Source organism: Bradyrhizobium sp. USDA 3364 (assembly GCF_054056355.1).
In genome coordinates this window covers 3,838,448-3,894,037 of sequence record NZ_JBSRYG010000002.1, presented here as the reverse complement: position 1 = coordinate 3,894,037, position 55,590 = coordinate 3,838,448, and the positions used below count along the sequence as shown (strand labels likewise).

At 63.9% G+C, this 55,590-nt stretch carries 55 protein-coding genes, 1 tRNA gene and 3 pseudogenes (1 of these 59 running past the window's edge); 29 read left to right on the top strand and 30 right to left on the bottom strand.

What is annotated here, in order from left to right:
• Positions 1 to 28 precede the first annotated feature (28 nt).
• Entirely contained in the window at positions 29 to 172 is a 144-nt protein-coding gene (locus tag ACVILL_RS18410; RefSeq protein WP_456730350.1) for a hypothetical protein, read from the top strand.
• Between the two features lie 250 nt (positions 173 to 422).
• Here ACVILL_RS18410 and ACVILL_RS18405 read toward each other — a convergent pair whose 3' ends face one another.
• The 9 genes from ACVILL_RS18405 to ACVILL_RS18365 all read right to left on the bottom strand — a co-directional run bounded on the left by ACVILL_RS18405 (position 423) and on the right by ACVILL_RS18365 (position 7,540).
• Positions 423 to 851, bottom strand: a complete 429-nt coding sequence (locus ACVILL_RS18405; protein WP_456730349.1) for a hypothetical protein — start codon at positions 849 to 851, stop codon at positions 423 to 425.
• A gap of 78 nt (positions 852 to 929) precedes the next feature.
• On the bottom strand, positions 930 to 1,766 hold the full coding sequence (locus ACVILL_RS18400; protein WP_456730348.1) for a hypothetical protein: 837 nt from the start codon (positions 1,764 to 1,766) through the stop codon (positions 930 to 932).
• 408 nt (positions 1,767 to 2,174) lie between these two features.
• On the bottom strand, positions 2,175 to 2,351 hold the full coding sequence (locus ACVILL_RS18395; protein ID WP_456730347.1) for a hypothetical protein: 177 nt from the start codon (positions 2,349 to 2,351) through the stop codon (positions 2,175 to 2,177).
• Positions 2,352 to 2,495: 144 nt separating this feature from the next.
• On the bottom strand, positions 2,496 to 2,759 hold the full coding sequence (locus ACVILL_RS18390) for a hypothetical protein (protein ID WP_456730346.1): 264 nt from the start codon (positions 2,757 to 2,759) through the stop codon (positions 2,496 to 2,498).
• Positions 2,760 to 3,340: 581 nt separating this feature from the next.
• Entirely contained in the window at positions 3,341 to 3,754 is a 414-nt protein-coding gene (locus tag ACVILL_RS18385; RefSeq protein WP_456730345.1) for a hypothetical protein, read from the bottom strand.
• Positions 3,755 to 4,428: 674 nt separating this feature from the next.
• Positions 4,429 to 5,613: a hypothetical protein gene (locus ACVILL_RS18380; protein ID WP_456730344.1), complete on the bottom strand. Its 1,185-nt coding sequence runs from the start codon at positions 5,611 to 5,613 to the stop codon at positions 4,429 to 4,431.
• A 195-nt stretch (positions 5,614 to 5,808) separates the two neighbouring features.
• On the bottom strand, positions 5,809 to 6,774 hold the full coding sequence (locus tag ACVILL_RS18375; protein WP_456730343.1) for a hypothetical protein: 966 nt from the start codon (positions 6,772 to 6,774) through the stop codon (positions 5,809 to 5,811).
• A 15-nt stretch (positions 6,775 to 6,789) separates the two neighbouring features.
• Complete coding sequence (locus ACVILL_RS18370; protein WP_456730342.1) at positions 6,790 to 7,401, bottom strand: DUF6932 family protein; 612 nt, start codon at positions 7,399 to 7,401, stop codon at positions 6,790 to 6,792.
• A gap of 4 nt (positions 7,402 to 7,405) precedes the next feature.
• Entirely contained in the window at positions 7,406 to 7,540 is a 135-nt protein-coding gene (locus ACVILL_RS18365) for a ribbon-helix-helix protein, CopG family (RefSeq protein ID WP_456730341.1), read from the bottom strand.
• Between the two features lie 178 nt (positions 7,541 to 7,718).
• On the opposite strand from ACVILL_RS18365, the gene ACVILL_RS18360 reads away from it, so the two are divergent.
• The 6 genes from ACVILL_RS18360 (at position 7,719) to ACVILL_RS18335 (ending at position 10,975) form a co-directional block, all read left to right on the top strand.
• A complete protein-coding gene (locus tag ACVILL_RS18360) occupies positions 7,719 to 8,123 on the top strand; it encodes a hypothetical protein (protein WP_456730340.1) in 405 nt (134 codons plus the stop codon).
• Positions 8,120 to 8,617 carry a hypothetical protein gene (locus ACVILL_RS18355; RefSeq protein WP_456730339.1) on the top strand — a complete coding sequence of 166 codons (498 nt, stop codon included), beginning with the start codon at positions 8,120 to 8,122 and terminating at the stop codon, positions 8,615 to 8,617. The genes ACVILL_RS18360 and ACVILL_RS18355 overlap by 4 nt, the downstream gene beginning before the upstream one ends.
• A 186-nt stretch (positions 8,618 to 8,803) precedes the next feature.
• Complete coding sequence (locus tag ACVILL_RS18350; RefSeq protein WP_456730338.1) at positions 8,804 to 9,424, top strand: hypothetical protein; 621 nt, start codon at positions 8,804 to 8,806, stop codon at positions 9,422 to 9,424.
• Positions 9,421 to 9,630 (top strand): hypothetical protein, encoded by a 210-nt coding sequence (locus ACVILL_RS18345; protein WP_456730337.1) that lies wholly within the window; start codon positions 9,421 to 9,423, stop codon positions 9,628 to 9,630. The genes ACVILL_RS18350 and ACVILL_RS18345 overlap by 4 nt, the downstream gene beginning before the upstream one ends.
• Entirely contained in the window at positions 9,630 to 10,040 is a 411-nt protein-coding gene (locus ACVILL_RS18340) for an excisionase (protein WP_456730336.1), read from the top strand. Before ACVILL_RS18345 ends, ACVILL_RS18340 begins: the two co-directional genes overlap by 1 nt.
• A 77-nt stretch (positions 10,041 to 10,117) precedes the next feature.
• A complete protein-coding gene (locus tag ACVILL_RS18335; protein WP_456730335.1) occupies positions 10,118 to 10,975 on the top strand; it encodes a tyrosine-type recombinase/integrase in 858 nt (285 codons plus the stop codon).
• A 42-nt stretch (positions 10,976 to 11,017) separates the two neighbouring features.
• Here the strand turns inward: ACVILL_RS18335 and ACVILL_RS18330 are convergent.
• Together ACVILL_RS18330 and cpdR are read right to left on the bottom strand one after the other, a co-directional pair.
• Positions 11,018 to 11,092, bottom strand: a tRNA-Val gene (locus ACVILL_RS18330).
• A gap of 79 nt (positions 11,093 to 11,171) precedes the next feature.
• The gene (gene cpdR / locus ACVILL_RS18325; protein ID WP_016843340.1) at positions 11,172 to 11,531 is read right to left on the bottom strand and encodes a cell cycle two-component system response regulator CpdR; all 360 of its coding nucleotides are present in this window, start codon (positions 11,529 to 11,531) and stop codon (positions 11,172 to 11,174) included.
• A gap of 305 nt (positions 11,532 to 11,836) precedes the next feature.
• On the opposite strand from cpdR, the gene ACVILL_RS18320 reads away from it, so the two are divergent.
• The 3 genes from ACVILL_RS18320 (at position 11,837) to ACVILL_RS18310 (ending at position 15,211) form a co-directional block, all read left to right on the top strand.
• On the top strand, positions 11,837 to 12,724 hold the full coding sequence (locus tag ACVILL_RS18320) for an N-formylglutamate amidohydrolase (RefSeq protein WP_456730334.1): 888 nt from the start codon (positions 11,837 to 11,839) through the stop codon (positions 12,722 to 12,724).
• 671 nt (positions 12,725 to 13,395) lie between these two features.
• On the top strand, positions 13,396 to 14,175 hold the full coding sequence (hisN, locus tag ACVILL_RS18315; RefSeq protein WP_456730333.1) for a histidinol-phosphatase: 780 nt from the start codon (positions 13,396 to 13,398) through the stop codon (positions 14,173 to 14,175).
• 70 nt (positions 14,176 to 14,245) lie between these two features.
• On the top strand, positions 14,246 to 15,211 hold the full coding sequence (locus ACVILL_RS18310; RefSeq protein ID WP_456730332.1) for a Bug family tripartite tricarboxylate transporter substrate binding protein: 966 nt from the start codon (positions 14,246 to 14,248) through the stop codon (positions 15,209 to 15,211).
• Positions 15,212 to 15,213: 2 nt separating this feature from the next.
• Here the strand turns inward: ACVILL_RS18310 and ACVILL_RS18305 are convergent, their stop codons facing one another.
• The 3 genes and pseudogenes from ACVILL_RS18305 to ACVILL_RS18295 form a co-directional block, all read right to left on the bottom strand.
• Positions 15,214 to 15,573, bottom strand: a complete 360-nt coding sequence (locus tag ACVILL_RS18305) for a glutathione S-transferase C-terminal domain-containing protein (RefSeq protein WP_456730331.1) — start codon at positions 15,571 to 15,573, stop codon at positions 15,214 to 15,216.
• A 113-nt stretch (positions 15,574 to 15,686) separates the two neighbouring features.
• Positions 15,687 to 15,812: pseudogene (locus tag ACVILL_RS18300) on the bottom strand (glutathione S-transferase); the annotation flags it as partial.
• Between the two features lie 68 nt (positions 15,813 to 15,880).
• Entirely contained in the window at positions 15,881 to 16,774 is an 894-nt protein-coding gene (locus ACVILL_RS18295; RefSeq protein ID WP_456730330.1) for a LysR family transcriptional regulator, read from the bottom strand.
• A gap of 92 nt (positions 16,775 to 16,866) precedes the next feature.
• Between ACVILL_RS18295 and ACVILL_RS18290 the strand changes: the two genes are divergently transcribed.
• Entirely contained in the window at positions 16,867 to 17,619 is a 753-nt protein-coding gene (locus ACVILL_RS18290; protein WP_456730329.1) for a sulfite exporter TauE/SafE family protein, read from the top strand.
• A gap of 4 nt (positions 17,620 to 17,623) precedes the next feature.
• Here the strand turns inward: ACVILL_RS18290 and ACVILL_RS18285 are convergent, their stop codons facing one another.
• Positions 17,624 to 18,493 (bottom strand): IclR family transcriptional regulator, encoded by an 870-nt coding sequence (locus ACVILL_RS18285; RefSeq protein ID WP_456730328.1) that lies wholly within the window; start codon positions 18,491 to 18,493, stop codon positions 17,624 to 17,626.
• 172 nt (positions 18,494 to 18,665) lie between these two features.
• Between ACVILL_RS18285 and ACVILL_RS18280 the strand changes: the two genes are divergently transcribed.
• From ACVILL_RS18280 to ACVILL_RS18265, 4 genes are read left to right on the top strand one after another with little or no spacing between them, the layout of a single operon-like run.
• On the top strand, positions 18,666 to 19,457 hold the full coding sequence (locus ACVILL_RS18280) for an enoyl-CoA hydratase/isomerase family protein (RefSeq protein ID WP_456730327.1): 792 nt from the start codon (positions 18,666 to 18,668) through the stop codon (positions 19,455 to 19,457).
• A gap of 5 nt (positions 19,458 to 19,462) precedes the next feature.
• On the top strand, positions 19,463 to 20,653 hold the full coding sequence (locus ACVILL_RS18275; protein WP_456730326.1) for an extracellular solute-binding protein: 1,191 nt from the start codon (positions 19,463 to 19,465) through the stop codon (positions 20,651 to 20,653).
• Complete coding sequence (locus ACVILL_RS18270; protein ID WP_456730325.1) at positions 20,650 to 21,849, top strand: CaiB/BaiF CoA transferase family protein; 1,200 nt, start codon at positions 20,650 to 20,652, stop codon at positions 21,847 to 21,849. Before ACVILL_RS18275 ends, ACVILL_RS18270 begins: the two co-directional genes overlap by 4 nt.
• A 51-nt stretch (positions 21,850 to 21,900) precedes the next feature.
• The gene (locus ACVILL_RS18265) at positions 21,901 to 23,178 is read left to right on the top strand and encodes an MFS transporter (RefSeq protein WP_456730324.1); all 1,278 of its coding nucleotides are present in this window, start codon (positions 21,901 to 21,903) and stop codon (positions 23,176 to 23,178) included.
• Positions 23,179 to 23,227: 49 nt separating this feature from the next.
• Here ACVILL_RS18265 and ACVILL_RS18260 read toward each other — a convergent pair whose 3' ends face one another.
• Complete coding sequence (locus ACVILL_RS18260; protein ID WP_456730323.1) at positions 23,228 to 23,863, bottom strand: LysE family translocator; 636 nt, start codon at positions 23,861 to 23,863, stop codon at positions 23,228 to 23,230.
• A 240-nt stretch (positions 23,864 to 24,103) separates the two neighbouring features.
• Between ACVILL_RS18260 and ACVILL_RS18255 the strand changes: the two genes are divergently transcribed.
• Together ACVILL_RS18255 and ACVILL_RS18250 are read left to right on the top strand one after the other, a co-directional pair.
• Positions 24,104 to 25,903 carry an adenylate/guanylate cyclase domain-containing protein gene (locus tag ACVILL_RS18255; RefSeq protein WP_456730322.1) on the top strand — a complete coding sequence of 600 codons (1,800 nt, stop codon included), beginning with the start codon at positions 24,104 to 24,106 and terminating at the stop codon, positions 25,901 to 25,903.
• Positions 25,904 to 25,963: 60 nt separating this feature from the next.
• A complete protein-coding gene (locus tag ACVILL_RS18250; RefSeq protein WP_456730321.1) occupies positions 25,964 to 26,623 on the top strand; it encodes a hypothetical protein in 660 nt (219 codons plus the stop codon).
• A gap of 42 nt (positions 26,624 to 26,665) precedes the next feature.
• Here the strand turns inward: ACVILL_RS18250 and ACVILL_RS18245 are convergent, their stop codons facing one another.
• Entirely contained in the window at positions 26,666 to 27,613 is a 948-nt protein-coding gene (locus tag ACVILL_RS18245) for an alpha/beta hydrolase (protein ID WP_456730320.1), read from the bottom strand.
• A gap of 217 nt (positions 27,614 to 27,830) precedes the next feature.
• Between ACVILL_RS18245 and ACVILL_RS18240 the strand changes: the two genes are divergently transcribed.
• Positions 27,831 to 28,304, top strand: a complete 474-nt coding sequence (locus tag ACVILL_RS18240) for an Hsp20 family protein (RefSeq protein ID WP_456730319.1) — start codon at positions 27,831 to 27,833, stop codon at positions 28,302 to 28,304.
• Between the two features lie 174 nt (positions 28,305 to 28,478).
• Here the strand turns inward: ACVILL_RS18240 and ACVILL_RS18235 are convergent, their stop codons facing one another.
• Complete coding sequence (locus tag ACVILL_RS18235; protein WP_456730318.1) at positions 28,479 to 29,276, bottom strand: hypothetical protein; 798 nt, start codon at positions 29,274 to 29,276, stop codon at positions 28,479 to 28,481.
• Positions 29,277 to 29,763: 487 nt separating this feature from the next.
• On the opposite strand from ACVILL_RS18235, the gene gltB reads away from it, so the two are divergent.
• Positions 29,764 to 34,512: a glutamate synthase large subunit gene (gene gltB, locus ACVILL_RS18230; protein WP_456730317.1), complete on the top strand. Its 4,749-nt coding sequence runs from the start codon at positions 29,764 to 29,766 to the stop codon at positions 34,510 to 34,512.
• A 165-nt stretch (positions 34,513 to 34,677) separates the two neighbouring features.
• Entirely contained in the window at positions 34,678 to 36,135 is a 1,458-nt protein-coding gene (locus ACVILL_RS18225; protein ID WP_456730316.1) for a glutamate synthase subunit beta, read from the top strand.
• A gap of 180 nt (positions 36,136 to 36,315) precedes the next feature.
• On the opposite strand, the pseudogene ACVILL_RS18220 reads toward ACVILL_RS18225, so the two are convergent.
• A pseudogene (locus ACVILL_RS18220) lies at positions 36,316 to 38,062 on the bottom strand (outer membrane beta-barrel protein).
• Positions 38,063 to 38,248: 186 nt separating this feature from the next.
• On the opposite strand from ACVILL_RS18220, the gene ACVILL_RS18215 reads away from it, so the two are divergent.
• Positions 38,249 to 39,256, top strand: coding sequence for a KpsF/GutQ family sugar-phosphate isomerase (locus ACVILL_RS18215; protein ID WP_456730315.1), 1,008 nt, complete (start codon positions 38,249 to 38,251; stop codon positions 39,254 to 39,256).
• A gap of 140 nt (positions 39,257 to 39,396) precedes the next feature.
• Here ACVILL_RS18215 and ACVILL_RS18210 read toward each other — a convergent pair whose 3' ends face one another.
• On the bottom strand, positions 39,397 to 39,936 hold the full coding sequence (locus tag ACVILL_RS18210; protein ID WP_456730314.1) for a carboxymuconolactone decarboxylase family protein: 540 nt from the start codon (positions 39,934 to 39,936) through the stop codon (positions 39,397 to 39,399).
• A gap of 89 nt (positions 39,937 to 40,025) precedes the next feature.
• Here ACVILL_RS18210 and ACVILL_RS18205 point away from each other — a divergent pair, with 89 nt between their 5' ends.
• Positions 40,026 to 40,361 (top strand): winged helix-turn-helix transcriptional regulator, encoded by a 336-nt coding sequence (locus tag ACVILL_RS18205; RefSeq protein ID WP_456730313.1) that lies wholly within the window; start codon positions 40,026 to 40,028, stop codon positions 40,359 to 40,361.
• Here the strand turns inward: ACVILL_RS18205 and ACVILL_RS18200 are convergent.
• The 3 genes from ACVILL_RS18200 to hemH all read right to left on the bottom strand — a co-directional run bounded on the left by ACVILL_RS18200 (position 40,358) and on the right by hemH (position 43,149).
• Positions 40,358 to 40,804: an NfeD family protein gene (locus ACVILL_RS18200; RefSeq protein ID WP_456730312.1), complete on the bottom strand. Its 447-nt coding sequence runs from the start codon at positions 40,802 to 40,804 to the stop codon at positions 40,358 to 40,360. The two genes, ACVILL_RS18205 and ACVILL_RS18200, sit on opposite strands and share 4 nt — an antisense overlap.
• Before the next feature lie 129 nt (positions 40,805 to 40,933).
• A complete protein-coding gene (locus tag ACVILL_RS18195) occupies positions 40,934 to 41,935 on the bottom strand; it encodes an SPFH domain-containing protein (protein ID WP_456730311.1) in 1,002 nt (333 codons plus the stop codon).
• Between the two features lie 176 nt (positions 41,936 to 42,111).
• Complete coding sequence (gene hemH / locus ACVILL_RS18190) at positions 42,112 to 43,149, bottom strand: ferrochelatase (protein WP_456730310.1); 1,038 nt, start codon at positions 43,147 to 43,149, stop codon at positions 42,112 to 42,114.
• 113 nt (positions 43,150 to 43,262) lie between these two features.
• Here hemH and ACVILL_RS18185 point away from each other — a divergent pair, with 113 nt between their 5' ends.
• Entirely contained in the window at positions 43,263 to 43,661 is a 399-nt protein-coding gene (locus ACVILL_RS18185) for an MAPEG family protein (RefSeq protein ID WP_456730309.1), read from the top strand.
• 137 nt (positions 43,662 to 43,798) lie between these two features.
• On the opposite strand, the gene ACVILL_RS18180 is transcribed toward ACVILL_RS18185, so the two are convergent.
• Genes ACVILL_RS18180 through ACVILL_RS18170 form a run of 3 tightly spaced genes read right to left on the bottom strand, consistent with a single transcriptional unit; the run spans position 43,799 to position 47,633 of the window.
• Positions 43,799 to 44,899: a nickel/cobalt transporter gene (locus ACVILL_RS18180; protein ID WP_456730308.1), complete on the bottom strand. Its 1,101-nt coding sequence runs from the start codon at positions 44,897 to 44,899 to the stop codon at positions 43,799 to 43,801.
• Positions 44,896 to 45,531, bottom strand: coding sequence for a DUF1007 family protein (locus ACVILL_RS18175; RefSeq protein ID WP_456734290.1), 636 nt, complete (start codon positions 45,529 to 45,531; stop codon positions 44,896 to 44,898). The genes ACVILL_RS18180 and ACVILL_RS18175 overlap by 4 nt, the downstream gene beginning before the upstream one ends.
• 14 nt (positions 45,532 to 45,545) lie before the next feature.
• On the bottom strand, positions 45,546 to 47,633 hold the full coding sequence (locus ACVILL_RS18170; protein WP_456730307.1) for a M3 family metallopeptidase: 2,088 nt from the start codon (positions 47,631 to 47,633) through the stop codon (positions 45,546 to 45,548).
• Positions 47,634 to 47,763: 130 nt separating this feature from the next.
• Here ACVILL_RS18170 and ACVILL_RS18165 point away from each other — a divergent pair, with 130 nt between their 5' ends.
• The 6 genes and pseudogenes from ACVILL_RS18165 (at position 47,764) to ACVILL_RS18140 (ending at position 52,757) form a co-directional block, all read left to right on the top strand.
• On the top strand, positions 47,764 to 48,024 hold the full coding sequence (locus tag ACVILL_RS18165; protein WP_456730306.1) for a hypothetical protein: 261 nt from the start codon (positions 47,764 to 47,766) through the stop codon (positions 48,022 to 48,024).
• A gap of 675 nt (positions 48,025 to 48,699) precedes the next feature.
• Entirely contained in the window at positions 48,700 to 49,842 is a 1,143-nt protein-coding gene (locus ACVILL_RS18160; protein WP_456730305.1) for a type III PLP-dependent enzyme, read from the top strand.
• A 129-nt stretch (positions 49,843 to 49,971) separates the two neighbouring features.
• On the top strand, positions 49,972 to 50,601 hold the full coding sequence (locus tag ACVILL_RS18155; protein WP_456730304.1) for a GNAT family N-acetyltransferase: 630 nt from the start codon (positions 49,972 to 49,974) through the stop codon (positions 50,599 to 50,601).
• Between the two features lie 10 nt (positions 50,602 to 50,611).
• Positions 50,612 to 50,779: a hypothetical protein gene (locus tag ACVILL_RS18150; protein ID WP_456730303.1), complete on the top strand. Its 168-nt coding sequence runs from the start codon at positions 50,612 to 50,614 to the stop codon at positions 50,777 to 50,779.
• 104 nt (positions 50,780 to 50,883) lie between these two features.
• Positions 50,884 to 51,274: pseudogene (locus ACVILL_RS18145) on the top strand (RidA family protein).
• Between the two features lie 40 nt (positions 51,275 to 51,314).
• A complete protein-coding gene (locus tag ACVILL_RS18140) occupies positions 51,315 to 52,757 on the top strand; it encodes a homospermidine synthase (RefSeq protein ID WP_456730302.1) in 1,443 nt (480 codons plus the stop codon).
• A 66-nt stretch (positions 52,758 to 52,823) separates the two neighbouring features.
• Here ACVILL_RS18140 and ACVILL_RS18135 read toward each other — a convergent pair whose 3' ends face one another.
• The 4 genes from ACVILL_RS18135 to ACVILL_RS18120 form a co-directional block, all read right to left on the bottom strand.
• Entirely contained in the window at positions 52,824 to 53,564 is a 741-nt protein-coding gene (locus tag ACVILL_RS18135; protein WP_456730301.1) for an acetoacetate decarboxylase, read from the bottom strand.
• Between the two features lie 119 nt (positions 53,565 to 53,683).
• Positions 53,684 to 54,019, bottom strand: a complete 336-nt coding sequence (locus ACVILL_RS18130; protein WP_456730300.1) for a hypothetical protein — start codon at positions 54,017 to 54,019, stop codon at positions 53,684 to 53,686.
• An 81-nt stretch (positions 54,020 to 54,100) separates the two neighbouring features.
• Positions 54,101 to 54,817 carry an MgtC/SapB family protein gene (locus ACVILL_RS18125; RefSeq protein WP_456730299.1) on the bottom strand — a complete coding sequence of 239 codons (717 nt, stop codon included), beginning with the start codon at positions 54,815 to 54,817 and terminating at the stop codon, positions 54,101 to 54,103.
• Between the two features lie 53 nt (positions 54,818 to 54,870).
• A protein-coding gene (locus ACVILL_RS18120) for a WD40 repeat domain-containing protein (RefSeq protein WP_456730298.1) crosses the window boundary here: on the bottom strand, positions 54,871 to 55,590 show its 3' portion. 300 nt of this gene lie beyond the right edge of the window; the window shows 720 of its 1,020 coding nt (coding positions 301-1,020); its start codon lies beyond the right edge, outside the window; its stop codon occupies positions 54,871 to 54,873.

Genomic DNA, 55,590 nt, shown 5'->3' with positions numbered 1-55,590 from the left:
CGAGGCCTGCGAAAAACGACGCAAAATCTTGACCGATCTGATCGCATCGCTTCGGAGCGCGGCCCCGCAGAGCGCGCGCGCGAAACTGCAAGAGTTTCGCAAAAGCTTTACTGGGCAGGCCGATGCACTTGAGATCGAAGCGGGCGCAAAACGGCGCCTCGCTGATGAATGATGCTGCACAAGAGCGGCGCGAGGTAGCCACTCCTCGCGACGGGAAGATTAGGCATTCTCAAGACAAATGCCCACCAACCCTCAAAGATATTGGGCTTACCGGCAACGTGGTGCACGAGGCCCGCATCATCCGCGATGCCGAAGAGGCCGATCTAAGGGTCAAGTCCTAGCGCCAGATGCTCCACCCGATCGCGATGAGCAGTAGTGCCAGCATGCAGCAGCAGGCCGAGCCCGCGGGTAGCGCGTGATTTTTATTGCGGCGGGTAGAAAAGGATCTTCTCGGCGATAATGGCTGTGCCGAGTTCAGTTACCGTTCCGCGCACCGTAGCCGGACATTCGGCTCGTCCTCCACAATGCTCCAGGATGTAGGCGAGACCATCCGCGTCAAGTCTTGTTACGACGATTTGACGGAAGAGCCTCGCCGATGACGACGAAGTAAGCTTGGATCGTCCGTAACTATACAAAAACACCATGCTTCCGGAGAGTTCGGTTTCAATGAAGCCGGTCATCTCGACCTTTTTCCGCGGCTCCAGCTTTGCGCGGCCTACCTCTAAATCGATAAGGGAAAGTTTCGCGTATGATGGATCATCGTTTAACTGGACTTGGGCTGCCGCGGGCATACTGAAGGTGAGGAAGAATGCGAGAGCGGCGAGAGGCAATATCAGAGGACGGTTTATCATTCTGAACTCCCGTTAAGGAACAGGAGTTAGTTTTCGGCAACCGCCGGTGGAGCGCAAGCGTGTTTTTGCGGGGAAGGTTTATCGGCGGCGCCAAGCCTGATCGTCGTAATAACCATCGGAAAGCTGAACCGTGGGGTAGCGCTCTTCAAACTTTTCAAGGATGGCTCGGATTCCTTGGGCCTGACCTCTCAGCGTAGGAATGACCGGCTTGCGCTCGAATGGTGCCTTCTCGCCGAACGCAAGATGGAACGTCTTTTCAAACTGCGACGGATCGATATTGCCGTCAGGTGAAACGACGATACCAGTCCCATTCAAGTGTAAGCGGCTACGAAGACCGGGGCCTGTACCAAGCCGTAACCCATTCAGGTCAACAGGTTTACGCTTTCCTTTGGGATCAACGACTCTGTGAAGTTCAACGAAATCGCTAACCACCGTGATCAAACGGTGCTTGTCGCTGTTACTTAAGCTGTGTAGTTCATAGAGGTTATCGTCGCCTCCTGGGTACGGCCGGATGGACCCGATCAATTCTGGTGCGTTTTTGACCCGATCGATCATGGCCGTCTCTATCCGTTTTTTTAGCTTCGCTGGCTTACTTACAAACGGAAAACCGACATCCTCCTTGCGATCGTCCGGGGTGAGCTTTCCCGAAACCAAAGCCCAAACAATATGGTCGAGAACCGCTCTTAGATTCGTGGCGATGTCTCCGATCATCAAACCGAATTCGGTGGGTAGGACTTGACCTCGATACAGGAATCTCATCACCAGATGGCCCATGAAATCTTGATGAGCGTGAAGCTTTAAGAGCGGGCTTAGGTACGCTGTAGACGCGGCCTCGAGATGATCGATATGTCGCGTGGCCCATTGAAGCTTTGCATGTGCGCTGGCGAAGAGCGACATCCTGCGGCGGGTGACCATTGTCAAGCTATTCTACCGCCGGCCACATCGCAGAGCGTCAATCGCTTGGGAAGGGGGCCCTTAGCGGCGACAAGATAAAGGGCAGCAATTGCCCAGACCAAGCGGTTCATTTCAAATGCCCCACAAGAAAGGAGGCAGCGTACTGCAGCTTTAGCGAGTGGGAAAGTGGGCCTATCTCCCGCGGTCGCGCCTGCTGAACATGCTTCGAAACCCACGCGGCAACCGCGGAAATTCTTCATCCGGCTTTGGCTTGTTGCACTTCGGGCAGGGCGCGCCAGCACCGCCGCACCGGCAGGCATGATTGCCGGTCCAAGGTTGATCGGGGTGGTTCTCGCAGACCCAACCTGTGTCGTCGCAAAGGATGCATGCTGGCTCGGTCATCGCATCAGCTCGAACAACTCGATGACGTCAGCCAGCCGCAGCTTGGCCCCCTTTTGGCATGTGCTGAAGGAGCATATGCCTGGTCTCCGCGGCGATCTCGTCGCGCTTGAGCGGGCTCGGCTCGGCATGGAACAGGTGCATCTTGTCAGCGAAGCGCCGGGCGACCTCAGGCGGGATTTCGAGCGGCTTTCTCAGCATGCCCAAAGATAGGCATCCCAGCCGGTTTTTGCGACTCTAGGAACCCGCGCGCCGCGAATTGGGTTATTGCTGGCCCGGCGCAGGACGGCGCCGGGTCGACTCCAAAGTGAACTTCGCCCCGGTCTGTACCCCTCGGCCCGGGGTCCTTTTTTAGGTGAACAGGTCTTTGCCGGCCTGTTTCATCCGCACGAACGTCCCGCTCTCGTGATACTCGAGCCAGCCTTGCTTGATCGCATACTGTAGGCCGGCCCAATATTCGGCCGGCGTCGCCTTGTCCTCGTCGATCATCGGCCGGTTGATCTTCTCGATGTAGATCCGGCCGTCCTGGATCGGCTCGAACGCCCTCGCATGCTCGATGATCCTGCGGGCTGCTTTCTCGGGATCGGAGTAAAGACGGTCACCTACGTGTTTCATTCGCCCGGTCCGTTCTTCTTGTGAGGCACAGTCACGATTCTCCATTCGCAATAGTCGTAGATCCCGGCCCAGTGATGAACCAGCTTTCCACATCTCCGGCAATCGAACGATCCGGAGCTATTCAGGGGAATCGATCCGCGTTCCTGGAGTGCCGAATAGACTGTGCCGCAGTTGGAGCAGGCAAAATGAATGGTGATCGGTGGGGTCATCAACGGTTCCAACAACCTGCGCTTCAGGCACGTTCCTCGGACCATCCAGAGCGCTTTGCCGCAACGGATGAGGGGTGACTTTACTGATCCGGAGGGCGTACAGGCCCTGCAAGGAGACGGTAGGTTGGGACTAGTTCGGAATTCCACGTTTCAATTGTTGCGCCGCAGACGGAGCATTCAAAACTGCCACTCTCGCGAGCCGGAGCCACGGACGCGCTACGGTCGTAGACCGCGCCGCACTGGCAATTTCGATGATCCGATTCCATCGTATCTGAGCAGTTCCGTCCTGCGGTTTCTAGACAAACAATTGTCCGATGGTCGGCGTTCCAAAGAGGCGCTTGGGGAATCCTTGCGGCGATGTTGCAAGCGCGCTCACCGCTCCCCCGGCCACCAGGTCGACGGCGGGTTCATGGTCGAGATCATGTTCGTCCGCAATGCCACAAGGTGGCTGCGCTTGAATGGGTGACCGTGCCGGCGCGAGCAATTCTTGCAGCGCATATACCGCTCCAGTTCGTGGACCGGTGTCCACTTCGGCCGCCGCACGATGTCCAGCGCGACCGTCTGATGCGTCTCGCAGCCGAGGCACTTCACCTCGAGGTAGCGGTAGCCGGCATTGAGCGCGTCGCCGAGGGCCGGGGACGGCTGGGCTGGTCCCTGAAAGGCGAGCATCCGGGCGTTCCAGGCCTGGCAGGCAGCCGCGTCCGCCGTCAGCCTGGCTTCCTTGGCCCGCTCGGCCAGATGCCGGACGGTGGCGCCGAACATGTACTCCCGAGATTTCGAGCCCATCGCACATGATCGCGCGAAACCTCCTGAGCGAGAAGCCGCTAGGATTTGTTCGTGCTGGCGCTGATCCGTCCCAGCATTTGGTCAACTAGACTTTTGCTAAGATTGTTACCGGGCCGCCGATCAGTATTTCGGTCGCTTTGCTTGGTTCCTGCGTCCAATACTTAATCGCTGTCTCAACCCAAATATCGAGAAAAGCGTCCCCAGATTTTGTATTCGAGATCCCGTCGAGGTCGCCCCGAAAAGTTGGGATGTCATCCGAGACCTCAACGACGAAGATATGAGCGCCTGGCCTGTATTGATCGCGAAAGGCTGTCGCCGCTGACTGAGTGATGGAAGCATAAACGCACTTCATACGACTCGGTAGTTCAGGATTAGTAAGTCGCCTTGCCGTCTCCAAGACTGCTTCCCAGGTCAAGGAATAAGCGTCCCGGTGAGTTTGAGGAGCAAAGTTGCCGTCCTTTACGTAACGTCGATAGTGCTCCCCCTGTTTGCCAGCCTGAAGGACAGTACCAATGTGATGGTCGACGGGTGAGACGTGAAAGAACCTAGCCATATAGGATTTCGAGCTTTTTCTTGTGGTTAGTGGTGGTGGAGTTATTCGGCGTGAAATTGACTGTCCAACGGAGGGAGTCAATCCCTCCGCCGGCCGCCAGCATCATTCGGCAATATGGTGGTTACGCTTGCTCCCACAAACTCTCTGAAACTGTCTCACCTCTTAGCATGGTGCCGTCTAGATAAGCCGGCGCATCGAGTGAGACTGGGGACCGTATGTCGCCGAACGCCTTGTACGAGAACTGCCGATAGCTGGCCGTCAGGAAGCGCGGATAGGCCGCCTTGGCGTCGGCGAGGTCAAACTCACCTTCCAACGCGGCCAGCATCATGGCGCTCACAATCTCCTTGCGCCGTTCGAAGTCAAGCTGGCGCGGCACGACCTCGTTGATCACAGTGTAGACCTCGTGCGAAGGCCCGGCGATGACACCGGTCAGCGTGGGACCGCGATCCGGGCGGATCACCGTGGAGCGCACCTTGCGAACCTGCATTGATGCGGTCTTGAGCCCCTTGGTCCACGCCAACGACCAGACATAGGGCAACTCGCGACCGGTCTCCTCCGCAATCCGCCGTGCGGTCCACGTAGGATTTGCCTTGATGATCTCAACCACTTTGGAGGCCGGCGCGTAGCCTGCTGACTTTGATCGCCACACGCCGCAGCGTGTTCGATGCTTCGCATCAGCATTCAGCGCGGACTGTTGCCGCAAGCGATCATTGAGTTCCGGATCTTTGTTCAGAGCGACCGTCAGCGTCTCGAATTTGATAATCCTCGGCCGGTTGCCCTTTCGCTGCGTCATGTCGGCAATCGTCATGCCCTTGTTCATGATGCAGTCGGTTACCGTCTCGATTTGCTCGACGGTGTAGTTGTGATGATGGCGCTCGTAAGCCGCGTTGCGACAGATGCGGCAGTAGCGGTGCACAACGCCAGGCCTTGGGGTGTTGACGATAAGATTATCGCCGGCGAGCGGATGACCGTACTTGCAATGCGTCTGTTTCGCTTTCAAAGCGCGAGCCGCATTGGTCTTGTTCATCCGAGCATTATGGTTGCAAAGGGCCACGATGCGATTCCACCATGTCGGATTGGAGGTCTCGCACTCCTGGAACGTGATCGTCTTTGGCGCTGTCAGGTCCAGCGACCGGATCGACCCGCCATTGAAGAAGTGCTTTTCGATCCCGGCGATGTCGCTGTCAGTTAGATCGAAACAAATCCTGCAGCGACGATATGAGTAATTGCCTTTCGTCGAGAACCTGAGTTGTGTGTTCTGCAGGGTGAGCTCGTGACCGTACCTGCAATGAGTATTGACTGGCATTGGCTCGCTCCATCGCGCGCGGAATGCGCGCACGCGGAGCCGAATCCTGAATCGCGTCGGCTGCGTGTTCTGATCGAGTCCGACTGCGCGCGAAAATGAAGCGTGATCGCCTTAGATCTTAACGGCCTGTGACCATGACGGTCACTTCTGCGGTGGCCCAACTGGAGTTTTTACGGAATCAGTGCGCCGACGACGTTAGAGCGCAGTGTGCAGAATTGTGTTTCGAGGTGCATCGTCGGCGAAAGAGAGTAGCCGAAAAACCTTTTTCGCGGGTGCGTTGGGGAACTCAATTGTTCTCACCCTAACAAGGACGACGCGCGTCATGCCCAATATGCCGTCAGGAATATCCTGACTAGCAGTCAAGAGTGGCTTCAGAAATTCTTGAGCCACGGACCCGCGCATTGAGGATCCATCTTCAAGGTGCAGCTCGAACTTCTTACTGTCCGGCAAAAGATAAAGCCGGCCCTCAAACGGCCGTGCGTCCTCAGTCATCTGAAGAGTGTCTGTTCGGCCGCGAGCGCGGGATATGGCCTCTCTTGGAAGAGAGAATTCTCTTTCATCCTCCACGATTCTCATCGTGGCACCTTCATTGTCCAAGGTCTGAAAGAAAGTTCGCAGCGAAGTCAGTACGCGAGGATCGACCGACTCAACAAAAGCGTTGAAAGCCTCTTCGTCGGGAGCAGAGGTTTGGTAAATCAGATCAAGAACGTCATCGACGATGAGCCTCAATGGAGATTCGACCAAGTGCTGATCGTCTCTTTCCACTTCCTCCAGCACAAATCCGAATGAACCGCGCGCAACGTCTGTGATCATCATGGCGGTTTGATCAGCTTGCTTCGTCGGCCCCCGAGATCCAATTGGTCCCTGATACTCAGCAAAACGCTTAGTCACGACGTCCTGGAACTGACCAACGGCTTTCGTACCAAATTCAGCCTTTATGCCGCGCGAGCCAAATACTGGCAGTCCCCCAAAGAACAGCGCTACAGCCGCTCCCGTGGCCGGAGTTCCGTGAAGTTTTGCGAGTTGCGTTTCGATCTCTTCTTTGCGTTTCGAGAATTGCATCCATCCTACAGGATCAGTCACGCGTGATCGGCGCGCGAGCAAGCCCTCAACGGCGGCTAAATCGGCTCGCGCAGCATCAATTTCAAGTTTTCTGATCATCAGACGTTCTCTTCTCTACAACATGGCTTCAGCGAGCGTGTCATCAGATTCCAGATCCACCCTCAGCATACCCTTCCAAGCCGCGACGTCTCTTTGATGAGAAAAAAGTCCAAACCAATATGTAGTGTCCGCGACAAGCACCGCAGGATCAATCGAAAGGTCAACAAAATAAGCATCGCATTTGAATTGGGCCTTGGCGAGCCGCGGAACAAAAACATGCTGGTTTGCATCGAGCATTTTTTGCCACTCATCGATCTCTTGAACCGGTCTATGAGCAAACGTGACTAGATCAATGTCCCCGGGAGGACGATTTCTGATCGTCTCTACGTCTTCGACAAAACTGCCATCGAGCCACTGGAACCCACTGACGATACCGAGGTCTTTGAGGGCCTTCCGATAATTCAGGAGCCCGGTTAAAATTTTGGTGCGCTCCAGACTGGTCCCGTATCGTGTCACCACGTCAGAGATTTTGACCTCATAGGGCGATACGAATGCCCCGTCGGCCGGAGTTTCACCGGTGAACGGTGGCAGAATTCCCGAAATCGTGTTGGCCGGTATCTTTGCCAGCATTTTGATTGCCCCCGATCGAAAGCTGGCACCTGGAATAATAACGCGGCGCTGCTTCAAGTCGCTAGTTCCCCTTGACCTTCAGCCCGAGCTCTACCAGCCGGCGGATCGCCTCGGACCGGCCGGGCGTGTCGTGCTGCGCGGCGGCCCAGTTGTCGACCTTTTCGATGAACTCATCCGACAGCCGCAGCGTCCGCACGGGATCATTGCCTGTGGCTGGCCGACCAGCACCGGGACGCTTTCCGCCTCTCGATGATTTTAGTATTGCTTTTTTCATGTGTATGTATTACATCATTCAAACTTGCCGAAAGCAAGCGGCTCGCCGAGGTGCTTCAGACACCGCGACGAGCCTGACCCACAACCTTGGAGCTTGATCCATGTCGCAGGCTGAAATCACGAATATCACATCGAGACGGAGGTTTCTCGCAATGGGGGGCGGCGTCGCGGCCGCGGCCCTGATCCCCACCGTAGTGTCGGCCACCCCGGCTGCCGAAGACGCTGCCCTGGTAGACGCCGCGGCCGGCGTGGTGGCGCTGGATGGGGCCATCGAGGCCTTTCTCGACGCCAACAATGACGATGATGAGCACCCGGAATTTCAGGCCATGGATAGCCAGCGGTCTGCCCATTTGGACACGCTGGCCACGGTGCCCGCTATTGGTATTGCTGGGCTTCGGGCGAAGGCCCGCACCCTAAAGGTCGACAGCGTCACGGCCGACCTCTATCGGCATCAGGAAATCAGCCTTTCGCTTGTGGAGGATCTGACTGGAGGGCTGCTGTCATGAGCACCGCAACCCGCCGGGGGTTTCTGGCAGGTGCCGCAGCAGCAGCCGTGACTGGCGCGGCGCCCTCGCTGGCTGCCGAGCCTCCCGTTGATCCAGCGCTGGATGCCATCGCCAGACATCGACAAGCCTTCGCAGACCACATGGCCTCGGTCATTGCTGCCGACGACACCGAACCCCACACGGATGCACGCTCCGCCGCGGAGGACCGCCAAACGGAGGCCTGCAATCGGGAGATCGATCTGGCTTGGGAATTGGCAGCCTCGATGCCCACGACCATTGCCGGGATCGCCGCCGTGTTGGAGTACGTCAACCAGTTCGAAGTCGACGGCGAAGAGTGGCCTAACAATGACTATTGCACCGGTCCAAAGAGCTGGCACTTCAAGCTGAGGCAAACCATTGCCCGGGCTGCGGCCAAGCTGAGTGGGGCCGCAGGCTTCGAGCAGGCGGCCAGCGAAGACATCCAGCTGGTGCCGCACCTCGGCAAGGTCAACTGATCGCCGGGGCCAAGCCCTGCAATGAGATGCCCGGGCCAGTCCCGGGCATTTTCATTCTCGAAGGGGCCATCCCAGCTTAGACCCAAATTCAAAAAAGTGGGTGTTAAACTAACACCTGGCATTGACGACGGAGAGAGAGCGCGCGATAAAGGTGTCAACTTAACACCCTATGCTTTGGCTTCTCCCATGATGTCACTTACCCGCGAACAACACTGCGCCTTGGCGAAGGTCGACGTTCAGGCATTCAAGACGCTGCAGCGCTATAACCGCGTACCGGTGCTTCCAGAACATCTTCGCGCGCCCAAGGGATTTAGCCCCTTTGAAACCCTTGCCCTGATGACTGCAGTGAGCTTCCGCGAGCACTTTTTCCTATCTCACGCTCAGGCGGCGCACCTCGGATCACAGTTGGAAGCAATCTTTCCGTATTGGCCAGAGATCGTTGACGCCGGCAACTCAAGGCCGATGAAAGAGATCTTGTTTGGCAAATTGTATTTTGCTTTTGGCACGACCCCGCCAATGATCACGGTGTGCGGGCCTCTTTCCGAACTTGGCACCAACTACCCGGCGCCCATGGGCATTATCGGCCTTAGCATTTCGCGTGTTGTCGCCGTCATGCGCGTTCGCGCCGATGAGCTTGGCATTGACCTTAGTGAGTTCTGGCACCCGTCAGCCGAGCTACCAACGCCACAGCTGGATCCATCAAACGGTTGGGATAAGGCCATTGCGAACATCAACGCCGAACTCGGAGTTCGCAAGGAGCCGGCAATGCGCACCAAAAAATCTGCGACCACAAGGAGAAAACCATGAGCGAACTTGAAATGATTCCGCTCGCCCGCGTCCCCCGCGAGCTGAGCAAGCTTGTGCGCGACAAGGCGTCAGTGCCGACATATCGACGGATCTACAACGCCGTCATCGACGGCGCCATTCCGGCGGTGCAACTGCAGAACGGTCGATATCAGGTTAGCGATCTTCGTCCGATCCTTCGACATTTCGGGCTGGCTCAGAAAAGCTGATGACAAAGCGCGACGCAAATATCGATCTGTCGGCGATCGGCCCAACCACGCCGCTTCGTCTAGAGATTGCTGCGCGCATCGCCTACCCGGACGGATCAATGACCAAAAGCGGCCTTCGTCGCGAAATTGCGCGCGGCCATCTCGATTGTGAGCGTGTCGCCGGCAAGCAATATGTCACCTTGGCCGGCATCGAACAAATGAGGGTGTTATGCCGCGGAAATCGAAAGGTCCCCGCCTCTACCTCCGCGAACGCAGAGGACGCGAAGCAGTTTGGGTCATCCTCGATGGAAGAGACGAGATCAGCACTGGTTGCAGCCCAAACGATCGCGGAAGCGCTGAAAAGGCCCTCGCCAACTACATCACCGCCAAGCACAAACCAGACTGGCAAAATAGTCACCCTGCAGAGGTAGCTGTCGCTGACGTGCTCGCATACTACGGATCAAATAAAGCGCCCTCTCTCGGTCATCCTGAATTGGTTGGCTATCACATGGTCCCACTGCTCAAGCATTTCGGCACGATGACATGCTGGGAGATCGACGCGGAGAGCTGCAAGGCCTATGTCAATCGCCGGATGGCCGGAGAGATCGGCCGCCGCGTCAAAGAAAGCACCACCCGCCGAGAACTCGTGACGCTGAGCGCGGCCCTTACGTTCGCATATGATCAGCGAAAACTCTCACACCCCATTTCGGTTTCTCTTCCGAAGGAGTCGGAGCCGCGAGCCGGGTGGTTGAAGCGCGGCCAAGCCGCTCGTTTGCTCGCTGGTGCGCTCGGCATCACCGCTATAGCCTTCGACGTCAAGTCACGCGCGCCGGTGAAATGGGGGCGACTGTTTCAGCCCTCATATCACGTCGCCCGCTTTATTCTGATTGGCCTCTACACAGGCACGCGGCACGAAGCGAACCTCAGCATGCGTTGGGGGGTTAATTCGAAAAGCGGCTGGTTCGATCTAGATCGCGGCGTCATGTATCGTCGTGGCCAGGGCGAGAGCGATACGAACAAGCGCCGAGTGCCGGCACCGATCCCCGATCGTCTTCTTCCACATTTGAAGCGATGGCGCAGAATGACTGTCACGGGGCCAGTCGAATATGCAGGGCGCCTGATTGCAAAAGAACGCACCGGCTGGGACCGCGCGTGTGAACTCGCAGGCCTTGGCGATGAGGTCACCCCGCACATCCTAAAGCACACCTGCATCACTTGGTTGTTGCAGAACCGTGTGCCGATTTGGGAGGTCGCCGGCTTCGTCGGCACCTCTGAAAAAGTTATCCGCGACACCTACGGCCATCACTCGCCCGATCACCTGAACGCAGCGCGAACAGGGTTTTCTGGGCGAAGCTTGGGCCGATGAAAACGAGGCATCGAATGACCACCGCTAACTCATTGAAAGCGATGGTGGGTGCGACAGGGATCGAACCTGTGACCCCTACCATGTCAAGGTAGTGCTCTCCCGCTGAGCTACGCACCCAAAGCCATGTTTGGATCGGGTCCCTATAACGGACACCGGCGGGGCAGGCAAGGATACAAAGTGAAGGTTTTTTGGCGAATCAGGCCGCCAGCAACTTGTTCACTTCGCTGACCAATTCCCTGAGGTGCACGGGCTTGGCCAGCACCTTGGCGTTTTTCGGCGCCTCCGAATCGGAATTGAGGGCCACCGCGGCGAAGCCGGTGATGAACATGATCTTGATATCGGGGTCGAGTTCCGAGGCGCGGCGCGCCAGCTCGATGCCGTCCATCTCGGGCATCACGATGTCCGTGAGCAGCATTTCGAACGGCTCCTCGCGCAGCCGCTGATAGGCCGACATGCCGTTGTCGTGCGGCGAGACCTTGAAACCCGCGTTTTCAAGCGCCTTGACCAGGAAGCGGCGCATATCGGTATCGTCTTCGGCGAGGAGAATTTTCGGCATGGCAGGAATCGTCGAATCCGGCTTGAGGATCAGTCCGAGCAGTAAGCCCGACAGTCGGTAAATTTCGGGTGAAATTTATGTCAAGCCAGCGGCAGCCGGCAGGGCCTATTTGTGGACCGAACCCCGTATCGAATCAACCGGCAGCGGCATTTCCCGCCCTTTGAGATGCGTTCCAGCCGCAACCACACTCTTTTCACTTGGCAGAATGATCGTGATTACCGACAATGCCCGCCCATAAATCTCCGCTTTTCCGGCAGAATCAGTTCTTGCGGGGCAAGGCGGACGCAAGGGACGGCGCCAAGGGAATGACCGAATTTGCTGGCGAGTTGTCGCCCCCGTTCGAGATCGTTGAGCCGCAGGCCTGGCGCGCCCCGATCATCTTCAATTCCCCGCATTCGGGCTCGGTCTATCCTGCCGAATTCCTCGAGGCGTCGCGCATCGATGTGGTGTCGCTGCGCCGCTCCGAAGATTCCTTCATGGACGAGTTGATCGCCGGCCTGAGCGATCGCGGCTTTCCGATCGTGCGGGTCAACTTCCCGCGCTCCTATGTCGACGTGAATCGCGAGCCCTACGAGCTCGACCCGCGGATGTTCACCGGGCGGCTGCCGAGCTTCGCCAACACGCGCTCGATGCGGGTGGCCGGCGGCCTCGGCACCATCCCGCGCGTGGTCGGCGACGGCCAGGAGATCTACCGCGAGCGGCTCGACGTCGACGAGGCGCTGCGGCGCATCGAGGTGCTCTACAAGCCCTATCACCGCGCGCTGCGCCGGCTGATCAACAAGGCGCACCAGGCGTTCGGCGCCGTGATCGTGGTCGACTGCCACTCGATGCCGTCGGTCGGCGTGTCGCGCGACGAGCCGCGCCGGCCCGACGTCGTGATCGGCGACCGCTACGGCACGAGCTGCGCGGCCCTGCTGCCCGACCTGGTCGAGGAGATCATGAGCTCGCTCGGCTATTCGATCGGCCGCAACAAGCCTTATGCCGGCGGCTTCATCACCGAGCATTACGGCAACCCGGCGAGCGGCCTGCACACCGTGCAGATCGAGCTCAACCGCGCGGTCTATATGGATGAGCGCCGCCGCGAGCGCGGGCCGCGCTTCGCCCAGGTCGCCGCCGACTTCGCGACGCTGGCGGATGCGCTGGCGAAAATTCCGTTCGGAGATCTCGGCCCGTTCCAAGCGGCAGCGGAGTAGACATTTCCTTCGTCGCGCAGGGCGGTGCCGATGAAGTCATGAACCCAGAATTCAAATCGCTGACGCGATAAGCGCCGAACTGGATTCTCAGTTCACTGGCGGAAATGACGGCCCAAGAAAAAAGGGCCGCTTGAATGAACAAGCGGCCCAAGTCTAGGGAGGAAACGCCCAAGGAGGGCAGCGATAGCGCGAGGCGCTACCGCACCGCAACAATATGCGACCGCGCTGCACAAAACGCAAGAACTTTCGAAACATTTCCTGCGTATTTGTTAGTAGGCCGTCGAAATTGTCACAGGACCGGTAGCTAGAATTTCGTTGATGGAAATCAAGTGGTTACACCAGAAAAAACCAACGACCGGCGGTTTGCGCATAGCTTGTATACCAGAACTCGCAACTTCGTGATCCGCTCCGGGCCCGCCGAGGCTTTCGAATCCGAAGCCAAACGAAAGTCCGGAACCGCGTCATCAGGCCGGGATAACACTCCGTTAATCGTGCGCGCCGCATCGGTTTGAGCTAGAGCGTTTTCAAGCGAGGTGGATACCGGTTCGCACAAAGAAAACGCGTCAAACAGAGATCTAGAGCCCCGTTCCGATTTCATCGGAACGGAAAAGGCTCTAGGCAAGAGCGCATACGGTTTCTACCGCGTCGTTTGCGCATTTCAGGGACATGCCGTGACGGTCATCGACTTTACCGCCTTCATCGGCCGCCTCGCGACCGCATCCGGCGAAACCATCCTGCCCTTCTTCCGCACCTCGCTCTCGGTCGACAACAAGAGCTCGAACGATTTCGATCCGGTCACCGAGGCCGACCGCGCCGCGGAAGCGGTGATGCGGCGGCTGATCAAGTCGAACTTCCCCCAGCACGGCATCGTCGGCGAGGAGTTCGGCAATGAGCGCGAGGACGCCGACTATGTCTGGGTGCTCGATCCGATCGACGGCACGAAATCCTTCATCGCCGGCTTCCCGATCTGGGGCACGCTGATCGCGCTGCTGCATAAGGGTACGCCGGTATTCGGTATGATGCACCAGCCCTATATCGGCGAACGCTTTTCCGGCGACAACGGCTCGGCGCATTACTCCGGCCCGTCGGGTGGGCGGCGGCTCTCGGTGCGGCGCTGCGGCTCGCTGAAGGAGGCGACCGTCTTCACCACGAGCCCCCTGCTGATGAATCCGGATGACCGCACCCGCTTCGGCCGCATCGAAAGTGCGGCGCGCCTGTCGCGCTATGGCGGCGACTGCTACTCCTATTGCATGCTCGCGGCCGGCCATCTCGACCTCGTGGTCGAGACCGAGCTGAAACCCTACGACGTTGCCGGCCTGATCCCGATCATCACCGGCGCCGGCGGCGTCGTCACCACCTGGGACGGCAGGCCGGCGCAAGGCGGCGGCCGCATCATCGCGGCCGGCGACCCGCGCGTCCACGAAGCCGCGATGAAGCTGCTGAACGCCTGATTCTTGAGTTGCCGGGCGATCGATCTGCGCCCATCCTGACCGCAACCAGAAACGTCAGGGACGGGCGCACATGACGATTTGCGGCAGGCTGCTGGCAGCCCTTCTCCTTTTCGCGCCCGTTACGGCCTCGGCCCAGGAGTTCCCGACCAAGCCGATCCGGCTGATCGTGCCGTTCCCGCCCGGCGGGCCGAACGACATCATCGCGCGGGTGATCGGGCAGAAGATGTCTGAACTCACGAAGCAGCCGATCGTCGTCGACAATCGCGCCGGCCAGGGCGGCGTGCTCGGCACCGACGCGGTCGCGAAAGCCGCGCCGGACGGCTACACCGTTGCGATCGCCAGCGCCGGCGCGCTCGCGATCAGCCCCAGCATGGAAAAGGTCGCCTACGACACGCTGAAGGATCTCGCGCCGGTGACGCTGGTCGCGACCGTGCCGGAGATGCTGGTGGTCTCAACCGACGTGCCGGCAAAGAACATGAGCGAACTGGTCGCGCTCGCCAAGGCGCAGCCGGGCAAGCTCAACTTCGCGTCCTCCGGCCCCGGCAGCCTGCCGCATCTGGCCTGCGAATTGTTCAAGCTGACGGCGAAGATCGACATCGTGCACGTGCCCTATCGCGGCGCGGCGCCTGCGGTGAACGATCTCTTGGGCCGGCAGGTGCAGATGACCTTCCTCGACCTGCCGGTGATCCTGCCGCAGATCAAGGCGGGCGCGCTGCGGCCGATCGCGCTCGGCGGCCGCGAGCGCGCCCCGACCGCGCCCGACGTGCCGACCACGGCGGAAGCCGGCATGCCCGACCTGATCATCGAGAACTGGTACGGCATGGTCGCGCCCTCCGGAACGCCGCCCGCGATCGTCGCCAGACTGAACAAGCTCGCCTCCGACGCGATGGCCGATCCGGCGGTCAAGGCAAAACTCGCCGAGCAAGGCCTGACGCTGGTCGGCGACACCCCGGAGCATTTCCGCACCTTCATCGCCGCCGACATCAGGAAATGGGCGAAGGTGATCCAGGACGCCGGCGTGGTGACGACGAAGTAGCGCTAATAATCGAGCCGGCCGCGCAGCTCCCCGAAGGGGATCATGACGTGGCGGCGAAACGGCGGACGCTGCTGCAGCCTCTGATACCAGCGTTCGACCGCCGGCAGCACGGGGCGTGCGATCTCGAGCTCGAAATAGCGATAGAGCGAGGTTCCGGCGGCGATGTCCGCGAGCGACAGCGTCTCACCGAGCAGGAACGGCCTGCCGTCGAGGAGTTGTTCGAGCCTGGCAAAGTGCTGCTCGCAACGGGCGAGCGCGCTGCGAATGGCCGGCAAATCGCGCTGGCCCTCGGGTGTGCGGAAGAATCCCCAGAACACGCCGCCGAGAAAATCCGGCTGCAGCGCGGTTTGCGACCAGTCCATCCAGCCATCGACCTGCGCGCGGACAACGGGATCGTCGGACCAGAACCGCCTGTCCCGTGGCGCGCGGCGAGGTAGCGCAGGATGGCGTGGGATTCCCAGACGGTCGCCGCATCATCCCTGATGAGCGGCACGCGGCCGTGCGGGTTCATCGCCAGGAACGCCGGCGCATCGAGCCCGCCGAACGCACCGCCGGCATCGATGTGCTCGTGCGCCAGATCGAGCTCGCCGATCAGCCACATCACCTTCTGCACGTTGAACGAACTGCGCCGTCCCCAGACCCTGAGCATTTGCACTCTCCTCGCTTCCATCAACGCTGCGCTTCGGCGCGCAGGTATTCCACGAGCTGCTTGGCCGCGCGCGGCAGCGCCTTGAAGCTGCGGGCGCAGATCGTCAGCCGGCGGTTGGCCCAGGAATCGCGGATCCGGATTGTCGTGATCGACATCGACGCCGCGCAGCGCCGCGCCGCGGTTTCTGGGATCACCGCAATCCCGACATCGGCGGCGACCATCTGGCAGATGGCGTCGAAGCCGCGCAGCCGGGCGCGGAAGCGCAGCCGCGCACCGAGCTTTGCCGCGTGCCGGGAAATATGGACCTGCAGTGCCGACGTCGCCGTGAGGCCGACGAAATCGCGGCCGACCACTTCCTGGAAGTCGATCTGGCGGCGGCCGCCGAGATCGCTGCGCCGCGACGCCACCAGCATCAGGCGGTCCTCGCTGAACAGGAAACGCTCGACGCTGTCAGGCAGCGCGTGTTCCGCGGCGAAGCCGAGATCGGCAGCGCCGCTGGCGATCGCGGTCGCGATATCGGTGCTCTCGCGCTCCTCGACATCGACGCTGATGTCGGGGTGCTCGTGCAGGAACGCGGCCAGCGCCCGCGGCAGATGTTCCGACAGGCCCGACGTATTGGCGAGCAGCAGCACGTTGGCGCGAACACCGCTGGCATAGGCGGCAAGATCGCTCTGCAGCGCCTCGACATTGTGGATCACGATGCGGGCATGGCCGAGCAGGCTCTCGCCCGCCGCCGTCAGCTCGACGCCGCGGCGGCCGCGTTTGAGCAGTGCTACGCCGAGCGCCTCCTCGAGGCCCTTGATCCGCTCGCTGGCAGAGGCTAGCGCAAGGTTCGCGCGCGCCGCGCCCTGGGTGATGCTGCGCGCATCCGCCACCGCGATGAACAATTGCAAGTCGATCAGATCGAACCGCATGACGTTTCCCCGCCCCGCCCTTCGGGCTGCCCGAAGGCTAACTCCGTAACCTCCAGATTGTGCCGATCGCGTCGATCGGTCAATGTGCCGCCATGGTCGACCATCTCCTGATCTTCATCGCTTTCGCCTTCCTGCTCGCCGGTTTCGTCAAGGGCACGCTCGGCCTCGGTCTGCCGACGGTCGCGATCGGGCTATTGGCAACCACGATGGCGCCTGGCCAGGCGATTGCGATCGTGATCGTGCCGGCGATCGTCACCAATATCTGGCAGACCTTCGTCGGCCCCTATCTGCGCGACATCCTCAAGCGGCTGTGGCCGCTGATGCTCGGCACCGTCGCCGGCATCTGGATCAACGCCGGCCTTCTGACCGGGCCTTACGCGGCCTACGGCACCGTCGTGCTCGGCGCGCTGCTGGTGATCTATGCGATCGTCGGCCTCAGCCGGTTCAGCTTCAAGGTCGCGCGGCGCGACGAGAAATGGGTCGGGGGCATCGTCGGCGTCATCACCGGGCTGATCTCGGCGGCGACCGGCGTTCAGGTCATCCCCTCGATGCCGTTCATGCAGGCGATCGGCATGGAGAGGGACGAGCTGGTGCAGGCGCTCGGCGTGTTCTTCACCACGGCGACCCTGGCGCTCGCCTTCAACCTCACGGCCTCGGGCCTGCTGACGGCGGCCACCGCGCTGCCCGGCGCGGTGGCGATGGTGGCGTCGTTCACCGGCATGTTCATCGGCCAGGCGGTCCGTACACGGATGCAGCCCGACGTGTTCCGCCGCTGGTTCCTGATCTCGATGATCCTGCTCGGCATCTATCTGGCCGGCAGCGCGCTGCTCAAGATCCACGGATAAGAGACTAGCGCGCCTTGCGCCGCGAACCTGGTTGGTCCGGGTTTCCGGCACCGATGTCAGACATCTGCAACGAAAGACGTTCGCCGCGATAGCCGAGCTGCCGCGAGATATTCTCCGCGGCGCCGGCGGCGACCTCGATCGCAGTCTCCAGCGAGGCGGTCATGTCCTTCATGGGAAGAAACGGCACCGTCAGCGCTGCAATCGTCTCACCGTGGAAATCGCGGATCGGGAGCGAGATGTTGGTCACACCGGCGACCACGAGCGACGGCCGGATGTCGCACGCCTGACGCACGATCGATTCGATGTATGAATTGACCGTTGCCATGTCCTCGTCGGGGCCGAGCATGCCCGCGACAGTCTCGAGCACGTTGCTACGGCGGTCCGGCGGCAGCCCTGCGAGCAGCACCAGCCCCGAGCTGGTCTGGTGCGCCGGAAACCGCGCGCCGGGGGAGACGGAGTAACGCATCGCCAGCGGTGAATTGACCTGGCAGACGATCGCCACCTCGGCGCCGGTCAGGACCGCCACATGGCAGCTCTGATTGATCGCGTTGACCAGCTCGCGCATCGGCCCGATCGCCGCGTCGCTCAAGCCGCGGATCTGCTGGGTCGAATGCGCCAGCGTGAACAGCTTCAGCGATGCGACATAGAGGTCGCTCGCCGGATCGCGCTGCAGATAGCCGCGGCGCTCCAGGAGTTGGATGATTCGATAGACCTCCTGGATCGAGCGGCCCACCCCTGCCGCGATCTGGCTCTGCTTCTGCGGCTCCGGCGTGACGGCCATGTACTCCAGGATGTCCAGAGCCTTTTCCGCAGCAGGAGCCCGATAGGTACCGGCGTCCTTGGCCGGCTCCTGCTCGTCCGCTGTCTTCGTCAAACGATGTCTCCCACGCCGTCGCGCGCGCTCCGGTGCTTTGCATGCCCGATGGCCATTCGACTGTCCATTCGTCACAGGGCCGGCAACAAGCCCGGGCCCCGGTTGACATCGAGTTTTTACATATGCAATGTTATTTTACTAATAAAAAATCTCGGCAACCTTGGAGGCCACGATGGGCGGAAGTGAAGACCTGATTCTGCGCGAGCAGATCCTGCCGGGCGTCGTGCGGCTCTGCTTCAATCGTCCGGACAAGCTGAACGCGCTCTCGCTACCGATGTTGCGGCTGTTCGAAAGTCATCTCGACGACATCGCCGCAGATGCCGGGGTTCGCGTCGTCATCCTCGAGGGCGCCGGAGGCCGCGCTTTCGTGGCCGGCGCCGATATCGAGGAGTATCGCGGCGGCCGCCGCGCTGAATTTGCCGCCTACCAGTTCGAGAGCCGGCGCATCTTCGACAAGCTGGAAGCGCTGCCGAAGCCAACCATCGCCAGCGTGCGCGGCTATGCGCTCGGCGGCGGTTTCGAGCTCGCGCTGTGCTGCGACGTGCTGTTGTGCAGCCGGGGCGCGCAGTTTGGCCTGCCGGAAGGCCGGCTTGGATTAAGCCCCGGCGGCGGCGGCACGCAACGGCTGACGCGCGCGGTCGGACGCCAGACTGCATCCGAGGTCATGCTCGCCGGCTGGCGGTTGAGCGGTGAGCGCGCCTACCAGCTCGGCCTGGCGGCCGTGTGCTGCGAGGAGGCCGAGCTCGACGGGCAGGTCAGGACGCGCGCCCAGGCGATGCTGAAGGTTGCGCCGCTGGCACAGGCCGAAATGAAGCGGCTGATGCGACAGGGCCTCGACGCGCCGCTGCCCGTCGCCCAGGGTTTCGAACAGGAAGTGCTGCTTCGCCTCTACGCCACCGACGACGGGCAGGAAGGCATCGACGCCTTCCTATCCAAGCGCGAACCGCGGTTCTCGGGAAAGTAGCCGCGATGTCCGGCGAAGCACTGTCCCCGGCGGCCACCCGCCCGGTGGACCCGCGACCGCATCTCGGCCTCACCTGGGATCACCCGCGCGGTTATCAGGCCCTGGATGCGGCCGCCAAGCTCCTCGATGTCAGGGCAACGACTCTGCTTTGGGAACGGCAGCCGCTCGAAGGATTCGAGTCGCATCCGATCGGCGAGCTCGCTTCGCGCTACGACCTGCTGGTGCTCGATCATCCGCATATCGGCGAGGCGGTCGCGCTGGATTGCCTGCTGCCGCTCGAAGCCGTCTTCTCCGGCGAACAGATCGCGACATGGTCGAAGCACAGCATCGGGCACGCGATGGCGAGCTACGCCTGGCAGGGACAGCACTGGGCGATGCCGCTCGATGTCGCCACGCAGGTCATGGCGCTGCGCCGCGACCTCGTCGACGGCGCCGCACCGCAGAGCTGGCCGGAGGTCGTCGACCTCTCCAGAAAGCAGCCGGTCGCGCTGTCGGTCGCCGGACCTCACATCTTCTTGTGCCTGATGTCGATCGCGGTTGCGAGCGGTGAAGAACCCGGCGCCGGCGATCTGTTCCTGTCCGATGACACGTTCGTCGCCGCGCTTGCGCTGCTGGAGGAATTATACCGCCGCAGCCCGGACTGGACGCGGCGCCTCAATCCGATCGGGCTCCTGGAGGCGATGTCGACGCGCGACGATCTCGCCCTCGTCCCTCTCGTCTACGGTTATGTGAACTACACCCGCCCGTTGCCCGATCGTCGCCCGATCGCATTCGCGGACGCGCCGGCCGGAGCATCAGGACGCCACGGCAGCGTTCTCGGCGGTACCGGCATCGCGATCACGCGGCGGGCCCGTCCCGATCGCGCGCTGCTCGACCATTTGGCGTGGCTGATGTCGGCCGACGTGCAGCGCGGATTCATTCCGCTGCATGGCGGACAGCCTTCGCATCGAGAGGCCTGGTCCGATGTGGCGGTCAATCGCGCCAGCGGACGGTTCTACGCATCGACCTTCGCGACGACCGAGCAGGCGTTCGTGCGGCCGCGCTTCGACGGCTACATCGCGTTCCAGAACCGGGCCGCAGACATCCTGCGCACCGCGCTGTCCGAGCGCACGGCGCATGCACGCGTGATCGAAGATCTGCGACGGATCTGGCGCGCGGCACAACATCAACAAGCGAATAACGGGAGGACGATTTGACTGAAAAGGCGCTTGATCACATCACCATCATCGATCTCAGCCATCTGCTGCAGGGGCCGTTCGCGACGCAGCTGCTCGCCGACATGGGCGCCAACGTCATCAAGGTCGAACGCCCCGGTCAGGGCGATCTGTTTCGAACCCTGACATTCAACAACCGCTGGGTCGGCGGCAAGGAGAGCCCGAACTTCCTGGCCTGGAATCGCAACAAGCGATCGCTGGCGCTCGATCTCAAGTCGGCCGACGCGAAGACGATTCTCTACAAGATCGCCGAGACCGCCGACGTCGTGGTCCAGAACTTCCGTCCCGGCGTGCTGGCCAAGCTCGGCTTCGGCTACGAGGATTTCAAGCGCGTCAACCCGCGCATCATCTACTGCTCCGGTTCGGGCTATGGCGAGAGCGGTCCCTATGTCGACCGCCCGGGCCAGGACATGCTGCTGCAAGGCCTCACCGGCATTGCGGCGGCGACCGGGCGCGGCGACGGCCCGCCGGTCCCCGTCGGGTCGGGCTTTTCCGACCAGGTCGGCGCCATGAACATGGTCTACGGCATCCTCACCGCCCTGTTGTGGCGCGAGCGGTCCGGCAAGGGCCAGGAAGTGAAGGTCAATCTCATGTCGGCGATGCTGGCCCATCAGGGCCAGGAATTGCTGACGGCCATGAACTTCAACACCGACTTCACGCGTCCGAAGTCCGGCATCGGACACCCGGGAATGGACGCCCCCTTCGGCGTCTACCCGACCTCGGACGGCTGGGTCACCATCGCGATGAGCCCGTTCCGCAAGCTGGTCGACGTGCTCGGCGACGAGACGCTGCTGGTCTATGACGACCCCAAGCTGCTGTTCGAGAAGCGCGACGAGATCTGGGAGAAGCTCGCGGCACGGACCAGGCTGTGGACCACCGCGGATCTGATGCGCGCCATGCTCGCGGTCGACATCTGGTGCGGCGAGGTGCAGAGCCATCTGCAGGCCACCGCCGACCCCCAGGTCGAGCATCTCGGCGCGATCGCTCACTACGATCATCCGACCGCGGGCCGCGTGAAGGTCGTCGGGCCGGCAGTTGCGATGAGCGAAACGCCGGCAACGATCGAGCGCCACGCTCCGCTCGTCGGCGAGCACTCACGCGAGGTGCTGGCGCAATACGGTTTCTCGACAGACGAAATCGACGCGATGCTTGGGCGTGGAGCGGTCGCCCAGGCCTGACATCGATCCAAACAAACCAGTCACAAAACAAAATAGCTCTGGGGAGGGCACATGGTTCATAAGGTGCGTTGGCAGCTCGTCGCGCTGCTGTTCATTGCAGGCGTCATCAACTATCTCGACAGGGCCGCGCTCTCGGTCGCGGCCCCGTTGATCACGCAGGAATTGGGGCTCGATCCGGCGCAGCTCGGCGTCGTCTTCAGCAGCTTCTTCTTCGGCTACGCCCTGTTCTGCTTCATCGGCGGATATGCCGCCGACCGCTACGGGCCTCGCCTGGTGATCATCGTCGCGATGTCGCTGTGGTCGGTATTCTGCGGCCTGACCGCGGCGGCGACCAGCGTCGCGGCGCTGGTGGTTCTGCGCGTGATCTTCGGCATGGGTGAAGGTCCCTTCAACACCACGATGGCGAAATTCATCGGCAACTGGTTCCCCAAGTCGGAACAGGCCAGCGCCATCGGGATCGCAAATTCCGGCACGCCCCTGGGCGGCGCCATCGCCGGGCCGATCGTCGGCTTCATTGCGCTGTCCTATGGATGGCGGATCTCGTTCATCGCGATCGCCGCGATCGGACTGCTGTGGGTGCTGTTCTGGGCTCTGAGCTCCACCGACAGCCCCGCACAGCATGGCCGGGTCAGCGACGCCGAACGCACCGAGATCCGTCAGGGTCAGGCTGCCGAGGCAGCGCAGGTGCAGCTTCCGCTCACGCACTACCTGCGGCAGCCCGCGATCCTCGCCACTGCGCTCGCGTTCTTCGGCTACGCCTACATCCTCTACTTCTTCCTGTCCTGGTTCCCGAGCTATCTGACGATGGCCCTGCATCTCAGCATCCAGAAGATGGCGATCGTCAGCGTCATTCCATGGGCGCTCGGCTTTGTCGGCCTTGCCTCGGGCGGCTTCGTCTGCGACGCGCTCGGCCGCCAGCTCGGCGACCAGGTCGCGGCGCGGAAGCTCGTGATGGTGGTCTGCCTGCTCATCGCGGCGGTGGCCGTGGCACTCGCCGGCATGGCAACCAGCCTCGAGGCCGTGATCGCGCTGATCGCCATCGCGGTGTTCTTCATGTATCTCAGCGGCTCGACCTATTGGGCGATCATCCTGGGGCTCGTCGAGTCCGGCCGGGTCGGCGGGGTCGCCGGCTTCGTCCACCTGATCGCCAACACGGCGGGGATCGTGGCGCCCATCGTCACCGGCGTGCTGGTCGAGAGGACCGGAAGTTTCGCGAGTGCCTTCGTTCTGGCCGGCGGCCTCGCGATCGTCGGTGCGCTGCTCGTCGCCGTGCTGGTGCGCGGGCCTTCAGCTCAGCCTGCGGCACTTGCCCAGGCGAGCCGGCGCTGAGCGACCGTTCGTCCTCGGCGCAATGGACGCCGGGACGAACGCAATCCGGCTAGCGCGTCTCCAGCATGGCGACGCGGACGCCGAGATAGATGAAGAGCGCGCCGAGCGAGCGGTTGATCCAGGCGATCACGCCGGCCGATTGCCGGATGCGACCGGCGGCCCTCGCCGCAAAGGCCGCGAGACCAAAACACCACAGCGTGCCGCCGGTGATGAAGATCAGCCCGAGCACCAGGAACGCGAGCGCCTTGTTCGGCGAATCCGCCGCCACGAATTGCGGCAGGAAGGCCAGGAAGAACAGCGCCACCTTGGGATTGAGGATGTTGGTCAGCGCCCCCTGCCAGAACACAAGCGAGATCGAGGTCTCGCCGCCCCGCCCCGAGATGTCAGCGATCGGCTTGGCGCGCGACAGCAGCATCTGCAGGCCGGTCAGCACCAGATAGGCCGCGCCGATCAGCTTGACCGCCAGGAACGCGGTCGACGACGCCATCAGCAGCGCCGACAGCCCGATAGCCGCCCCCAGCACATGGACCAGGCAGCCGCAGCTGATACCGATCGCCGCAGCCGCTCCGCCGCGCCAGCCGAGCTGAATCGTGCGCCCGATGATATAAGCGGTATCCGGCCCCGGCGTGATGTTGAGCAGCAGGCCGGACAGGATGAAGAGCCAAAGTTCGTGAATTCCCAGCATGTCAGTGAGATTAACCTTTATAGGTAACCGCCCGGAAAGGACGGATCAGGTAGACCGGCGCCATCCCAGCGACACACGAATTCAGTAGAGAAACGATTGTACGATCCGTTGGTCGCATGCCAATTCCTGCTACTATGCATTATAGGTGCCTGCAAACTGCGCTTCCGCCGGACCCAGCCTGTCTTGTAAGTAACGGACTCGGTCACATCGGCTAAGTGGCTATTCCAGGGCACGGGAGATATGGAAAGACGGCTCGCTGCCATTCTTTGCGCTGATATCGCCGGCTATTCCCGCATGATGGGTGTCGACGAGGCGGGGACGCATGCCTCGTTCAAGGCGCATCGCAGCGCGATCTACCCCATTATCCTCAACCATGGCGGCCGAATCGTCAAAAACACCGGCGATGGGTTCCTGCTGGAATTCCCGAGCATCATCGGCGCGATCGAGGCCGCGGTGGCGATGCAGACCCTGATGGCCGAGCGCAACGAGCATCTGCCGGCCGACCGCGCCATGCACTTCCGGATGGGCGTCCACATGGGCGACGTCATGGCCGACGAGGACGAGGTGTTCGGCGACGACGTCAACATCGCCGTCCGTCTCGAGACGGTCGCCGTGCCCGGCGGCATCGCGGTGTCGGACAAGGCCCGGACCGAGGCCGGGCGCCGGCTCGCCGTCACCCTGGTCGATGCCGGCCCGCACCGCTTCAAGAACATCAGCGAACCGGTCAATGTCTGGACCTGGGCGCCGGTCGGCTCCGACAAGCAGGAGCAGGTTCCGGAGGACGGGCCGCATCTGCCGGGGCAGTACCGGACTGCCATCGTCGGCGTGCTGCCGTTCGACAATCTGAGCGGCAGCGCCGACGAATACTTCTCGGACGGCCTGACCGAGGATCTGATCCACGCGCTGTCGCTGCAATCCTTCTATCGCGTGCTGAGCCGCAACTCGACCTTCACTTACAAGGGCAAGAACCTCTCGACGCGTTTGATCGCGCGCGAGATCGACGCGACCTATCTGATCCAGGGCTCGGTGCGCCGCGCCGGCAACAAGATCCGCGTCACCGCCGAGCTGATCGCGCCCGAGAAGGGCGAGCAATTGTGGACCGGCCGTTACGACCGCGACATGGGCGACCTGTTCGCGATGCAGGACGAGATCACCGCGAATCTCTCCGCCGCGGTCGCGCAGGAGATCTACCGCGCCGAAGCGTCGGCGCCGGCGCGCTCGCCGAACTCCGAGCTGACGGCGTGGGATCGCTTCCTCAAGGGCCTGTCGCACTACTATCACCAGACCAAGGACGATTGCGAAACCGCGATCGCGCTGTTCAAGGAGGCGATCGAGCTCGACCCCGCGCTGTCGATCGCGCGCGCCTATCTCGCGCTGATCCAGATCCAGAGCATCCAGTTCGGCTGGATTCCGAGCACGCGCGACTTGTGGGCCTCGTCGGTCAGCCTGGCCGAGAGCAGCGTCCGGCTCGACCCGCGCTCTTCCTTCGCATTTTCGCTGCTGGCCTATCTGCACGCGATGCAGGGCCACTACGAAGCCGCGATGGACGCCATCAAGCGGGCGATCGAGCTCAATCCCTACGACATGGGCGCGCGCGGCGTACTCGGAATTTGCCACATGGTGATCGGCGATCACCGCCAGGCGGTCGAGCTGTTCTCGACGGCGGTCCAGCGCGGCAACAGCGACCCGCGCTACCAGTGGGCCGCGCTGAACGCGTTCAGCCATTACCTGCTCGGGCAATATGACGCGTCGCTGTCGTGGTCGCGCGAGGGACTATATCTCAATCCGAACCATCTGCAGTGCCTTGCGGTGCGCACCGCGGCGCTCGCCCAGCTCGGCCGCGCCGACGAGGCCGCGCAGGCGGCGGAGGCGCTGCTCGCCAACCATCCCGAGCTGACGGTTGAACGCCATCTGCGCAATTTCCACTGGAAGAATCCGGCCGACATCGCGCATTATCGCGACGGCCTCTTGAAAGCCGGCCTCCCGTTCGGCAAACTCGCTCTGGTTGCATCCACATCGAAATTCGCCGTCGACTCCTGAGCGAATTCATCCACCGGTAATGGATGCTTTTTAAGCTGAAGCTTTTCAGGATGTGGCTTGATGTCCGATACGGCTGCAAGCGCGGCGACCGCCCCGCAGATTTCCGAGAACAATCCCTGCCCATTCCTCCGTGCCCTGGTCGCCGGCAGCTATGTCGGCGGCCATCTCGTTCCCTTGCCTGAACTGACCGAGACGATCGGTCGTGCAACCGGCAAGACCGGATTCGAAGGGTTCTCCGCGCGGGCGAAGATCTTCATGGTCGCGCAGATGGCCAACGGCATCGGTCCGTTCAGCCTGGTGCGCAGCCTGTTGCAGGGCGCGATCCTCGACGAATTGCGCAACGGCCCGCTCGACAAGCACGGCGCCGGCTCGCGCATCCTCGACCAGGACGCCGTGGTGCATGAGGCCGAGATCGCGCGGCTCGCGACCTTCGGCCGGGACTACGCGGCGCCCGACGGCAGCGTCGAACGCGGACTGTCGGCCGCCGAGATCAAGACCTTCATGGCGGCGAACTTCCAGCGCGCCAAGGACGAGCATCCGCCGTCCTACGGCGTCCTGCACTGTTACTATCCGCTCCTGATGCTCGGCGAGTGGCCGGTGCTGCTCGACATCATGGGCAAGGGCGAAGGCAAGGAGCGCTATCTCAGCGTCGCCGAGGTCAGGACCCTGTTCGTCGAAAAGCGCTTTCCGGACCGCATCGTCGCACTGCTCAACGGCTGAGCCCAAATTCCTTGAAGAGCGATCGTCGCTCCAACGAGCTGATTATTTGAACAGCGGCGTGCCCGGCACGAAGGCGTCGAATGCCGCCCAGAACTGCCCGCGGTAGCGGTCCTGCTCCTGCAGGATCTCGTGCTTGGAGCCGGCGATCACGAGATGCGAGCCGGCGCGCAGATGATAGGCGAACTCCTCGATCGCCGCCGTCGACACCACCTCGTCATTGCTCGCCGCCAGCATCAGGATTGGCTGCCGGATTTCGGACGGATACGACATGCCGCGGAAGGTGCGCATCGCGGTGAACGCGGTGTCGGCCCAGGCGATCGTCGGCGCCGCGATGCCGAGCGTCGGGTCTTCCTCCAGGATCGCCGCATTACGCGCATGCCGCACCGGATCGCTGGTCACGGGATTGCCGATGAAGGGCGCGAGCCCGACCAGTTCGCTGCCGCCGCCCGGAACGTAATTGCCGCCCTGCCCGGTCCAGCGCATGATCCGAAGCAACGCGCTCGGAAAGAACGACACGCGCTTGCGCGGCAGGTCGATCATCGGCGCCGACAGCACCATGCGGTCGAACCAGCGCTTGCCGGCATGCGCAAGGCGCAGCATGACCGCGCCGCCCATCGAATGCGCCAGCGCGAAATAGGGCGGCGGGCAATCCGGCAGCACCACCTGCTGCACGAAGGCTTCGACGTCGATCTCGTAGTCGGCGAAGTCGCGCACATAGCCCTTGCGCGGATCGCGCAGCCTCCGCGACGAGTGGCCCTGCCCGCGCCAGTCGATCATCGCCACCGCAAAACCGCGGTCGCGCAGGTCGCGCACCGTCTCGAAATATTTTTCGATCATCTCGCCGCGCCCGGCGAAGACGCAGACCGTGCCCTTGCGGCCGGGCGGCGGCGCCCAGCGCGCGAAGCGCAGTTCGGCTCCGTCCGGTGTCTTGATGGTGCCGCTGACCACGTCCTCCGGGACCGGATTGGCGGGAATCGAGACGAGCGTCATGCAGGGGAACCGGTAGGTGGGATGAAGTGGAGATCAAGGGCACGGGCGTCAAAAGCCACGCGGTTTCCGTCCCTTGAACGCGACATAACCCCTCCCATATCACCTCAGTGCAGGCCGCTACCAGTGTTTCGGAACCGGAACATGAGGCTGCACACATCTAAGCCCGGCCCGATGGCGGGCGGGTAACTGAAACAGTCGCTCATTGGAGGACTACCCTATGCGTAGCTACGACCTCACTCCGTTCTATCGTTCCACCGTCGGCTTCGACCGCCTCTTCAACCTGCTCGATCAGGTGACCTCGGACGGCAGCCCCGGCTATCCCCCCTACAACATCGAGCGCACCGGCGAGAATGCTTACCGGATCAGCGTTGCGGTCTCCGGCTTCTCGCAGGCCGAGCTTTCGATCGTCGCGAAGGAAAACACGCTGACGATCAAGGGCGAGAAGACCGCCAACGAGAATTCCGGCAACGGCTCGGAAGTGCTCTATCGCGGCATCGCCTCCCGCGCTTTCGAGCGCGTCTTCCAGCTTGCCGACTTCGTGCAGGTGAAGAACGCCTCGCTCGAGAACGGCCTGCTCCACGTCGATCTCGTCCGCGAGATTCCCGAGACCAAGAAACCCCGCAACATTCCGATCGGCGGCGGCGAGAAGGCGCCGCAGGTGGTCGACGGCTCGGCGAAGGTCGCGGCCTAACCAACACATCCCGCGTCAGCAGATATTGGCTGAACGCGAAAACGCCCCGGGAAACCGGGGCGTTTTTTTGTTGCGCGGGGTGCTCGTAGCCCGGATGGAGCGAAGCGCAATCCGGGGCCTTCGTGCCAATGAAAGATTCCCGGATTTCGCTGCGCTCCATCCGGGCTCCGGACGTCACTCCAGCCCCTGCACCTTCGGCATTTCCTGGGTCGGCAGGATCGCGGGCGCGGGCGCTGCCGGCGGTGGAGCGGCCTGGCCGACGGTCGGGACCTCGGCCTGCCGGGCGGCCTGCGGCGCCGCCTGAGCCTCGGTCGGCTTCGGCGCAGCGGCGGCCTGCTGAGCAGGCGCCGGCTCGGGGGCGGCCGCCGGGGTGGGCGCAGGCTGCGGCGCGGCGGCCGCCTGGGCTGCCGGAGCGGGCGCCTGGGCCGCCGCTGGGGCGGGAGCCTGCGCCTTGGCCGAGAGTGGGCTGCGCTTCGGCACCGGCACCCGGTTTGCGACATGCGGGATCGGGGCCGGCGGCCGCGGCACCTTGGCCTGGATCGGCCGCAGCATCGGACCGACCGGGCCGTAGGTCGTGCTCATCTCCTCCTCATAATTGTCGCCGAGCCGATACGCCGGGGTGAAGCGGATGATGTGCCCGTCGCGGGCGTCGATCACCAGCCGGCCGTCGTCGCCGCCCTGGTTGATCACCGAGATCGTGTAGACAAAGCCGCGCTGCTGGGGGGCGCCGAGCGGCAGATAGCCGTTCTCGCGCAGCACCGTGTAGACCTCGACCGGCGGCAAAAGGCTCGGGACCCGGCCATAGCGTGGCGGCGGCGGGACCTCGGGCATGGCGGCATAGGGCCCGTCCATGTCGGATACCCTGACGAAAGCCGGGCTGCCGATCCGGGCGGACGTCGCCAGCTGCGCCTGGGCCGAGGCTGCGCTGAGCGCGAGAGCGGCGGCAGCAACCGAACCTGTGAACAACTTCATCGCCGTAACTCCTGTCTGTCCCGCCTCGAGGAGCGTTTTCGCTCTCTTGCTGGCTTGCCCGGGACAAAATTTCATTTTTAAATTCGGCGGTCCTTGGTCGGTCCTTGGGCCAGATCACGGCGTGTTTGCTTCGAATCAGGGGCGCCGCGCGCCCGCCGAGCCGTTCGATTCGGGCATGCGGGCGAGGACTTCCTCGCGCTTGTGTGATAGACAAAAATTTGGCAAGGTCGAGGTTAGGACAGCAAGACTGTCTCAATTTCGAGGCCATCCCGGCATAGGGATTGCAACGAGACCTTCGTAAGGAGGGTCTCGACGCCCCGGGCTCCGAGAATGCTGCAGGCAGGGCCGTCCCCTAGGGGACGTTGAAACGCCCGTCGTCTGAATTTAGGAAAATGCGGCTCGCGGCGGACGAGCGGTGGCCCGGTGGGTGCCGCAACGTCCAAGGTGCGCCAAATACGGTGAGGCCCTTACGAAAGGGAGAGGACACATGAGCGGGTCGGAATTCGAGCGCGAAACCATCGTGGCAGGAACGCTGTCGGCGACCGCGGACTCGAAAGCCGAGCCCGCGCGTGAACTCCTTACTCCTGAGCTCCATACTTGGCGCCCGGAAGCCGAGGGCCTGTACGACCCGAGCCTGGAAAAGGATTCCTGCGGCGTCGGCTTCATCGCCAACATCAAGGGCCAGAAGTCGCATCAGATCGTCTCCGACGCGCTGAGCATCCTGTGCAATCTCGAGCATCGCGGCGCCGTCGGCGCCGACCCGCGCGCCGGTGACGGCGCCGGCATCCTGGTGCAGATCCCGCACGCCTTCTTCACGCGCAAGACCGCGGAACTCGGCTTCAAGCTGCCGCAGCCCGGCGAATACGCCATCGGCGCGCTGTTCATGCCGCGCGATGCTGCGTGGCGGAACGTGATTAAGAGCATCATCGCCGACGAGATCAAGAACGAGGGCTTCAAGCTGCTCGGCTGGCGCGACGTGCCCAGTGACAATTCCTCGCTCGGCGTCACCGTGAAGCCGACCGAGCCCTACCACATGCAGGTCTTCATCGGCCGCAACGGCGCCGCCAAGACCGAGGACGATTTCGAGCGCCGGCTCTACATCCTGCGCAAGTCGATCTCGCAGGCGATCTATCAGCGCCGCGACCGCGGCATGGCGGGCTACTATCCGTGCTCGCTGTCGTGCCGCACCGTAATCTACAAGGGCATGTTCCTCGCCGACCAGCTCGGCAAGTACTATCCCGACCTGCACGAAGCCGATTTCGACAGCGCGCTGGCGCTGGTGCATCAGCGCTTCTCGACCAACACCTTCCCGACCTGGTCGCTGGCGCATCCCTACCGGATGATCGCCCATAACGGCGAAATCAACACGCTGCGCGGCAACACCAACTGGATGGCGGCGCGGCAGGCCTCCGTGCATTCGGAGCTCTACGGCAAGGACATCAGCCGGCTGTGGCCGATCTCCTATGAAGGCCAGAGCGACACCGCCTGCTTCGACAACGCCCTCGAATTCCTGGTGCAGGGCGGTTACTCGCTGCCTCACGCCGTGATGATGATGATTCCGGAAGCGTGGGCCGGCAATCCGCTGATGGATGAGCAGCGCCGCGCCTTCTACGAATATCATGCCGCACTGATGGAGCCGTGGGACGGCCCGGCCGCGATCGCCTTCACCGACGGCCGCAAGATCGGCGCGACGCTCGATCGCAACGGCCTGCGCCCGGCGCGCTATCTCGTCACCAAGGACGACCGCATCGTGATGGCGTCCGAAATGGGCGTGCTGAAGATTCCGGAGGAGCAGATCGTCACCAAGTGGCGGCTGCAGCCCGGCAAGATGCTGCTCGTCGATCTCGAGCAGGGCCGCCTGATTCCCGACGACGAGATCAAGGCCGACCTCGCCAAGAGCCATCCCTACGCCGACTGGCTGCATCGCACCCAGATCCAGCTCGAGGAGCTGCCGGATGCGCCGGCCAAGGGCGTGCGCTCCAATTTGCCGCTGCTCGATCGGCAGCAGGCGTTCGGCTACAGCCAGGAAGACATCAACATCCTGATGACGCCGATGGCGTCCACCGGCGAGGAAGCCGCAGGCTCCATGGGCAACGACACGCCGATCTCGGCGCTGTCGGACAAGCCCAAGCAGTTATTCACCTACTTCAAGCAGAACTTTGCGCAGGTGACGAACCCGCCGATCGATCCGATCCGCGAGGAAATCGTCATGAGCCTCGTCTCGATCATCGGGCCGCGGCCGAACCTGTTCGACCTGCAGGGCGTCGCCTCGACCAAGCGCCTCGAGGTGCGGCAGCCGATCCTGACCGACGCGGATCTGGAAAAGATCCGCTCGATCTCGGACGTCGCCGAGACCCACTTCAAGTCGCGCACGCTCGACACCACCTTCCACGCCGGGTTCGGCGCGGCGGGCATGGAGCAGGTGCTCGACGAGCTCTGCGCGCGCGCCGAGGGCGCGGTGCGCGAGGGCATCAACATCATCATCCTGTCGGACCGCATGACCGGCACCGACCGGATTCCGATCCCGTCGCTCCTGGCCTGCGCCGCCGTGCATCACCACCTGATCCGCACCGGCCTGCGCACTTCGGTCGGCCTCGTGGTGGAATCCGGTGAGCCGCGCGAGGTGCATCACTTCGCCTGCCTCGCCGGCTACGGCGCCGAAGCGATCAACCCCTATCTCGCGTTCGAAACCATCCTCGCGATGAAGGACCGGCTGCCCGCCGCGCTCGACGACTACGAGATCGTCAAGCGCTACATCAAGTCGATCGGCAAGGGCCTGCTCAAGGTGATGTCCAAGATGGGCATCTCGACCTACCAGTCCTATTGCGGCGCGCAGATCTTCGACGCCGTCGGCCTCAAGGCGGACTTCGTCGCCAAGTATTTCGCCGGCACCCACACAAGAATCGAGGGCGTCGGCCTCGGCGAGATCGCCGAGGAGACCGTGCGGCGCCACACCGACGCGTTCGGTGACGGCCAGATCTACAAGAGCGCGCTCGACGTCGGCGGCGAATATGCCTACCGCACCCGCGGCGAGGACCATGCCTGGACCGCGGAATCGGTCTCGACCCTGCAGCATGCCGTGCGCGGCAATTCGCAGGAGCGCTACCGGGCGTTCGCCAAGATCCTCAACGAGCAGTCCGAGCGTCTTCTGACGCTGCGCGGCCTGTTCCGGATCAGGAGCGCCGAGGACGACAAGCGCAAGCCGGTCAAGCTCGAGGATGTCGAGCCGGCCAAGGAGATCGTCAAGCGCTTCTCGACCGGCGCGATGTCGTTCGGCTCGATCTCGCGCGAGGCGCACACCACGCTCGCGATCGCGATGAACCGGATCGGCGGCAAGTCGAACACCGGCGAAGGCGGCGAGGAAGCCGACCGCTTCAAGCCGCTGCCCAACGGCGACAGCATGCGCTCGGCGATCAAGCAGGTCGCTTCGGGCCGGTTCGGCGTGACGACGGAATACCTCGTCAACTCCGACATGATGCAGATCAAGATGGCGCAGGGCGCCAAGCCCGGCGAAGGCGGCCAGCTGCCCGGCCACAAGGTCGACGCGACGATCGCGCGCGTGCGGCACTCGACGCCGGGCGTCGGCCTGATCTCGCCGCCGCCGCATCACGACATCTACTCGATCGAAGACCTCGCCCAGCTGATCTACGACCTCAAGAACGTCAATCCCGACGGCCAGGTCTCGGTCAAGCTGGTGTCCGAGGTCGGCGTCGGCACGGTTGCCGCCGGCGTCGCCAAGGCGCGCGCCGACCATGTCACCATCGCGGGCTTCGAGGGTGGCACCGGTGCCTCGCCCTTGACCTCGATCAAGCATGCCGGCTCGCCGTGGGAGATCGGTCTTGCCGAAACCCACCAGACGCTGGTGCGCCAGCGGCTGCGCAGCCGCATCGCGGTCCAGGTCGACGGCGGTTTCCGCACCGGCCGTGACGTCGTGATCGGCGCGCTGCTCGGCGCCGACGAGTTCGGCTTCGCCACCGCACCGCTGATCGCGGCGGGCTGCATCATGATGCGCAAGTGCCACCTCAACACCTGCCCGGTCGGCGTCGCGACCCAGGATCCGGTGCTGCGCAAGCGCTTCACCGGCCAGCCCGAGCACGTCATCAACTATTTCTTCTTCGTCGCCGAGGAAGTCCGCGAGATCATGGCGCAGCTCGGCTTCAAGACGTTCGACGAGATGATCGGCCAGGTCCAGATGCTGGACCAGACCGCGCTGGTCTCGCACTGGAAGGCCAAGGGCCTCGACTTCTCCAAGCTGTTCGTGCGGCAGAGGGAGGAGAAGGGCCAGACGATCTATCACTCGGAGAGCCAGAACCACCATCTGGAAGCCGTGCTCGACCGCCGGCTGATCGAGCAGGCGCAGGCCGCGCTCGATCGCGGTGCGCCGGTCAAGATCGAGGAAGAGATCAACAACACCGACCGTTCCGCCGGCGCGATGCTGTCGGGCTCGGTGGCCAAGATCTACGGCCATGCCGGCCTGCCGCTCGACACCATCCATGTCGGCCTGAAGGGCACGGCGGGACAGGCGTTCGGCGCCTGGCTCGCCAAGGGCGTCACCTTCGAGCTCGAGGGTGAAGGCAACGATTATGTCGGCAAGGGTCTCTCGGGCGGCTGCATCATCGTCAAGCCGCCGAAGATCTCCGGCATCGTGCCGGAAGAGTCGATCATCGTCGGCAACACCGTGATGTACGGCGCGATCGCGGGCGAGTGCTACTTCCGCGGCATCGCCGGCGAGCGCTTCGCGGTGCGCAACTCCGGCGCGGTCGCGGTCGTCGAAGGCGCCGGCGATCATTGCTGCGAATACATGACCGGCGGCATCGTGGTGGTGCTCGGCAAGACCGGGCGCAACTTCGCGGCCGGCATGTCCGGCGGCATCGCCTATGTGCTGGACGAGGCCGGCGACTTCGCCAAGCTCTGCAACCTTTCGATGGTCGAGCTCGAGCCGGTGTTGTCGGAAGAGCTGATCAACGCCGGCACCTACCACCACTCCGGCGATCTCGAGGCGCATGGCCGGGTCGACGTGTTCCAGAACCTGCTCGACTCCGACGTCGAGCGGCTGCATGTCCTGATCACGCGGCACGCCAAGCTGACCGGCTCGAGGAAGGCGGCGGAGATCCTCGCCAACTGGAAGACCTGGCTGCCGAAATTCCGCAAGGTGATGCCGGTGGAGTACCGCCGCGCGCTGAAGGAAATGAAGGCCAACGCCGACGCCGAGCCGAAAATCGCGATCGGCGCGTAAGCCTCAGAGACCCTCATGGTGAGGAGGCGCGCAGCGCCGTCTCGAACCATGAGGCCGCAACACGGGCCTTCATCCTTCGAGACGCGGCGCACGCGCCGCTCCTCAGGATGAGGGTCGAAGAGAACGGACGAACACGAACACATGATGCAGGGGCATCGGGTTTAAATGGGCAAGATCACAGGTTTCCTCGAGATCGAGCGGCATGACCGCAAGTACGAGCCGGTCGCCGATCGACTCAAGAACTTCAAGGAATTCGTCGTTCCGCTGAGCGAGAAGGACACGCGCGACCAGGCGGCGCGCTGCATGAATTGCGGCATTCCCTACTGCCACGGCACCGGCTCGACCGCGCCGGGCACGCCCGGCTGCCCGGTCAACAACCAGATCCCCGATTTCAACGACCTCGTCTATCAGGGCAACTGGGAAGAGGCCTCGCGCAACCTGCACTCGACCAACAACTTCCCCGAATTCACCGGCCGGATCTGTCCGGCGCCGTGCGAGGCGTCTTGCACGCTGAACATCGACGACAACCCGGTCACCATCAAGACCATCGAATGCGCGATCGTCGACCGCGCCTGGGACAATGGCTGGCTGAAGCCGGAGATCGCGGCCACCAAGACCGGCAAGAAGGTCGCCGTGATCGGCTCCGGCCCCGCCGGCATGGCCGCAGCCCAGCAGCTCGCGCGCGCCGGTCACGAGGTGCATGTCTACGAGAAGTTCGCCAAGGCCGGCGGCCTGCTGCGCTACGGCATTCCCGACTTCAAGATGGAGAAGGACGTCATCGACCGCCGCGTGGCGCAGATGGAAGCCGAAGGCGTCACCTTCCACTACGGCAAGGCCGTCGGCGGAAGCACTCCGGGCGCGATCGATCCGCAGGAGCTCGCCAAGCAGTATGACGCGGTGGCGCTGACCGGCGGCGCGGAAGCCCCGCGCGACCTGCCGATCCCCGGTCGCGACCTCGCCGGCATCCACTTCGCGATGGACTTCTTGCCGCAGCAGAACCGCCGCGTCTCCGGCGAGCCGCTGAACGGCGCCGCCGACATCCTGGCCGGCGGCAAGCATGTCGTCGTGATCGGCGGCGGCGATACCGGTTCGGACTGCATCGGCACCTCGTTCCGTCAGGGCGCCAAGTCGGTGACCCAGCTCGAGATCATGCCGGCGCCGCCCGAGCACGAGAACAAGGGCGTGACCTGGCCGAACTGGCCGCTGAAGATGCGGACCTCGTCGAGCCAGGCCGAAGGCGCGGTGCGCGAATACGCGGTGCTGACGACCAAGTTCGAAGGCGCCGACGGCAAGGTGACAAAACTGCATTGCGTCAAGGTCGACGACAAGTTCAAGCCGCTGCCCGGCACCGAGTTCACGCTCGACGCCGAGCTGGTGCTGCTGGCGATGGGCTTCGTGCATCCGGTGCACGAGGGCCTGCTCAAGACGCTCGGCGTCGAGCTCGACCAGCGCGGCAACGTCCGCGCCTCCCTGCAGGACTACCAGACCTCGCGCGCCAAAATCTTCTCCGCCGGCGACATGCGCCGCGGCCAGTCGCTCGTGGTCTGGGCGATCCGCGAAGGCCGCCAGTGCGCGCGCTCGATCGACACCTTCCTGATGGGGAAGACGGACTTGCCGGGCTAAGCGCCCCGGCTGTTTTTGGCAAAGCTATGCTCACACACGAACTGTTATCACCCGCGAAAGCGGGCGATCCAGTGTTCCAGAGACGTCAGAGATCAAACGGAGAAGCCGCGGCGTGCCTGGATGCCCCGCCTTCGCGGGGCATGACGAGCTATGGCAGCGGCACGCAGGTGCCTCAGCAACTCAGTTCTGCACCCGCACGCCGAGCATCACGACCGTCGACGCCGAGCTCTGTCCCGCCAAATTCGAATCCAGCCAGTCGCGGCGCACGGTGCCCTTGATCCAGAGGCTGCGGGTCATCTTGTAGATCAGGTCGGCGGACACCGAGTAGATCGTGTCGTTGCGGTTGTCGCCCTGGTACTCGAGCGTGCCGTAGGTGAACTTGCCGATGCCGGTCAGCCAGCGGCGGAAGTCGTGGTCGACCTCGACGGTGTAGGTGCGTGACAGCACGCCGGACGTGCCGGGCAGCGTGGTCTCGCCGATCTGGGTGTCGGAATAGAATTTGGCCGTGGTCAGCGGCGTCGCGGTCCAGGTCAGCGACGCCGTGGTGAGCAGGCCTTCGAGCCGATTCAGCCGCGGGTCGACGTAATCGCGCATCGCGTAGCCGATCGATATCTCGCCGAACAGCAGCCGGGTGAACTCGAACGACGTACCGACCTTGGCATAACCGCCCGACGAATTGCGCGCGTAGCCGTTGCGGTCGAAATAGAGATCGTGGAAGCGGCTGTCGCCCTCGACCTCGACGAACGGTTTCACCGCCGGATTGAGCTCATAGCTGACGCGGCCGACGCCGCCATATTGCGTGAAGTTGCGATCGTCGTTCGACGACGAGGTGCCGTCGGTCAGCTTCGACCATTGGTAATCGGTGCGGTCGACAGTGCCGCCCAGCGAGACCTGCATGCGGTTGAAATTCTGGTCGATGCCGAAGGTGCCGCCGACCGTGGTGTAGATCGGATATCTGGCGAGGCCGGCCTGCACGTTCGGGCTGCCGGGATTGTCGGTCGAGACCAGCAAACGGGCCTGCCCCAGGAGATGCGTGTCTCGGGAGACGTCGAGACGGCCGTCGATATGGCCGGTGAAATTCGGACGGTCGACATCGAGCGGCGCCGACAGCGGCGTGCCATCAATCGGCGTCAACTGCGAGCCATAGCCGGTGAAGGAGCCGCGCAGATCGGCGACGACGGCGTGGCGTTCCCAGTCGGATACCGCGAGGAATTCCGGCGCCACCATGTAGAACGCCTTGCCCTGCGGCGAATAGAGCCGGCCCGGGTTGGTATCGTAGCCGGCCATCACCTCGACCGCGGTCTTGACCATGAACGAGCCGGCATAGTCGCCGACCGCGCCGAACGGATCGTCGTCGATCTTGAGCCGCCTGCGCTGCGGCTGGCCGACAATGGTGCCGGCCATCGCCGGCGGCAGCGGCGGCTTGTTGGCGGTGTCCGACGGCCGGGATCGAGAGCCGCAACTGCCCGGCCGCGTTCAGTGGCGGCGGCGTGGGCACCGGCGAGCCGGGTCCCGGCGGCGGCTTCGGCTTAGCCTGGCCCGGATAATATTTCGGCTTCACGCGCTTGCGGTTGAGCGAGTCATACCCCGACGTCGAGGCGCCGTTCGCGGCGGGGAGCCCGTAGGTCGGGATCTGGCCGATGCGCTGTGTCGTGGACGTCGACGACGAGGAGCGCCGGTCGCGATCGGCGTCCGGCAGCTTCAGGCCGTTGAGCGGGTTGAGCGGATCCAGATTGTCGGCCGTGGTCCGGCGCAGCGGCGAATCCTGCGTGATCACCTGGCTCTGCCGGTTGGGGCTGAACAAATCAGGCGTCACGGTCTGGGCGCTGGCGAGCCCCATCGTTACAGTCAGCAGAAGGCATGGCAAAACCACGCGAACGAGGCGTCCGCGCCGATTTGGGCCGCTTGCTGGCCGCCGCCACACGATGGAAATACTCCAACGAATTCACATACTTGACGTACGCATTCCACCGGGTGGCGAAAAACGTCGTTAATGGAGTTAAAACAATTATGGTTAATGAGCCGTTGAGGATGCGCCGCCGCGCGTCGCATCGCGGAATGGACCGTGCTAAGGGAGACGCCCGGGTGCAAAACCCCTTCCCTGGAATCCGAAATGGCCAAACCGAAACCGCTGATGACCAAATCATCCGGCCCCGATGACGGCGCCGTTCAATCGGCGCTCCGCACCCTCGATGCCGAAGCAAGCGGCGTCGCAGCGATCTCAGCGGCACTCAAGTCCGACCTCGGTGTCTCGTTCACGGCGGCGGCCGAGCTGATCTGCAAGGCCAAGGGACGGTTGATCGTCACCGGGCTCGGCAAGTCGGGCCATATCGGCCGCAAGATCGCCGCGACCTTCGCCTCGACCGGCACGCCGGCGTTCTTCGTGCACGCGGCCGAAGCGAGCCATGGCGACCTCGGCATGATCACCCCGGACGACGTGATTCTCGCGCTGTCATGGTCCGGCGAGCAGCCGGAGATGCGCAATCTGATCGCCTATGCGGCGCGGTTCGGCATTCCGCTGATCGCGATGACCGCCGACAGGGACTCGACGCTGAGCAAGGCCGCCGACGTGCAGCTGACGCTGCCGAAGGCCCGCGAGGCCTGCCCGCACAATCTCGCGCCGACCACCTCCTCGCTGATGATGCTGGCGCTCGGCGACGCGCTGGCGATCGCGCTGCTGGAAGGCCGCGGCTTCACCTCGACCGATTTCAGCGTGCTGCATCCGGGCGGCAAGCTCGGCGCGCTCTTGAAATATGCCCGCGACCTGATGCATGGCGGCGACGCGCTGCCGCTGAAGCCGCTCGGCACCAAGATGTCGGATGCTTTGGTCGAGATGACCTCCAAGGGCTTCGGCTGCGTCGGCATCACCGACCGCCACGGCCATCTGGTCGGCATCGTCACCGACGGCGATCTGCGCCGGCAGATGCGGCCAGAGCTGCTGACGCTGTCGGTCGATGAGGTGATGACCAGGACGCCGAAGACGATCAGCCGCGACACGCTGGCCGGCGAAGTGCTCGAGCTGCTCAACGCCTCGAAGATCACGACGCTGATCGTGACCGACGCCAAGAAGCCGGTCGGCATCATCCACCTGCACGATCTGCTGCGCGCGGGCGTGGCGTAGGTCCAGGCCACTTCCCGTCATTGCGAGCCGACGGGCCGCGCGAATGCGCGCCCGATGACAGGCTCCGCGAAGCAATCCATCTCTCTGCATGGGCGGAGGGATGGATTGCTTCGTCGCTTCGCTCCTCGCAATGACGGCAATCAACTCGGAAACCGCGCCGCGGTCTCCTCCAGCGGCAGGGCCAGTGCGTTGGCGAGGCAGGACACCGTGCGGTAGAAGCCGCACAGCAGAATGATCTCCAGCACCTGATCGTCGTCATAATGCGCCGACAGCGCGGCGAACTCCGCCTCGTCAAGCGTCGCGCGGGCATGCAGCGCGTCGACCGCCGCGATCATCGCCTGCTCGGCCGGCGACCAGCAATCGGCATCGGCCTGGCCGCGCACGGTGGCGTGGACCTGTTCGTCCGACAATCCGGCGGCGGCGCCGAACGCCGTGACATGCACGCCCCATTCATATTCGCAGGCATTGAGCGCACAGGTGCGGTCGATCACGATCTCCCGTTCCCGCAAGGGGAGCGGCCCGCGGTCCAGCAGGCTGCCGCCGCGGAATTTCTCCCAGGCGCGCGGATAGCCGGCCATCATGCGGAACAGCAGCAGCGGCGGCTTGCCGCGCATGATGCGATCGAAATGCTGTTGAACGTCCGCCGCATAGGGCGGATCGAGCGGCGCGATGCGTGACATGGCCTGATCCTGCTGCTACATTTAATGTAGCGATCACGCTACAATATCTGTAGCGAACGGCGCAAGCGGAATTGACGGGGATTCGCGACATGCCGAAGCAGGCTCCACCGACAAAACCCGGCGTCCGCGGCTCGCGGTCCGGCCGCCCGATCATGGCGCTGCTCGATCTCCTGGGGCGGCGCTGGACCTTGCGCATCGTCTGGGAGCTGCGCGATGGCGCGCTGACCTCGCGCGCGCTGCGCACCGCCTGCGACGAGGCCTCACCGACCATCCTGCAGACGCGATTGACCGAGCTCCGTGAAGCCGGATTCGTCGAGCTGACGGATGATGGTTACGGCCTCACCGCCCTCGGCCGCGAACTGTTCCAGACTTTCACGCCGCTCAACCGCTTCGCCGCGCGCTGGAGCAAGCGGGGCGAAAACTAGACCGCGGCCACCGTCAAGCTGGCGCCATCGGCGCGGACGACCTTCACCCGGCTGCCGGCCGGCGCATCGGGGCCGGCGACGCGCCAGACCGTGTCGTCGATGCGGACCGTGCCCGATCCGTCGACGATCGGCTTCTCCAGCGTGAATTCGCGGCCGACCAGGGCTTCATTGCGGCGGTTGAGGAACGGATTGGTCCTGCTTGCCGCGGTCGCGCCCCGGGCGAAGTGGCGCCAGGCCGGCACCGCCAGTGCGGCGAACACCGCGAACATCAGGAGCTGCATCTGCCAGGACGGCGTGAAGGCGAACGACAGCAAGCCGACCAGCAGCGCTGCGAGCCCGAGCCAGAACAGGAACACGCCTGGCGCCACGAGCTCAAGCGCCATCAGGATAAAGCCGAAGATCAGCCAGTTCCAGGTACCCAATGTCGAAAACATCTCGGCCATGACACGACCTCTCAACAGTCTTTCCGCGGAGAGAGCCCCCTCACCCGGATCGCATCTTCAATGCGATCCGACCTCTCCCACAAGGGGAGAGGTGAAGTGAGTATGCCGCGCGATCTCCGTCAACAACCTCTACCGCTGCGGCGGCACCGGCGGTGGCGGTGTGGGACCAGCCGGCGGCACTGAGCCGCGCCGGGCGGCGGCCGTCGCGGATGCTGCGCTCTCACCAAAAGTGGCGCGGGCGATCTCGCCGATGCCGGCCAGCGAGCCCAGCACGCTCGAGGTCTCGATCGGCAGCATCAGAACCTTCTGGTTCGGCGATTCCGCGAGCTGGCCGAACGCCTTGATGTACTTGTCGGCGATGAAGTAGTTCAGCGCGGCGACGTCGCCCTTGGCGATCGATTCCGACACCACCTGGGTCGCCTTGGCCTCGGCCTCGGCGAGCCGCTCGCGCGCCTCGGCGTCGCGGAAGGCGGCTTCGCGGCGGCCCTCGGCCTGCAGCACCTGCGCCTGCTTGGCGCCCTCGGCGCGCAGGATCTCGGACTGCCGCTGGCCTTCCGCCTGCAGGATGTCGGCACGCTTGACGCGCTCCGCCTTCATCTGCCGCCCCATCGCCTCGACGAGGTCGGCCGGCGGCACGATGTCCTTGATCTCGATGCGGTTGACCTTGATGCCCCAGGCCGACACCGCGGCGTCGACGACGCGCAGCAGCCGCTCGTTGATCTCGTCGCGATGCGACAGCACCTGGTCGAGGTCCATCGAGCCCATCACCGAGCGGATGTTGGTCATGGTCAGCACGGTGATCGCCTGGCTCAGATTGGCGACCTCGTAGCTCGCTTTCGCGGCGTCGAACACCTGGAAGAATGCGACGCCGTCCACCGTCACGGTGGCGTTGTCCTTGGTGATCACCTCCTGCTCGGGGATGTTGATCACCTGCTCCATCATGTTGATCTTGCGCCCGATGCGATCGAAATACGGCACGATCAGATTGAGGCCGGGCGACAGCGTGCGGGTGTATTTGCCGAACCGCTCGATGGTCCAGTCATAGCCCTGCGGAACGGTCTTGATCCCCGCGAACAGCGTGACGATGACGAGAAGAACAAACGCGATCGCGAAAATGTCGAAGCCACTCATAAAGTCCTCCAGCACGGTCGTGCATTGGTCGGCAGGACCGCTTCGCCGGTTCAGCCGGCTGTTGGTCTTCCTAGCACATCGGAAGCTGCTGTCGGACTACCAGATGTAAGCGAATAGCTGCATCCGGCGTCACGGATCGTTAACAATCAGATCCGGTCTTGCTAGATCCAGACTTGCTAGATCCAGCCTTGTAGCTCGCGCAGCACGAGCTGGCGGATTACGTCCATGCCGCCGTCGCTATCGTTGAGGCAGGGGATGGCCGCGAACTGCTCGCCGCCATTGTGCCGGAAGATCTCGGCGTTCTCCTGCGCGATCTCCTCCAGCGTCTCCAGGCAATCGGCGGAGAAGCCGGGCGTGACCACGGCCATTCGCCGCACGCCGTCTTTGGCCAGCTTCTCGACGGTCTTGTCGGTATAGGGCTGCAGCCACTCGGCATTGCCGAAGCGCGACTGGAAGGTGAGGATCAGCCGGGCCGGATCAAGCCCGAGCCGCTTGCGCAGCGCATTGGTCGTGGCGATGCATTGCGCCTGATACGGATCGCCCTTGTCGACATATTCCTTCGGCATGCCATGGAACGACGCGAGAATGACCTCGGGCTGGAACGGCAGCGTCGCAAGGTGGTCATTGATCGAGACCGCGAGCGCCTCGATGTAATCGGGATCGTCGTAGTAGGGCGGCGTCACCCGCAGGATCGGCTGCGCGCGCATGGCGGCCAGCACGCGAAACGCTTCGTCGCAAACGGTCGCCGACGTCGCAGCGGAATATTGCGGATAGAGCGGCACCACCAGCAGCCGGCCGCAGCCCTGCACCGCCAGCGCCTCGATGCGCTCCTTGATCGAGGGGTTGCCGTAGCGCATCGCCCAGTCGACCACGACGTGATCGTGATCGGCGATCGCCTCCGCCAGCTTGCCGGCCTGCGAGCGCGTGATGGTCTTCAGCGGCGACTCGTTCCGCTCGGTGTTCCAGATCTTCAGATAGTCGCGCGCCTTGCGGGCGGGGCGGACGCGCAGGATGATGCCGTTGAGGATCAGCTTCCAGACGAGGCCCTGGTCCTCGATCACCCGCGGATCGGATAAAAATTCCTTGAGATAGACCCGCACGCCCGCGGCATCGGCCGTATCCGGCGTGCCGAGATTGACCAGCAGCACGCCGACGCGTTCCGGCTTCGGCGCCGCGGCCGGCTTCGCGCTCTCGAAGGGGATCACCGTGCTCATGCTGGCCTTGCGCTGGGGGTCTTCGCTCGGGGTCTTTGGGGCTTCGCGCGTTGCTCCAACCTTGTCAAGCCGAGTGCGGGTTGGCTACGTTCCTTCGAAACATGGGGGGAACCATGACGATCGCCGAATGGTGCGTCTTCGCGACGCTGATGCTTTCGCTCCTGACGATCGTATCGGTGAAATGGACGAACTTCCGCAGCTTCGACAATGCCAGGCCGCGCGATCCCGACTTCTACAACGACCCGATCCGCTCGCGGGCGCTCGGCGCCCACCAGAACGGCATCGAGGCCTTCCCGTTCTTCGCCTTCGCCGTGCTGCTCGCCGAATTCCGCGTCGGCCCGCTGCGGCTGATCGACGAATTGGCGGTGCTGTTCCTGATCGTGCGGATCGCCTACGTCTTCACCTATGTCGGCAACCGCCCGACGCTGCGCTCGATCCTCTGGAGCATCGGTTTTGCGATCAACATCGCGATCTTCCTGCTGCCGGCGATCCGGGGATATTTGACGAGCTGAGCCCCGACTCAACTCTCTCCCCGTCGTCCTGAGGAGCCGCGAAGCGGCGTCTCGAAGGATGCACGGCCCGGCCGGTGGCCGTCGACCCTTCGAGACGCGCTGCGCGTTCCTCAGAGTGACGGATCACATGTAAAACCTTAAAGACACGTCGCCCGTTCGGCCGCGACGTAACCGAACAGCAGCCCGAGCCCGAACAGCAGCACGAGACCCGCTGCGGCGAATTCCAGGCCGCGCATGATGACCATGCCGCCGCCGTCGCGCGCGCCGCTCAACCGCTCGGCCACGCCGCGCGCGGATACCGCGACCAGCGCGATCGCCGCCACCGTGATGGCGGTGCCGAGCCCCATCACGAAGGTCGCGGCAATGCCGGCCCAGAACAGGCCCTGCGCCAGCGCGAACACCAAGACCAGGATCGCGCCTGAGCACGGCCGTATCCCGACCGTGAGGATCGCGCTGAAGCCGCGCCGCCAGCCGCCGGGGCCGGCGAGCTCGGCCGGCGTCGGCCCGTGCGAATGGTCGCTGTGCTCGTCATGGACGTGGCCCGCGTCATGACCGTGATCATGGTGATCGTGATCGTCATGGGCGTGACGATGATGCTGATCATCGCCATGGTCGTGGTGCGCGTGATCATGGTGGTCGTGGTGATGCGCGCCGGCCATTGCCAGCGCCGGACGCGGCACCGAGAGCGCGCGGAAGAACCCGCCGCCCTTGACCCAGACCAGCCGGGCGCCGAACGCCGCAATCAGCGCGTAGCTTGCGATCTCGATCGCCTTCTCCGCCCCGCACATCGTCTTCGCCGTCGCATTGAGCAGCCAGGCGCAGATCCCGACGATGGCGACCGCGACCAGCGACTGCATCAGTGCCGAGGCGAACGACAGCACGATGCCGCGCCGCGCGGTCTCGCGATTGGCGACCATGTAGGATGAGATCACCGCCTTGCCGTGGCCGGGGCCAGCGGCATGGAATATCCCGTAGGCAAAGGAGATCGCGAGCAGCGTCCATACCGCCGAACCGTCGGACTTCGCGGCGCGGATCGTCGCCGACATCTCGCGATAGAACTCCGACTGTTTCGCCAGCAGCCAGCCGATCAGCCCGCCCTGCGGGTCGGCCGCGCGCGGCGCGCCGAACGGATTTTGCGCCAGCAGCGCGTGAACCGCACCGTCCAGCACCGCGCATGCCGCCAGCACGGCAGCGGACACGGCGAAGCCGCGCATCACGCGGCGGGCGATCGGCGTCATGGACAATCCACCGTGATCTTGTTGGCGAACATCATGCCGAAATTGGCATTGCCGCCATCGAGAAAGTTCTGCTCGCCGAGCTTCTGCGCGGCGGCGGCGCCGTCGTTCGGCCGCTCGAACTGCATCTTGCAGTCGGCTGCGGCGCCGACCAGCTTGACCGGCTCCTTCTCGGCGAACTGGAAGTCGATGAAGTAGGTCGGGTCGAACACTTCGAGCGAAAGCTGCCTGGCCTTGAACGGCGTCTTCACCGGCAGGGTGAAGTGCAGCGTCAGCGCCGAATCCTTGTATTCGAGGTAGTAGTCGACCGGCTCGGTGAACTTCTGCTTCTTGCCGTCGCCCTTGGCGAAGGTGAAGTAGGCGTATTCCTTCAGCGACTCGACATTGGTCTGGGCCAGCGGCGCCAGTTCCTCGCGGCTGTAGGCGCCCTTCACCTTGGTCTCGAGGCCTTGCAGCGCATAGGTCGAGAACATGTCGTCGAAGGTCCAGGCGTGCCGGACCCCGGTGATGGTGCCGTCAGGCGCGTAGATCAGCTCGCTTTTGGCGGTGATCCAGACATGCGGATGGGCCCAGGCTTCCGCCGTGCCGAGCACGACGGACACCGCAAGCACGAACCAGGCGATCAGGCACTTCAGGGGCGACCCCACCTTCAGGCCGCCTCAGGCGTCTCGAGCAGGCCGCGACGGCGCAGCAGCGCGTCCGGCTCGGGCTCGCGGCCGCGGAAGGCGACATAGGCCTCCTCCGGATCGCGAGAGCCGCCCGACGAATAGATGTCGTCATGCAGCCGCTTGGCGGTCGCGGGATCGAAGATGTCGCCGGCCTCCTCGAACGCGCCGAACGCGTCGGCGTCCATCACCTCCGACCACATGTAGCTGTAATAGCCGGACGCATAATGGTCGCCGGAGAAGATGTGGCCGAACTGGGTCGGCCGGTGCCGCAGCGAGATCTCGGCGGGCATGCCGATCTTTTCCAGTTCCTTCTGCTCGAAGGCGCGGACGTCCCAGCTCGCCGCTGCCGGCTGGGTGTGGAATTCGAGGTCGACCAGCGCCGAGGAGACGAACTCCACGGTGGCAAAGCCCTGGTTGAACTTGCGCGCGGCGAGGAAGCGCTTGAGCAGGTCGTCCGGCAGCGCCTCTCCGGTCTGGTAGTGGCGCGCGAAGCGCTGCAGCACCTCGGGCCGCTCCTGCCAATGCTCGTAGAGCTGCGAGGGCAGTTCAACAAAGTCGGTGAACACCGATGTGCCCGACAGTGACGGATAGGTCACATTGGAGAGCATGCCGTGCAGGCCATGGCCGAACTCGTGGAACAGGGTCCGCGCGTCGTCGGGCGACAGCAGCGACGGCGCGCCGTCGGCGCCCTTGGCGAAGTTGCAGACATTGATGACCAGCGGCGCGACGTCGCCGTCGAGCTTCTGCTGGTCGCGCAGCGAGGTCATCCAGGCGCCGGAGCGCTTCGAAGGCCGCGCGAAGTAGTCGCCGTAAAACAGCGCCTTGTGCCGGCCGTCGCTGCCCTTGACCTCCCAGACCCGGACATCCGGGTGCCACACCGGGATGTCCTTGCGCTCCTCGAAGGTGACGCCGAACAGGCGGGTGGCGCAGTCGAAGGCGGCCTCGATCATGTGATCGAGCACCAGATAAGGCTTGATCGCGGAATCGTCGAAATTGGCTTTGGCTTGGCGCAGCTTCTCGGCGTAGTAGCGCCAGTCCCAGGACGCCAAAGTGAAATTGCCGCCCTCCTCCGTGATCAGCTCCTGCAGCGCGTCGCGGTCGGCGAGCGCCCGCGCCCGCGCCGGCTTCCAGACCCGCTCCAGGAGGCCGCGCACCGCCTCCGGCGTCTTGGCCATGGAATCCTCGAGGCGATAGGCGGCGTAGGTCGGGAAGCCCAGGGTCTTCGCGGTCTCCTCGCGGAGCCTGAGGATCTCCACGATGGTCGCGTTGTTGTCGTTGGCGTTGCCATTGTCGCCGCGGGCAATGAACGCCTTGTAGACCTTCTCGCGCAGGTCACGCCGCGACGAGCTCTGCAGGAACGGCTCGACCGAGGAGCGTGACAGCGTCACGATCGCCTTGCCGGACATGCCGCGCTCCTCCGCCGCAGCCTTGGCGGCTGCCACAAATGTGTCGGAGAGGCCGGCGCGGTCGTCCTCGCCGAGCTCCATGAACCACTCCTGCTCGTCGCCGAGCAGATGGTGGCTGAACGAGGTGCCGAGATGGGCGAGGCGCTCGTTGATCTCGGCCATGCGGGCCTTCGCCGCGTCGTCGAGCCCGGCGCCGGAGCGGCGGAAACGGGTATAGGTGCGCTCCAGAAGCCGCATCTGCTCGCCGGTCAGGCCGAGCGTGGCGCGCTTCTCGTGCAGCATGGCGATGCGGCCAAACAGCACAGCGTTCATCATGATCGGATTCCAGTGCCGCGCCATCCGGGGCGACACTTCCTTGTCGATTTCCAGGATCGCCGGGTTGGAGTGGGCCGAGACCAGGTCGTAGAACACGGCAGAGACCTTCGACAGCAGCTTGCCGGAGCGCTCCAGCGCCGTGATCGTGTTGTCGAAATCGGGCAGCGCCGGATCGTGCGTGATCGCAGCCACTTCTGCCGAATGATCGGCGAAGGCCTGCTCGAAAGCGGGGAGGAAATGCTCCGGCTTGATCTCGGCGAAGGGCGGCGTCTCGAGTGGCGTCTGCCACGCCTTGAGGAGGGGGTTGGCTAGGGCCTCGGCCTTGGCCTCTGCGCTGGTTTCTGACATCGAATATCCCGTTTTTCGCCTTCAAAATACGGCCCAATCTATATCACGCGATACGGCATTTTTGGGCCTTTTGCGCTTGATAGATGGGCACTTTTCGGAGAGATTGCGCCCTCTGAACAGGACCTATTTCATGAGCATGCAGCCCTCCGCCTCCGATAGCCGCGCCATCGCCTGGCCGAGCGTCATCACCGTGATCTCGGCGGCGATCCTGATCGGCGCGGAAGTGTTCGGCGCGGCGTTCGCCGGCGGCTGGGCGCTCGCGATCGTGCTCGGGCTCGGCGACACCGGGGCACACATCCTGCAGGCGGTGATGTTCGGCATCGGCGTCGTGATCATGATCGCCTTCATCCGCGCCGCGCAGCGCGTCGAGCCGTTCACGCGTCGCGCGTGAGCTCGAGCGATTCAAGAAAGCGCTGCGGCACAGGGCTAAAGCGCGCACGCTTCATTAGTCATTCTTAACAGCCGTTCATCTTCAACGCGTGTTGCGCGCGAGATCGCAAGCACGCGTTAGGGAAATTTGTCGCTATCGCAAAAAAATTCTTGCGCCGCGAAGTCAAAAGACTTATTTCCTGCCTTGCCCAATTTCGCACGTGCCTGTGGTCGTGTGTCAGTCGGTAGGTATCCGGACAAGAGGCCGGACAGCCGCCAAGGGGTGGAAGAACCGAGGGTCGCTTACGTCCATTTGGACAGTCCATCTGGACACGAGGCGGCCAGCATCTCTCTCCAGGGGTGCCTTGTTGAAGGTCTCGCCACTCTTTGCAACCGTGACTGGCAGCCGGAGGCGAACCGGCGCACCCCGCTCTCCACGGGGGACGCGACTTAAAGCAACGACGGATCGGGCTTTTTTGGTCTCTACCGGCAGTCCAACGCCGGCGCGGGCTACTGAAAAGGCTTGTCCTTCATTGCCAGGTGAGTGGGTGGGAAACTCTCCCAACCAATCCACGGCAGCACAGTCTGGTTTGAGTCTCTTGGCTTCGTTGCGCCTCCATCGCGCGATGTGGCCGAAGCGCTCTTACCCGACGTCACGTTGATGCGGATCCCGTCGCTGGGGCCGTTGGAGAGTGCCATGACTGAACGAATCCAGGAATTCCTGCGCAACCGCCGCCAGGATGGTCTCGACACCGAGCCGTGCCTCGTCGTCGATCTCGAAGTCGTGCGCGACAACTACCAGACCTTCGCGAAGGCGCTGCCCGACAGCCGCGTGTTCTACGCGGTGAAGGCAAACCCGGCGCCCGAAGTGCTGTCGCTGCTGGCCTCGCTCGGCTCCTGCTTCGACACCGCGACCGTCGCGGAGATCGAAATGGCGCTGGCCGCCGGTGCGACGCCGGACCGCATCTCCTATGGCAACACGATCAAGAAGGAGCGCGACATCGCGCGCGCCTTCGCGCTCGGCATTCGCCTGTTCGCAGTCGACTGCGCCGCCGAGGTCGAGAAGGTCGCCCGTGCCGCTCCCGGCGCGAGGGTGTTCTGCCGCATCCTCTATGACTGCGCCGGCGCCGAGTGGCCGCTGTCGCGCAAGTTCGGCTGCGATCCCGAGATGGCGGTCGACGTGCTCGACCTCGCCAAGCGCCTTGGGCTCGAGCCGTGCGGCATCTCGTTCCATGTCGGCTCGCAGCAACGCAAGGTGAAGGCGTGGGACCGTGCGCTCGCGATGGCGTCGACCGTGTTCCGTGACTGCGCCGAGCGCGGCATCAACCTCAGCATGGTCAACATGGGCGGCGGCTTCCCGACCAAGTATCTCAAGGACGTTCCGCCGGTCCTGCAGTATGGCCGGTCGATCTTCCGCGCACTGCGCAAGCATTTCGGCAACCAGATCCCGGAGACGATCATCGAACCGGGCCGCGGCATGGTCGGCAATGCGGGCGTGATCGAGACCGAGGTCGTGCTGATCTCGCGCAAGAGCGACGAGGACGAGGTTCGCTGGGTCTATCTCGACATCGGCAAGTTCGGCGGTCTCGCCGAGACGATGGACGAGTCGATCCGATACGCCATCCGCACCCCGCATGACGGGGCGGACATGACGCCGTGCGTGCTCGCGGGCCCGACCTGCGATAGCGCCGACGTGTTGTACGAGAAGTTGCCGTATCCGCTTCCGGTGACGCTCGAGATCGGCGACAAGCTGCTGATCGAAGGCACCGGCGCCTATACGTCGACCTACTCGTCGGTGGCGTTCAACGGCATTCCGCCGCTGAAGACCTACCACATCTAAGCCGCCTCCTGATCGAGGCCCGATGAACCGGGAGCCGGCCCCGCCGGCTCCTTCCCGATCATTTTTGATTTTCTGAACGACGCTTGCCGCGGCGCACGACATGCCGTTGCAAGCGGGGACTGACGTGCCATGACTGCAAAACGGAACACCCCCGTTGCCCTCATCCGACAAGCCGCCCCGTTCGCGATCCGTGCGGAGCGTGCCTCGGACGTCGTCGCGCGCGAAGCGCTGCTGGATGCCTGCTTTGGCGACAATCGCCATGCCCGCACCTGCCAGCGCCTGCGCGACGGACGCGCGCCCGCCGAAGGCTTGAGCCTTGCGGCCGTGCGCCAGGACGGCCGGCTGGTTGGAACCGTGCGGCTGTGGCACGTCAGCGCGGGGGGCCGCAGCGCGCTGATGCTGGGGCCGCTGGCGGTCGATGACGGCTGCCGCGGCCTCAGCGTCGGCGCCGCGCTGATGCGGCGCGCGCTGGCTGTCGCCAAGGCCCGCGGCCATGGCGCGGTGATCCTGCTTGGCGATGCGCCCTACTACGCTCGCTTCGGCTTCTCGGCTGCCAGGACCGGCGAGCTTTCGCTGCCCGGCGCCTTCGAGCGCGACCGGCTGCTCGGCCTCGAGCTCGTCGAAGGCGCGCTGGACGGCGCCTGGGGCATGATCGTGCCAACCGGCGCGGCGCTGCCCGAGGCCGAGGAATCCCAGAAGACATCACGGGCGCGATCCCGGACCCGGAAGGCACCGCTCCCCGTGCCGCACGCGGCGTAAGGCGGGCGCCATGTCGGAGCACCTTCCCGCAATCGATGGCGCGCGTCCGCGTTGGCGCGGCCTCGTCACCACGGTCATGCTGGTGCTGATCTCGGTGATGATCGTCAGGGACATCCTGATCCGGCGCTGGACCGGCACGCCGCCGTCGCCGCCGGACACCACGCAGCAGTCGCACTAGCGCCGGCGCTCGGGCTAAAATCCCAGGCCAGGATCCGGGGGTTGGACGGGCGCCGGAAATGCCCGTAAACCCCGCGCAAAGCCATTTTTCAGTCGAGGTCCACAATGTCCCGCCGCCTGATTTCCACCGGCTCGCCCTTTGAGAAGACCGCCGGCTACAGCCGCGCCGTGATCGACGGTGACTTCGCCTTCGTCGCGGGAACCACCGGCTACGACTACACCACGATGACCATGCCTGATGATGTCACGAGCCAGTCACGGAACTGCTTCAAGACCATCGAGGCCGCCCTCAAGGAGGGGGGGCTTTGCGATGGCCGACATCGTCCGCGCGACCTACTACCTCACTGACATCAGTGACGCGGACGCCCATTTCGCGGTCTGCGGCGAGGTACTCGGCGATATCCGCCCGGCCGCAACGCTGCTGATCGTCGCGGGGCTCTACAAGCCCGAGATGAAGATCGAAATCGAAGTCACCGCAAAGCGACGCAACCCCTGATCCACTCTACCCGCCGCTAGGCGCTCTCCTGGAGAAAATGATGAATTCCTCCTCGCAGATCTACGCGAAGATCACCGGCCCGATCGTCATGGTCGGCTTCGGCTCCATCGGCAAAGGCACGTTGCCGATGATCGAGCGGCATCTCGACTACGACAAGTCGCGCATCACCGTGATCGATCCCAAGGATGAGGGCCGCAGGGCCCATTGCGAGAAGCACAATGTCAAATTCGTCCAGAAGGCCGTGACCAAGGACAATTATCGCGAGCTGCTGACCCCGCTGCTCACCGAAGGCGGTGGCCAGGGCTTTTGCGTCAATCTGTCGGTCGATACCGGCTCGACCGACATCATGGAGCTCTGCAACGAGGTCGGCGCGCTCTATATCGACACCGTCAACGAGCCTTGGCTCGGCTTCTATTTTGATTCCTCGAAGGGCCCGGAAGCGCGCTCCAACTACGCCCTGCGCGAGGTGACGCTGGCCGCCAAGAAGGCGCGCCCCGCGGGCTCGACGACGGCCGTCTCCTGCTGCGGCGCCAATCCCGGCATGGTGTCGTTCTTCGTCAAGCAGGCGCTGCTCAACGTCGCGGCCGACCTCAAGCTCAATGCGCCGCGACCGAAGACCAAGGGCGAATGGGCGGACCTGATGCGGCAGGCCGGCATCAAGGGCATCCACATCGCCGAACGCGACACCCAGCGCGCCAAGTCGCCGAAGGAGCCTGACGTCTTCGTCAACACCTGGTCGGTGGAAGGCTTCCTCTCGGAAGGCGTGCAGCCGTCCGAACTCGGCTGGGGCACCCATGAAAAATGGATGCCCGAGAATGCGCATACCCACGAAGCCGGCTGCGGCGCTGCGATCTATCTGATGCAGCCCGGCGCCAACACGCGGGTGCGCACTTGGTGCCCGACCCGCGGCGCGCAGTACGGCTTCCTTGTCACCCACAACGAGTCGATCTCGATCTCGGATTACTTCACCGTGCGCGACGCGTCGGGCAAGGCGATCTACCGGCCGACCTGCCACTATGCCTATCATCCGTGCGACGATGCCGTGCTGTCGCTGCATGAGATGTTCGGCCGCGCGGCGAAGATGCAGGAGAAGCACCACATCCTCGACGAGAACGAGATCGTCGATGGCATCGACGAACTCGGCGTGCTGCTGTTCGGCCATGACAACAATGCCTACTGGTATGGCTCGCAACTCTCCATCGAAGAGACCCGCGAACTCGCCCCCTACCAGAACGCGACCGGACTGCAGGTGACGTCCGCCGTGCTCGGCGGCATGGTGTGGGCGCTGGAGAACCCGAGCGAAGGCATCGTCGAGGCCGACGAGATGGATTTCGACCGCCTGCTGGAAATCCAGCTGCCCTATCTCGGCCCGGTGAAGGGTTTCTACACCGACTGGACCCCGCTGACGGACCGTCCGGGACTGTTCCCGGAAGATATCGACACGTCGGATCCCTGGCAGTTCAAGAACATCCTGGTGCGCTGACCGCGCACCACGCCCTGAGAACGAAATGCCCGGCCTTGCGCCGGGCATTTTGCTGTCTGCCTCCGCTCACCTCGCCATGTAGTCGAACGCGACCGTCCCGAGGCCGAGCGTCAGGTCCACCTTGTAGTGCAGCGCCGAGACCACCTCGCGCACCGGCAGGCGGGCAACGTCGCACAGCGCGTGCGGAAACAGGCCGAGCGCGGCGGGGCCGGTCCAGGCTTCCTTCAGCACGATGTCGCCGAGATGGAAGCGCACCAGCTCGCAGATCCGCGGGCTGCCGTCGACATGCGGGATGATCTTCAGAATAAAGTTCGGCGCCTTCATCGAGTTCAAGACGGTGTCGTGGTCGACGTTGCGGTATTTGTAGCCCATCGTCGCCGACGCGCAGAGCACCGAGCCGTAATGCAGCGAGCCGACCAGCACGTCGCTTTCGACGGCGATCTTGGGCCTCGCCAGCTTCTTCGGAAATCCCCACAGCTCGCGGCCGCCGGCGATCGGGGCCTCGTCGTCGAGATACATCGCGTGGGTGTAGGCGCCCAGCTCACCCTTGAAGCGGACCGGGATCACCTGCCCGGTCTCGGTGTAGTCGCCGAAGCCGGTCGAGTCGGGCATGCGGATGAATTCGTACTTCACCACGGGCTCGGCGACTTCGAGCGGCTCCGGCACCACGGCCGCGAGCGCTTCGGGGTCGGTCTTGTAGGTGATGATGAAATATTCGCGGTCGTAGAACCGATAAGGCCCCGGCGGAAACGACGGGTTGGTGAGCGGCATCGAATAGGCGGTGCGCCGGACGTCCTCGATCTTCATGATAGCCCCATCTGTCGTTGGCGAGACGACAGATTATGACGGGCGCGGGCGGCGGAGGCGAGACCGTATAATCGGCAGCCTCAGTCAAATGCGCGTCACAATGCACGGGCGGGACGCGCCTACTTCTTCTCGGGATTCTTCTCGATCGGCGGGGCGGTCTTCTCGGCGGGCGCGGGCGGCAGCACCGGCTTGGCGCCGGCCTTCTGCGCCTCATCGTCGGGACGGGCGGGCTGCGGCGCCGGCGTAGTCGGCCGCTCGCCGCCGGGCTTCGATGGAGCCGGCGTCGTCTTCTGCGGCTCCGGCGACGGTTGCAGCGGCTGGGTCGCCTGCGCCAGTTCTTGCGGCGCGCCCGAGTAGACCGCGTGCAGCGACAGCACCGCGATCACGACGCCCGCCGCGACCAATGTGGAGGCGATCAGTATGTCCTTCCGCAGCTTGCTCCGGTCCGCAGCCATCTCGTCACCCGCGCTTTGTCCGCGAGGTCAACGATCCCGCCACGGCATGGTTCCTGCGCGCAGGCTAGCGGGAACCCGGCCTCAATCCGTGGTGCTGACTTCCCAGGTCGCATGGCGCACGCCGGGCTGATGCTGCAGGTCGACCACCACCGCGTTCAGCTCGTTGGGTTCGACCGCGGTCGAGACCAGCGTCGCCACGATCTCGAGGAAGTCGTCGCCGGCTTCGACTACGTTGACATCCGCGACCGGATAGTTCGCGGCCTCGAGCTTCTCGACCACGCAGTCGCGCATGGTCGGCATCACCTCGGGGGTGATCGCGACCTTGAAGTAATAGGTCGCCTCCGAGGCCTTCTCGTTCAGCGGGATGCGGTTGATGGCGTTGACCAGCGGACGCAGCAGCGTGTTGCCCGCGATCACGAACACGGTCAGCGCCACCGCCTGCGCCACCAGGTCGGCGCCGGCGCAGGAGCCGACCGCGGCCGAGGCCCACAGCGTCGCCGCGGTGTTGAGGCCGCGCACGTCCATGCCCTGCTTCATGATGACGCCGGCGCCGAGGAAGCCGATCCCCGACACCACATAGGCGATCACCCGCACCGCGCCGCCGGCGCCGTCGAGATGCATCGCGAGATCGACGAAGGCCGACGCACCGACCGCGACCAGCACGTTGGTGCGCAGGCCCGCGGTGCGCTGCCGGTACTGCCGCTCGGCCCCGATCAGCGTGCCGAGCACGAAGGCCGCAGCCAGGCTGATCAGCGTGTCGATGAAGTCGGCGGTGTGGAAGGTCGTCAGGAATCGCATGACGCTGCCCGGCTAGAGCCTTGGTCCCGAGACGCCTCGGATGCCGCGATCTCTTACATTTCCAGAATGCCCGCGTCACCATCTTCCGTGCCGAAGGCGAGCAGCGTGCCCTTGGCATTCCATCCCAGCGCGGACACCGCCGCACCGGTATTCCGTCGTACCAGGATCTCGGCGCCGTCCTCGAGCCGGACGATCAGCACGGTGCCGTCGCCATAGCCGACCGCCATGATGTCGTTCTTCGGATGGCAGGCCACCACCGCGACCCGCGCCGGCATCGGCGCCAGCATCGCCGGCTCCTTGCCCATCGGCCCGTCCTTGCTGGTGAACGGCCAGACGATCACGGTGTCGGCGCCCGAGGTCGCGAGCCCCTTGCCGCCGACGCTCCATGACATCGAGCGCACCCGGCCGGGATAGCCGCTCATCCGCATGTGCCGGTTGTCGGCGAGCCGCCAGCCATGCATCGCCGGCTCATGCATCGCCGTGACCAGGAATTTGTTGTCCGGACTGAACATGACAGCGAGATGCGAGCCGGCCCATTCAAGAAATTCCGGATTGGCGGCCATGTTGGGAAACCACAGCGTCACGCCGTTGTAATGCGCGATCGCGAGCCGCAGTCCCTTCGGCGCAAAGGCAAGCCCCCCGACGGTCGACGGTACCTCGAAGGTTTTCTCCTCGCCCTTGGGGTTGCGCACGAAGGCCGTCTTGCCCGCCGACCACGCAAACGTGCCGTCGCTATGCAGGGCGACATTGTCGATCCAGCGCCGCTTGGCGTC

Bases quoted from the DNA above. Each gene is read 5' to 3' on its own strand.
- ACVILL_RS18130 (WP_456730300.1), bottom strand. From the start codon at position 54,019: ATGGCTGCGGACCGGAGCAAGCTGCGGAAGGACATACTGATCGCCTCC.
- ACVILL_RS18290 (WP_456730329.1), top strand. From the start codon at position 16,867: ATGGTCGACCATCTCCTGATCTTCATCGCTTTCGCCTTCCTGCTCGCC.
- cpdR (WP_016843340.1), bottom strand. From the start codon at position 11,531: ATGCCGAAAATTCTCCTCGCCGAAGACGATACCGATATGCGCCGCTTC.
- ACVILL_RS18210 (WP_456730314.1), bottom strand. From the start codon at position 39,936: ATGTCACGCATCGCGCCGCTCGATCCGCCCTATGCGGCGGACGTTCAA.
- ACVILL_RS18360 (WP_456730340.1), top strand. From the start codon at position 7,719: ATGTCGCAGGCTGAAATCACGAATATCACATCGAGACGGAGGTTTCTC.
- ACVILL_RS18350 (WP_456730338.1), top strand. From the start codon at position 8,804: ATGATGTCACTTACCCGCGAACAACACTGCGCCTTGGCGAAGGTCGAC.
- ACVILL_RS18275 (WP_456730326.1), top strand. From the start codon at position 19,463: ATGTCCGGCGAAGCACTGTCCCCGGCGGCCACCCGCCCGGTGGACCCG.
- ACVILL_RS18125 (WP_456730299.1), bottom strand. From the start codon at position 54,817: ATGCGATTCCTGACGACCTTCCACACCGCCGACTTCATCGACACGCTG.
- ACVILL_RS18240 (WP_456730319.1), top strand. From the start codon at position 27,831: ATGCGTAGCTACGACCTCACTCCGTTCTATCGTTCCACCGTCGGCTTC.
- ACVILL_RS18140 (WP_456730302.1), top strand. From the start codon at position 51,315: ATGAATTCCTCCTCGCAGATCTACGCGAAGATCACCGGCCCGATCGTC.
- ACVILL_RS18280 (WP_456730327.1), top strand. From the start codon at position 18,666: ATGGGCGGAAGTGAAGACCTGATTCTGCGCGAGCAGATCCTGCCGGGC.
- ACVILL_RS18225 (WP_456730316.1), top strand. From the start codon at position 34,678: ATGGGCAAGATCACAGGTTTCCTCGAGATCGAGCGGCATGACCGCAAG.
- ACVILL_RS18165 (WP_456730306.1), top strand. From the start codon at position 47,764: ATGAGCATGCAGCCCTCCGCCTCCGATAGCCGCGCCATCGCCTGGCCG.
- ACVILL_RS18245 (WP_456730320.1), bottom strand. From the start codon at position 27,613: ATGACGCTCGTCTCGATTCCCGCCAATCCGGTCCCGGAGGACGTGGTC.
- ACVILL_RS18170 (WP_456730307.1), bottom strand. From the start codon at position 47,633: ATGTCAGAAACCAGCGCAGAGGCCAAGGCCGAGGCCCTAGCCAACCCC.
- ACVILL_RS18385 (WP_456730345.1), bottom strand. From the start codon at position 3,754: ATGGGCTCGAAATCTCGGGAGTACATGTTCGGCGCCACCGTCCGGCAT.
- ACVILL_RS18340 (WP_456730336.1), top strand. From the start codon at position 9,630: ATGACAAAGCGCGACGCAAATATCGATCTGTCGGCGATCGGCCCAACC.
- ACVILL_RS18320 (WP_456730334.1), top strand. From the start codon at position 11,837: ATGACCGAATTTGCTGGCGAGTTGTCGCCCCCGTTCGAGATCGTTGAG.
- ACVILL_RS18200 (WP_456730312.1), bottom strand. From the start codon at position 40,804: ATGGCCGAGATGTTTTCGACATTGGGTACCTGGAACTGGCTGATCTTC.
- ACVILL_RS18295 (WP_456730330.1), bottom strand. From the start codon at position 16,774: ATGCGGTTCGATCTGATCGACTTGCAATTGTTCATCGCGGTGGCGGAT.
- ACVILL_RS18380 (WP_456730344.1), bottom strand. From the start codon at position 5,613: ATGCCAGTCAATACTCATTGCAGGTACGGTCACGAGCTCACCCTGCAG.
- ACVILL_RS18265 (WP_456730324.1), top strand. From the start codon at position 21,901: ATGGTTCATAAGGTGCGTTGGCAGCTCGTCGCGCTGCTGTTCATTGCA.
- hemH (WP_456730310.1), bottom strand. From the start codon at position 43,149: ATGAGCACGGTGATCCCCTTCGAGAGCGCGAAGCCGGCCGCGGCGCCG.
- ACVILL_RS18250 (WP_456730321.1), top strand. From the start codon at position 25,964: ATGTCCGATACGGCTGCAAGCGCGGCGACCGCCCCGCAGATTTCCGAG.
- ACVILL_RS18405 (WP_456730349.1), bottom strand. From the start codon at position 851: ATGATAAACCGTCCTCTGATATTGCCTCTCGCCGCTCTCGCATTCTTC.
- ACVILL_RS18310 (WP_456730332.1), top strand. From the start codon at position 14,246: ATGACGATTTGCGGCAGGCTGCTGGCAGCCCTTCTCCTTTTCGCGCCC.
- ACVILL_RS18305 (WP_456730331.1), bottom strand. From the start codon at position 15,573: ATGGACTGGTCGCAAACCGCGCTGCAGCCGGATTTTCTCGGCGGCGTG.
- ACVILL_RS18155 (WP_456730304.1), top strand. From the start codon at position 49,972: ATGACTGCAAAACGGAACACCCCCGTTGCCCTCATCCGACAAGCCGCC.
- ACVILL_RS18195 (WP_456730311.1), bottom strand. From the start codon at position 41,935: ATGAGTGGCTTCGACATTTTCGCGATCGCGTTTGTTCTTCTCGTCATC.
- ACVILL_RS18335 (WP_456730335.1), top strand. From the start codon at position 10,118: ATGGTCCCACTGCTCAAGCATTTCGGCACGATGACATGCTGGGAGATC.
- gltB (WP_456730317.1), top strand. From the start codon at position 29,764: ATGAGCGGGTCGGAATTCGAGCGCGAAACCATCGTGGCAGGAACGCTG.
- ACVILL_RS18215 (WP_456730315.1), top strand. From the start codon at position 38,249: ATGGCCAAACCGAAACCGCTGATGACCAAATCATCCGGCCCCGATGAC.
- ACVILL_RS18355 (WP_456730339.1), top strand. From the start codon at position 8,120: ATGAGCACCGCAACCCGCCGGGGGTTTCTGGCAGGTGCCGCAGCAGCA.
- ACVILL_RS18260 (WP_456730323.1), bottom strand. From the start codon at position 23,863: ATGCTGGGAATTCACGAACTTTGGCTCTTCATCCTGTCCGGCCTGCTG.
- ACVILL_RS18390 (WP_456730346.1), bottom strand. From the start codon at position 2,759: ATGAAACACGTAGGTGACCGTCTTTACTCCGATCCCGAGAAAGCAGCC.
- ACVILL_RS18345 (WP_456730337.1), top strand. From the start codon at position 9,421: ATGAGCGAACTTGAAATGATTCCGCTCGCCCGCGTCCCCCGCGAGCTG.
- ACVILL_RS18135 (WP_456730301.1), bottom strand. From the start codon at position 53,564: ATGAAGATCGAGGACGTCCGGCGCACCGCCTATTCGATGCCGCTCACC.
- ACVILL_RS18255 (WP_456730322.1), top strand. From the start codon at position 24,104: ATGGAAAGACGGCTCGCTGCCATTCTTTGCGCTGATATCGCCGGCTAT.
- ACVILL_RS18180 (WP_456730308.1), bottom strand. From the start codon at position 44,899: ATGACGCCGATCGCCCGCCGCGTGATGCGCGGCTTCGCCGTGTCCGCT.
- ACVILL_RS18150 (WP_456730303.1), top strand. From the start codon at position 50,612: ATGTCGGAGCACCTTCCCGCAATCGATGGCGCGCGTCCGCGTTGGCGC.
- ACVILL_RS18235 (WP_456730318.1), bottom strand. From the start codon at position 29,276: ATGAAGTTGTTCACAGGTTCGGTTGCTGCCGCCGCTCTCGCGCTCAGC.
- ACVILL_RS18185 (WP_456730309.1), top strand. From the start codon at position 43,263: ATGACGATCGCCGAATGGTGCGTCTTCGCGACGCTGATGCTTTCGCTC.
- ACVILL_RS18400 (WP_456730348.1), bottom strand. From the start codon at position 1,766: ATGGTCACCCGCCGCAGGATGTCGCTCTTCGCCAGCGCACATGCAAAG.
- ACVILL_RS18160 (WP_456730305.1), top strand. From the start codon at position 48,700: ATGACTGAACGAATCCAGGAATTCCTGCGCAACCGCCGCCAGGATGGT.
- ACVILL_RS18205 (WP_456730313.1), top strand. From the start codon at position 40,026: ATGCCGAAGCAGGCTCCACCGACAAAACCCGGCGTCCGCGGCTCGCGG.
- ACVILL_RS18375 (WP_456730343.1), bottom strand. From the start codon at position 6,774: ATGATCAGAAAACTTGAAATTGATGCTGCGCGAGCCGATTTAGCCGCC.